Source organism: Haemophilus sp. SZY H53 (assembly GCF_054332375.1).
Genome location: NZ_JBTGNV010000002.1, coordinates 1 through 57671 on the forward strand (window position 1 = coordinate 1; position 57671 = coordinate 57671).

At 39.4% G+C, this 57671-nt stretch carries 53 protein-coding genes (1 of these 53 running past the window's edge); 21 read left to right on the plus strand and 32 right to left on the minus strand.

Features of this window, described 5'->3' with window-relative positions; all coding sequences use genetic code 11:
* Positions 1-270: 270 nt before the first annotated feature.
* Positions 271-1092, plus strand: a complete 822-nt coding sequence (locus ACXVWB_RS02100) for a DUF5718 family protein (protein WP_289901208.1) — start codon at positions 271-273, stop codon at positions 1090-1092.
* Positions 1093-1135: 43 nt separating this feature from the next.
* Here the strand turns inward: ACXVWB_RS02100 and birA are convergent, their stop codons facing one another.
* A complete protein-coding gene (gene birA / locus ACXVWB_RS02105) occupies positions 1136-2056 on the minus strand; it encodes a bifunctional biotin--[acetyl-CoA-carboxylase] ligase/biotin operon repressor BirA (protein ID WP_289901209.1) in 921 nt (306 codons plus the stop codon).
* A 127-nt stretch (positions 2057-2183) separates the two neighbouring features.
* Here birA and guaB point away from each other — a divergent pair, with 127 nt between their 5' ends.
* The 3 genes from guaB (at position 2184) to ACXVWB_RS02120 (ending at position 6326) form a co-directional block, all read left to right on the plus strand.
* Entirely contained in the window at positions 2184-3647 is a 1464-nt protein-coding gene (gene guaB, locus ACXVWB_RS02110) for an IMP dehydrogenase (RefSeq protein ID WP_289901210.1), read from the plus strand.
* A 110-nt stretch (positions 3648-3757) separates the two neighbouring features.
* Positions 3758-5317 (plus strand): glutamine-hydrolyzing GMP synthase, encoded by a 1560-nt coding sequence (gene guaA, locus ACXVWB_RS02115; RefSeq protein WP_111326895.1) that lies wholly within the window; start codon positions 3758-3760, stop codon positions 5315-5317.
* A 76-nt stretch (positions 5318-5393) separates the two neighbouring features.
* Complete coding sequence (locus ACXVWB_RS02120) at positions 5394-6326, plus strand: AEC family transporter (protein WP_289901211.1); 933 nt, start codon at positions 5394-5396, stop codon at positions 6324-6326.
* A gap of 21 nt (positions 6327-6347) precedes the next feature.
* On the opposite strand, the gene ACXVWB_RS02125 is transcribed toward ACXVWB_RS02120, so the two are convergent.
* The 9 genes from ACXVWB_RS02125 to ACXVWB_RS02165 form a co-directional block, all read right to left on the minus strand.
* The gene (locus ACXVWB_RS02125; protein WP_289901212.1) at positions 6348-6593 is read right to left on the minus strand and encodes a YgjV family protein; all 246 of its coding nucleotides are present in this window, start codon (positions 6591-6593) and stop codon (positions 6348-6350) included.
* A 121-nt stretch (positions 6594-6714) separates the two neighbouring features.
* Positions 6715-7044 carry a branched-chain amino acid transporter permease gene (locus ACXVWB_RS02130; RefSeq protein WP_289901213.1) on the minus strand — a complete coding sequence of 110 codons (330 nt, stop codon included), beginning with the start codon at positions 7042-7044 and terminating at the stop codon, positions 6715-6717.
* Complete coding sequence (gene azlC / locus ACXVWB_RS02135; RefSeq protein WP_289901214.1) at positions 7041-7766, minus strand: azaleucine resistance protein AzlC; 726 nt, start codon at positions 7764-7766, stop codon at positions 7041-7043. The genes ACXVWB_RS02130 and azlC overlap by 4 nt, the downstream gene beginning before the upstream one ends.
* A 9-nt stretch (positions 7767-7775) precedes the next feature.
* Complete coding sequence (locus ACXVWB_RS02140; protein ID WP_289901215.1) at positions 7776-8705, minus strand: LysR family transcriptional regulator; 930 nt, start codon at positions 8703-8705, stop codon at positions 7776-7778.
* A gap of 114 nt (positions 8706-8819) precedes the next feature.
* Positions 8820-10784, minus strand: coding sequence for a site-specific recombinase (locus tag ACXVWB_RS02145; RefSeq protein WP_289901216.1), 1965 nt, complete (start codon positions 10782-10784; stop codon positions 8820-8822).
* A gap of 145 nt (positions 10785-10929) precedes the next feature.
* The gene (gene fbpC / locus ACXVWB_RS02150; RefSeq protein ID WP_289901217.1) at positions 10930-11982 is read right to left on the minus strand and encodes a ferric ABC transporter ATP-binding protein; all 1053 of its coding nucleotides are present in this window, start codon (positions 11980-11982) and stop codon (positions 10930-10932) included.
* 24 nt (positions 11983-12006) lie between these two features.
* Positions 12007-14064 (minus strand): ABC transporter permease, encoded by a 2058-nt coding sequence (locus ACXVWB_RS02155; RefSeq protein WP_289901218.1) that lies wholly within the window; start codon positions 14062-14064, stop codon positions 12007-12009.
* Between the two features lie 65 nt (positions 14065-14129).
* Positions 14130-15167, minus strand: coding sequence for an ABC transporter substrate-binding protein (locus ACXVWB_RS02160; RefSeq protein WP_289901219.1), 1038 nt, complete (start codon positions 15165-15167; stop codon positions 14130-14132).
* A 122-nt stretch (positions 15168-15289) separates the two neighbouring features.
* On the minus strand, positions 15290-16330 hold the full coding sequence (locus ACXVWB_RS02165; RefSeq protein ID WP_049355993.1) for an ABC transporter substrate-binding protein: 1041 nt from the start codon (positions 16328-16330) through the stop codon (positions 15290-15292).
* 186 nt (positions 16331-16516) lie between these two features.
* Between ACXVWB_RS02165 and udk the strand changes: the two genes are divergently transcribed.
* The 4 genes from udk to ACXVWB_RS02185 are packed head-to-tail and all read left to right on the plus strand — an operon-like array spanning position 16517 to position 20120.
* Positions 16517-17158 carry a uridine kinase gene (gene udk, locus ACXVWB_RS02170; RefSeq protein ID WP_126471031.1) on the plus strand — a complete coding sequence of 214 codons (642 nt, stop codon included), beginning with the start codon at positions 16517-16519 and terminating at the stop codon, positions 17156-17158.
* A gap of 8 nt (positions 17159-17166) precedes the next feature.
* Complete coding sequence (gene dcd, locus ACXVWB_RS02175) at positions 17167-17748, plus strand: dCTP deaminase (RefSeq protein WP_126471029.1); 582 nt, start codon at positions 17167-17169, stop codon at positions 17746-17748.
* Between the two features lie 3 nt (positions 17749-17751).
* Positions 17752-18942, plus strand: a complete 1191-nt coding sequence (locus ACXVWB_RS02180; RefSeq protein WP_289901220.1) for an AsmA-like C-terminal region-containing protein — start codon at positions 17752-17754, stop codon at positions 18940-18942.
* Positions 18942-20120 (plus strand): sugar transporter, encoded by a 1179-nt coding sequence (locus ACXVWB_RS02185; protein ID WP_297569531.1) that lies wholly within the window; start codon positions 18942-18944, stop codon positions 20118-20120. The genes ACXVWB_RS02180 and ACXVWB_RS02185 overlap by 1 nt, the downstream gene beginning before the upstream one ends.
* Positions 20121-20167: 47 nt before the next feature.
* Here the strand turns inward: ACXVWB_RS02185 and ACXVWB_RS02190 are convergent, their stop codons facing one another.
* The 5 genes from ACXVWB_RS02190 to uvrD form a co-directional block, all read right to left on the minus strand.
* Positions 20168-21151: a peptide ABC transporter ATP-binding protein gene (locus ACXVWB_RS02190; protein WP_289901222.1), complete on the minus strand. Its 984-nt coding sequence runs from the start codon at positions 21149-21151 to the stop codon at positions 20168-20170.
* Positions 21144-22127 carry a dipeptide ABC transporter ATP-binding protein gene (gene dppD / locus ACXVWB_RS02195; protein WP_289901223.1) on the minus strand — a complete coding sequence of 328 codons (984 nt, stop codon included), beginning with the start codon at positions 22125-22127 and terminating at the stop codon, positions 21144-21146. The genes ACXVWB_RS02190 and dppD overlap by 8 nt, the downstream gene beginning before the upstream one ends.
* An 8-nt stretch (positions 22128-22135) precedes the next feature.
* Positions 22136-23032, minus strand: a complete 897-nt coding sequence (locus tag ACXVWB_RS02200; RefSeq protein ID WP_049355979.1) for an ABC transporter permease subunit — start codon at positions 23030-23032, stop codon at positions 22136-22138.
* A 12-nt stretch (positions 23033-23044) separates the two neighbouring features.
* The gene (locus tag ACXVWB_RS02205; RefSeq protein ID WP_049355977.1) at positions 23045-24049 is read right to left on the minus strand and encodes an ABC transporter permease subunit; all 1005 of its coding nucleotides are present in this window, start codon (positions 24047-24049) and stop codon (positions 23045-23047) included.
* 108 nt (positions 24050-24157) lie between these two features.
* Positions 24158-26335 carry a DNA helicase II gene (uvrD, locus tag ACXVWB_RS02210; protein ID WP_297569526.1) on the minus strand — a complete coding sequence of 726 codons (2178 nt, stop codon included), beginning with the start codon at positions 26333-26335 and terminating at the stop codon, positions 24158-24160.
* A gap of 145 nt (positions 26336-26480) precedes the next feature.
* Between uvrD and ACXVWB_RS02215 the strand changes: the two genes are divergently transcribed.
* The gene (locus tag ACXVWB_RS02215; protein ID WP_049355974.1) at positions 26481-27527 is read left to right on the plus strand and encodes an ABC transporter substrate-binding protein; all 1047 of its coding nucleotides are present in this window, start codon (positions 26481-26483) and stop codon (positions 27525-27527) included.
* A gap of 66 nt (positions 27528-27593) precedes the next feature.
* Here ACXVWB_RS02215 and fdhD read toward each other — a convergent pair whose 3' ends face one another.
* Complete coding sequence (gene fdhD, locus ACXVWB_RS02220; RefSeq protein ID WP_128787511.1) at positions 27594-28403, minus strand: formate dehydrogenase accessory sulfurtransferase FdhD; 810 nt, start codon at positions 28401-28403, stop codon at positions 27594-27596.
* Positions 28404-28678: 275 nt separating this feature from the next.
* On the opposite strand from fdhD, the gene fdnG reads away from it, so the two are divergent.
* The 4 genes from fdnG to fdhE are packed head-to-tail and all read left to right on the plus strand — an operon-like array spanning position 28679 to position 34376.
* Complete coding sequence (gene fdnG / locus ACXVWB_RS02225; RefSeq protein WP_458485206.1) at positions 28679-31762, plus strand: formate dehydrogenase-N subunit alpha; 3084 nt, start codon at positions 28679-28681, stop codon at positions 31760-31762.
* Between the two features lies 1 nt (position 31763).
* Positions 31764-32699: a formate dehydrogenase subunit beta gene (gene fdxH / locus ACXVWB_RS02230; protein ID WP_458485207.1), complete on the plus strand. Its 936-nt coding sequence runs from the start codon at positions 31764-31766 to the stop codon at positions 32697-32699.
* Positions 32692-33408 carry a formate dehydrogenase subunit gamma gene (locus ACXVWB_RS02235; RefSeq protein WP_049355964.1) on the plus strand — a complete coding sequence of 239 codons (717 nt, stop codon included), beginning with the start codon at positions 32692-32694 and terminating at the stop codon, positions 33406-33408. The genes fdxH and ACXVWB_RS02235 overlap by 8 nt, the downstream gene beginning before the upstream one ends.
* 59 nt (positions 33409-33467) lie before the next feature.
* Positions 33468-34376, plus strand: a complete 909-nt coding sequence (gene fdhE / locus ACXVWB_RS02240) for a formate dehydrogenase accessory protein FdhE (protein ID WP_289901227.1) — start codon at positions 33468-33470, stop codon at positions 34374-34376.
* A 55-nt stretch (positions 34377-34431) separates the two neighbouring features.
* Here fdhE and rimI read toward each other — a convergent pair whose 3' ends face one another.
* The 3 genes from rimI to ACXVWB_RS02255 are packed head-to-tail and all read right to left on the minus strand — an operon-like array spanning position 34432 to position 35879.
* Positions 34432-34872 carry a ribosomal protein S18-alanine N-acetyltransferase gene (gene rimI / locus ACXVWB_RS02245; protein WP_289901382.1) on the minus strand — a complete coding sequence of 147 codons (441 nt, stop codon included), beginning with the start codon at positions 34870-34872 and terminating at the stop codon, positions 34432-34434.
* A 5-nt stretch (positions 34873-34877) separates the two neighbouring features.
* Entirely contained in the window at positions 34878-35282 is a 405-nt protein-coding gene (locus tag ACXVWB_RS02250) for a DNA polymerase III subunit psi (RefSeq protein WP_289901228.1), read from the minus strand.
* Between the two features lie 3 nt (positions 35283-35285).
* A complete protein-coding gene (locus ACXVWB_RS02255) occupies positions 35286-35879 on the minus strand; it encodes a hypothetical protein (protein ID WP_289901229.1) in 594 nt (197 codons plus the stop codon).
* Positions 35880-35966: 87 nt separating this feature from the next.
* On the opposite strand from ACXVWB_RS02255, the gene rsmC reads away from it, so the two are divergent.
* Positions 35967-36959 (plus strand): 16S rRNA (guanine(1207)-N(2))-methyltransferase RsmC, encoded by a 993-nt coding sequence (gene rsmC / locus ACXVWB_RS02260; RefSeq protein ID WP_289901230.1) that lies wholly within the window; start codon positions 35967-35969, stop codon positions 36957-36959.
* A gap of 10 nt (positions 36960-36969) precedes the next feature.
* Positions 36970-37467: a YbhB/YbcL family Raf kinase inhibitor-like protein gene (locus ACXVWB_RS02265; RefSeq protein ID WP_049355953.1), complete on the plus strand. Its 498-nt coding sequence runs from the start codon at positions 36970-36972 to the stop codon at positions 37465-37467.
* Between the two features lie 76 nt (positions 37468-37543).
* Here ACXVWB_RS02265 and ACXVWB_RS02270 read toward each other — a convergent pair whose 3' ends face one another.
* The gene (locus ACXVWB_RS02270) at positions 37544-37894 is read right to left on the minus strand and encodes a DUF496 family protein (RefSeq protein WP_289901231.1); all 351 of its coding nucleotides are present in this window, start codon (positions 37892-37894) and stop codon (positions 37544-37546) included.
* 178 nt (positions 37895-38072) lie between these two features.
* Between ACXVWB_RS02270 and serC the strand changes: the two genes are divergently transcribed.
* From serC to tpx, 3 genes are all read left to right on the plus strand, one after another.
* Positions 38073-39155: a 3-phosphoserine/phosphohydroxythreonine transaminase gene (gene serC / locus ACXVWB_RS02275; RefSeq protein ID WP_289901232.1), complete on the plus strand. Its 1083-nt coding sequence runs from the start codon at positions 38073-38075 to the stop codon at positions 39153-39155.
* A gap of 64 nt (positions 39156-39219) precedes the next feature.
* Entirely contained in the window at positions 39220-40329 is a 1110-nt protein-coding gene (hisC, locus tag ACXVWB_RS02280; RefSeq protein ID WP_289901233.1) for a histidinol-phosphate transaminase, read from the plus strand.
* Between the two features lie 8 nt (positions 40330-40337).
* Positions 40338-40835, plus strand: coding sequence for a thiol peroxidase (gene tpx / locus ACXVWB_RS02285; protein ID WP_289901234.1), 498 nt, complete (start codon positions 40338-40340; stop codon positions 40833-40835).
* Between the two features lie 36 nt (positions 40836-40871).
* On the opposite strand, the gene ACXVWB_RS02290 is transcribed toward tpx, so the two are convergent.
* The 4 genes from ACXVWB_RS02290 to gshAB all read right to left on the minus strand — a co-directional run bounded on the left by ACXVWB_RS02290 (position 40872) and on the right by gshAB (position 45602).
* Positions 40872-41657 (minus strand): Cof-type HAD-IIB family hydrolase, encoded by a 786-nt coding sequence (locus ACXVWB_RS02290; RefSeq protein WP_289901235.1) that lies wholly within the window; start codon positions 41655-41657, stop codon positions 40872-40874.
* 18 nt (positions 41658-41675) lie between these two features.
* A complete protein-coding gene (gene ybeY, locus ACXVWB_RS02295) occupies positions 41676-42140 on the minus strand; it encodes an rRNA maturation RNase YbeY (protein ID WP_289901236.1) in 465 nt (154 codons plus the stop codon).
* A gap of 1 nt (position 42141) precedes the next feature.
* Entirely contained in the window at positions 42142-43230 is a 1089-nt protein-coding gene (locus tag ACXVWB_RS02300; protein WP_289901237.1) for a PhoH family protein, read from the minus strand.
* 98 nt (positions 43231-43328) lie between these two features.
* Positions 43329-45602, minus strand: a complete 2274-nt coding sequence (gene gshAB / locus ACXVWB_RS02305) for a bifunctional glutamate--cysteine ligase GshA/glutathione synthetase GshB (protein WP_289901238.1) — start codon at positions 45600-45602, stop codon at positions 43329-43331.
* 203 nt (positions 45603-45805) lie between these two features.
* On the opposite strand from gshAB, the gene ACXVWB_RS02310 reads away from it, so the two are divergent.
* The 3 genes from ACXVWB_RS02310 to ACXVWB_RS02320 all read left to right on the plus strand — a co-directional run bounded on the left by ACXVWB_RS02310 (position 45806) and on the right by ACXVWB_RS02320 (position 49476).
* Complete coding sequence (locus ACXVWB_RS02310; protein ID WP_289901239.1) at positions 45806-46804, plus strand: iron ABC transporter substrate-binding protein; 999 nt, start codon at positions 45806-45808, stop codon at positions 46802-46804.
* Between the two features lie 86 nt (positions 46805-46890).
* Positions 46891-48411 carry an ABC transporter permease gene (locus ACXVWB_RS02315; protein WP_289901240.1) on the plus strand — a complete coding sequence of 507 codons (1521 nt, stop codon included), beginning with the start codon at positions 46891-46893 and terminating at the stop codon, positions 48409-48411.
* A 12-nt stretch (positions 48412-48423) separates the two neighbouring features.
* Entirely contained in the window at positions 48424-49476 is a 1053-nt protein-coding gene (locus ACXVWB_RS02320; protein ID WP_289901241.1) for an ABC transporter ATP-binding protein, read from the plus strand.
* A 37-nt stretch (positions 49477-49513) separates the two neighbouring features.
* Here ACXVWB_RS02320 and ACXVWB_RS02325 read toward each other — a convergent pair whose 3' ends face one another.
* The 8 genes from ACXVWB_RS02325 to ACXVWB_RS02360 all read right to left on the minus strand — a co-directional run.
* Positions 49514-50233, minus strand: a complete 720-nt coding sequence (locus tag ACXVWB_RS02325) for a TerC family protein (protein WP_289901242.1) — start codon at positions 50231-50233, stop codon at positions 49514-49516.
* A gap of 69 nt (positions 50234-50302) precedes the next feature.
* Positions 50303-52129, minus strand: a complete 1827-nt coding sequence (gene uvrC / locus ACXVWB_RS02330) for an excinuclease ABC subunit UvrC (RefSeq protein WP_297568640.1) — start codon at positions 52127-52129, stop codon at positions 50303-50305.
* A gap of 180 nt (positions 52130-52309) precedes the next feature.
* Positions 52310-53269 (minus strand): hypothetical protein, encoded by a 960-nt coding sequence (locus ACXVWB_RS02335; RefSeq protein WP_289901244.1) that lies wholly within the window; start codon positions 53267-53269, stop codon positions 52310-52312.
* 97 nt (positions 53270-53366) lie between these two features.
* On the minus strand, positions 53367-54134 hold the full coding sequence (gene kdsB, locus ACXVWB_RS02340; protein ID WP_289901245.1) for a 3-deoxy-manno-octulosonate cytidylyltransferase: 768 nt from the start codon (positions 54132-54134) through the stop codon (positions 53367-53369).
* A 9-nt stretch (positions 54135-54143) separates the two neighbouring features.
* Positions 54144-54323, minus strand: coding sequence for a Trm112 family protein (locus ACXVWB_RS02345; RefSeq protein ID WP_070583226.1), 180 nt, complete (start codon positions 54321-54323; stop codon positions 54144-54146).
* Positions 54324-54340: 17 nt separating this feature from the next.
* The gene (gene lpxK, locus ACXVWB_RS02350; RefSeq protein ID WP_289901246.1) at positions 54341-55321 is read right to left on the minus strand and encodes a tetraacyldisaccharide 4'-kinase; all 981 of its coding nucleotides are present in this window, start codon (positions 55319-55321) and stop codon (positions 54341-54343) included.
* Positions 55322-55374: 53 nt separating this feature from the next.
* Positions 55375-57138, minus strand: a complete 1764-nt coding sequence (gene msbA / locus ACXVWB_RS02355) for a lipid A ABC transporter ATP-binding protein/permease MsbA (RefSeq protein ID WP_289901247.1) — start codon at positions 57136-57138, stop codon at positions 55375-55377.
* A 37-nt stretch (positions 57139-57175) separates the two neighbouring features.
* Positions 57176-57671, minus strand: partial view of a DNA internalization-related competence protein ComEC/Rec2 gene (locus tag ACXVWB_RS02360; RefSeq protein ID WP_289901248.1) — the end only. Its footprint extends 1907 nt past the window's final position; only the last 496 of its 2403 coding nucleotides appear in the window; the start codon falls outside the window, past its right edge; it ends in the stop codon at positions 57176-57178.

The window sequence follows — 57671 nt, forward strand, 5'->3', positions numbered from 1 at the left end:
AAAACAAGTCAATCAACAAGTGCCCACACAGATTGTCTGATATATTGTTAAAGAGCAAAAAAAGAACGACGCACTGGTTTTATTACGTTTCACAACAGTGCGTCGTTGTGTGGGGCGTATTATAGATATTTCAGAATTCTTTGCAAGTGCTTTTTACAAAAAAATTCAATTTTTTTATCACATGATGATTTAATCATCAAAGTGATTTGTATTTGTTCAACATTCAAGGTAAATTACCCCAAAAAGAGTAAGCAATCTAATGAGGTCTTCATGAATTTTGAACAAATGATTGGTTTAGGTGTGGCAGGCAATTTCGCAGGACATTTGGAACAAGCCGGCGAGGCGGCTGATTTCACTCAAGTAAAAACAGAAAATGCCATTCAACCCAAAGCGATTTTCCCGTTTTATGTGCCAAGCGAAAAATCGGGCTTTCTTTCTACCTTTCCTTTAAGTCACAATCAAATTAATTTTCCACAAGGCGCGGATAATCTTCAAATTGAACCTGAAATTACGCTTATTTGTGATCTTACCTATAAAGGAAAGCAAGTTGAGCATATTATTCCGCACTATTTTGCAGCCTATAATGACTGCTCTATTCGTCGCCCTAATGCGAAAAAAATCTGTGAAAAGAAAAACTGGGGATCGGCAAGTAAAGGTATTTCATCAAAACTGATTCCACTTTCTTTCTTTGTTAAGGGAAGTGAAATTGATCAATATCGTATCGCTTGCTTCCATAAACGCAATGGCGAGCTCAATACGTATGGTATTGACAGCCCTGCTATTGGTTATAGCTATTTCCACCAACAATTATTAGATTGGATCGTGGATAGAATGAATAATCAACCCGATGAGGGACCGATGAATCATATTGCTTCTTTGTTAGAGCAAGCAAACTATCCTGAACAAGCGATTATTAGTATTGGCGCCACCCGTTATACCGAGTTCGGCGAAACGCATTTCTTACAACCCAATGATCTCAGTATTGTTGCTGTGTATGACGGTGAAAAATATTCTGCTGAGGAAATTGAGAAAATGGCAAGAGATGAAAAATTTGCAGATGACATTTCAGCACTGATTCAGAAAGTGGTTTAGTATACATATAAAAAGTGCGGTTAATTTCGACCGCACTTTTTATTTACTTCCTTCTTAAAGAAACTTCTCCGGCATTAAAATACCGCTCGCCTTCATCGGTTATGACTTTTAAGTAACCGCGTTTATCAATTCCCTGCTCTATACCTGAAATCGCGCTTTGCTCAGTAAAGACGTTCACTTCATCACCAAAAAATTCATTATAGTTTATCCATTGTTGCATGAATTCCTCATCAATGCCCTTTTCTTCAAATTGAGCTAATCGAGAATAAATACGTTGAATCACTTTAATAAGGATCGTTTCACGATCTATATTTGGATCCTGTTCGGTTAGCTGCGCATACGGCTGACTAATTTCGGTTGATTGTGGTAATTTTACATTGATCCCAATACCAACCACTAAATTAAGCAACCCATTCTTATGATTAATGATTTCCACTAAAATGCCACCAAGCTTCCGCCCTGAAAGCAAAATATCATTTGGCCATTTCACTTTCGCATTTAACGCTTCTGCAATCGCTAAACCGATTACTAAACTTAATCCATCCAATGCTTTTTTAGGATCGATAGTCCAATAAAAACTGAAAATTAACTGCCCTGCAAACGGTGAAAGCCATTGACGACCACGACGTCCCCGCCCTGCGGTTTGATATTCTGCCAGACACAAATCACCTTTTTTTAATTGGTTAATTTGATTCGTTATAAATTCATTTGTTGAAGAAATGGTTCGATGATAATGCACAGAATAAGGGAAAAGTGCGGTCGAAATTGTTTGCGGATTTAACAAAGGCATTTCTGGCACTAACTGATAAACATCATTTTCTTCTTGAATATTCAATCCCGATTCTCTCAATAATGCTATTTCTTGCGCCAATTCATTTGACGTAATATTTAAAAACGACATCAAATCTGACCGCACTTTAGGGTGGCAATCAGACAAACAATCCAATAACGATGGCATATTCATTCCTTCTCATAAAAATCTTGGCAAATCTTACCATAAAAGCGAAAAAATTCATTTTCAACCACATGAAAAATCTGTATAATCCCGCCGCAATATTTTTTAACACAATTCTTAACAGTGAGATATTGCCATGCTTAGAATCAAACAAGAAGCTCTGACTTTTGACGACGTTCTACTCGTCCCAGCTCATTCAACTGTTCTTCCGAACACAGCCAACCTCTCAACTCAACTCACCAAAGAAATTCGCTTAAATATTCCGATGCTTTCTGCAGCGATGGATACTGTCACAGAAACCAAATTAGCGATCTCTTTAGCACAAGAAGGCGGCATCGGCTTTATTCACAAAAATATGACGATCGAACGCCAAGCGGATCGTGTTCGTAAAGTGAAAAAATTCGAAAGTGGTATCGTTTCTGAACCTGTGACTGTTTCACCAGATTTAACTCTTGCAGCACTTGCTGAAATGGTGAAGAAAAACGGCTTCGCTGGCTACCCTGTTGTAGACGGTGAAAATAACTTAATCGGTATCATCACTGGCCGTGACACGCGTTTCGTAAAAGATTTAAGCAAAACTGTTTCACAATTAATGACGAAAAAAGAAGACTTAGTTACCGTAAAAGAAGGTGCAAGCCGTGAAACAATTTTAGAATTAATGCATCAAAACCGCGTAGAGAAAGTACTTGTTGTAGATGATGCTTTCAAATTAAAAGGCATGATCACCGTTAAAGACTTCCAAAAAGCGGAACAAAAACCAAATGCATGTAAAGATGAATTCGGTCGTTTACGCGTAGGCGCAGCAGTAGGTGCAGGCCCAGGTAACGAAGAACGCATTGATGCATTAGTGAAAGCAGGCGTAGATGTATTGTTAATCGACTCTTCTCACGGTCATTCAGAAGGCGTATTACAACGCGTTCGTGAAACTCGTGCAAAATATCCAAACTTACCTATCGTTGCGGGTAACGTAGCGACTGCTGAAGGTGCTATCGCACTTGCAGACGCAGGCGCAAGCGCAGTGAAAGTAGGTATCGGCCCTGGTTCAATTTGTACCACTCGTATCGTAACCGGTGTAGGTGTTCCACAAATCACTGCTATCGCAGATGCTGCGGCGGCATTAAAAGATCGTGGTATTCCAGTTATCGCGGACGGTGGTATCCGTTTCTCTGGCGACATTGCAAAAGCCATCGCTGCAGGCGCAAGCTGTGTAATGGTTGGCTCTATGTTTGCCGGTACTGAAGAAGCACCGGGTGAAATCGAACTTTACCAAGGCCGTGCATTTAAATCTTACCGTGGTATGGGCTCATTAGGTGCAATGGCGAAAGGCTCATCAGACCGTTACTTCCAATCTGATAACGCAGCAGACAAACTCGTACCAGAAGGTATCGAAGGTCGTATTCCATACAAAGGTTACTTAAAAGAAATCATCCACCAACAAATGGGTGGCTTACGTTCTTGCATGGGCTTAACTGGCTGCGCAACCATCGAAGAATTACGTACAAAAGCCAAATTCGTTCGAATCAGTGGTGCAGGCATTAAAGAAAGCCACGTTCATGACGTAACTATTACGAAAGAAGCACCAAACTATCGTATGGGCTAATCCGTAAGGTGGGCTTTCTTCCACCTTTTGTTGTTTTAAAGTGCGGTTAATTTTTGCAAAGTTTTAGGGGAAATTGACCGTCCACACTATCAAGAATAAGAGCATTATAAATGACAAACATCCACAACCATAAAATTCTGATCCTCGACTTCGGTTCACAATATACTCAACTGATTGCGCGTCGTGTGCGTGAAATCGGTGTGTACTGCGAACTTTGGGCGTGGGATGTGACTGAAGAACAAATCCGTGAATTTAATCCAGACGGTATCATTCTTTCTGGTGGTCCTGAAAGTACCACTGAAGAAAACAGCCCACGTGCACCTGAATACGTATTTAATGCTGGCGTGCCTGTATTGGGTATTTGTTACGGTATGCAAACCATGGCGATGCAACTTGGCGGTTTAACTGAAACCTCTGAGCATCGTGAATTCGGCTATGCTTCTGTTTTAATGGATAATCCGACCGCACTTTTCGCTCATTTAAATGATGGCGATAGCAAATTGGATGTATGGATGAGCCATGGCGATAAAGTAACGCGTTTACCTGAAAACTTCCAAGTTACCGGTACGACTCCAACCTGTCCAATTGCTGCAATGTCTGACGAAAATCGTCGATTCTACGGCGTACAATTCCACCCAGAAGTAACCCATACCAAAAAAGGTTTGGAATTATTGATGAATTTCGTGGTGAATATTTGTGGTTGCGAAACCAAATGGACAGCAGAAAACATTATCGAAGATGCCGTTGCTCGTATTAAAGAGCAAGTGGGCGATGATGAAGTGATTTTAGGTTTATCTGGTGGTGTGGACTCTTCTGTGGTTGCATTACTTTTACACCGTGCCATCGGCAAAAACTTACACTGCGTATTCGTGGATAACGGTTTACTCCGCCTACACGAAGGCGATCAAGTCATGGAAATGTTTGGCGATAAATTCGGCTTGAACATTACCCGTGTTGACGCTGAAAGCCGTTTCTTAGGCGAACTTGCAGGCGTATCGGATCCTGAAGCGAAACGTAAAATTATCGGTAAAGTATTCGTTGATGTATTTGATGATGAATCAAAAAAACTCACTAATGTGAAATGGTTGGCACAAGGTACGATCTACCCTGATGTCATCGAATCTGCAGCAAGCAAAACTGGTAAAGCACATGTGATTAAATCACACCACAACGTAGGTGGCTTACCAGACTATATGAAACTTGGCTTAGTTGAACCACTACGTGAGTTATTTAAAGATGAAGTACGTAAAATCGGTTTAGCATTAGGCTTACCGGCTGAAATGATCAACCGCCACCCATTCCCTGGCCCAGGTTTAGGCGTGCGTGTATTAGGCGAAGTGAAAAAAGAATACTGCGATTTATTACGCCGTGCAGATGCGATCTTTATCGAAGAATTGCGCAACAGCGGTTGGTATGAAAAAACCAGTCAGGCTTTCAGCGTGTTCTTACCTGTGAAATCTGTAGGTGTGATGGGCGATGGCCGTAAATACGATTGGGTTATTTCCCTACGCGCAGTAGAAACCATCGACTTTATGACCGCACATTGGGCTCATTTACCTTATGATTTATTAGGCAAAGTATCTAACCGCATTATCAACGAAGTGAATGGCATTTCTCGCGTGGTGTATGACATTAGCGGAAAACCCCCAGCAACGATCGAGTGGGAGTAACCTAGATCAATTTAAAGGGCAAATTATTTGCCCTTTTCTTCTTTCATAGCACTAATTTATCTCATCAATATTCACTATGGATATCGCATTTTTACTCGGTACTAAAATTATTGAACTGACACTTATTGTGCTTATCGGCTATGGGTTGGTTAAATCAAAATTATTAAAATCAGAAGATAGCAAGCCGCTTTCCATTATTGGCCTTTATGTCATCAGCCCATCGGTAATGATTGAAGCCTTTCAAATTGATTACACACCTGAAATTCTACAAGGTTTGCAGCTTTCACTACTTATGGCCGTATTTCTTCAGGTTATTCTGATTATTATTGGCAGTTTATTAAAGCGCCTATTAAACCTTGATCCTATTGAGCATGCCACTTCCATTTATTCCAATTCTGGCAACTTAATTATTCCGATTGTGATGTCGCTATTTGGTAAAGAATGGGTCATTTATGCAAGCTGTTTTATCGTAGTACAAACCTTTCTATTTTGGACACATTGCCGTTTGATTATTGTAGGAAAAGGAAATTTATCGCTGAAGACGATTGCCAAAAATATCAATATTTGGTCAATTCTTGTTGGAGCATTTTTGTTTGCTTTCCAAATTAAGTTGCCAAACATTATCAATGGTACGCTGTCTTCGATTGGATTATTTATTGGTCCGAATGCCATGCTTGTCGCCGGTATGCTGATTGCGGCAATTCCTTTACGGAGCATCATAGCATCCAAACGCATTTATTTAGTTACACTCTTGCGGTTGCTACTTATTCCACTTGCATTATTGGTATTAATAAAGCTGATTGGGTTTATACAGTGGGCTGAAAAAGGCGAGATCATTGTGCTAATTAGCTTTTTAGCCACCACTAGTCCTTCTGCAGCAACCGTGACACAAATGGCGGTGATTTATAACAACAATCCACAAAAAGCCAGCGCCATTTATGGTGTAACGACGCTGCTTTGTATGTTTACTATGCCACTAGTAATTGCGTTATATCAAATGTGGGGGTAAATCGTGGAAAAGTGCGGTCAATTATTTAAGCACTTTTGATACCAGTTGCTCTTTTTTCAAACGATAAAGTTGATATAAGTTAACGAAAAATAAGAATGCGTTTAGAAGCGCAACTGGATAAGATTTGATGATCAAACTGTAAATGACAAAGAGTATCGCCCCAATAGCATTGACAACTCTCAAGTGAATAATCGATTTAAATAAAAAAGACACAGCCACAAAGAATGTTGCCAAATAACCTAATAATTCAATGAAATTAAATTCCATAAATCTCTCCGTCAACAATGATTGAAACGGCATCATAAAAGATTTTGGAATTCAGGGAAAGAGGCAAAATAAAAGCAACCGATTGCAATATCAAGAAATTTTTATTTCGCTCAACATTCTCTTAGATAAAGACTTTTTGCACTAAAAACATATAAAAAATTGTGCCTGCCGAGATGGAAAGAAACATATTCTTTTTCCAGAAATGTAATCCCAACACTAAAGCACCCGCAATAAAATCAGGCAAGCCATAATAACCGCTTAGCACGTCCACATTTTTATAGCAATACACCACTAGCATCCCAAACATCGCTGCGGGTAATACTTTACCGAGGTAACGGATATACTCTGGAATTGGACGATTTGTAGGAAAGATCCAGAATGGCAATAATCGGGTAAATTGTACGCACAAAATACAAATCGCAATGGTGATAATTTGTTCCATCAATGTCATTTCAGTGCCTCCAATTTAGATGAAAGTTTAGGACGTCGTACCGTTAATAGAATCCAGATACTAATTAGAGTTGGCACTAAAAAGTGTTCTTTCCCAACAATTAACAGCGATACAAAAGCTACGCCTAAACCTAATAATGAGCTTTCATGAAATTTTTCTTTTAGCCAGTTTTCAGCAAAGATTACGAGGAAAAGTGCAGTCATCCCAAACTCTACCCCTTTTAAATCAAAAGGAATGATTGAACCAAATAGATTACCTAATCCTGCGCCTACAATCCAATAAAGATGGAGATAAAAGCTGACAAAGAACATATACCAACCTTTATCTAAATGATCGGGAATCTTCGCCAGATAGTTCAGGGAAAAACTTTCATCGACTAAGGTAGTCATTAAATACCAACGTTTTTTCCCAATTTGAGCACCATATTTTTCTAACATGGAAATGCCATAAAAAATCTGACGACCACTTACCATCAGCGTAACTAATGCGACACTTAAAGGCGAAAAAGGCATAACTAATGCGGCTGCCGCAATAAACTCCACGGAGCCCGCATAAATGAGTGCTGCCATTGCAACAGGGAACCAAACACCGAATCCTAATGCTTTCATGTAAATGCCATATGCAATGCCTAAAAATAAAAAGCCAGCAAGCATTGACATGCTGTAAGGAAATGCCGCTTTTGCTGCGGCTTTGATGGGATTTTCTGTCACAACTTCTGACATATTGACCTACTACAACGCTAAAACAGACAAACCAGGTAAGGTCGAAAAACTTTGTGCTTTTACTGTTTGATGGAAATCTTCGATATAAGCTAAATTAGCATCTTCTTTACGAATTGCCGCATAAAGGTTACTGTACAATCCTTTTTCTGTAATTTTGCGCGCCACCACATAACCTTTTTCTAAATAAGGTAATGCCGCCCAATAAGGCACGGTAGCAATGCCACGACGACTCGCCACTAACTGGATCAAGGCGATTGTTAGCTCTGTCGTACGACGCGGCGGATTAATATCTTTCGGTTTCAACACTTGACGATATAAATCCAACATATCATCAGGAACGGGATAGGTTACCCAAGTTTCCTCAGCAAAATCTTCCGCCTGCCAAACGTCTTTATTGGCTAATGAATGATCCTTAGCGCAAATACCCACCATTTCATAAGAAAACAATGGTTTAAATAAAACATCATCATTTTCCTCAACTTCTGATACTATCGCCCAATCAGCACGGTGAGATAGCAATAAGCCTACTGGATCAGTATGGAAACCTGACACAATATCTAACTCCACCAAACTCCAATGCTGGCGAAACTCATCCATCGCGGGCATTAACCAATCGAAACAGGTATGACACTCTACCGCAATTCGTAATTGGCCTGCATCACCATGTTTTACGCGAGCAAGTTCTCGTTCGGCATCAATCACTTTTGGCAAAATTTCATTTGCAAGACGAATCAAACGTTCACCAGCGGCGGTAAAACGTAATGGATTACTTTTGCGCTCAAAGAGGAGCAAACCGAATTGTTCTTCCATTAACTTAATTTGATGAGAGAGTGCGGATTGTGTTAAATAAACACGTTTTGCCGCCATCGAAACGCTGCCCGTTTCCTTCAACGCAAGCAAAGTTCTAAGGTGACGAAGTTCAAGAAATGTGGGTTTCATTAGAATAATTCATCAAGTTATAAGATTAGATGAGTAACATAATAACGCAAATTAAATTTGCCGAAAAGAAAGTGCGGTCAAAAACATTAATATTTGTGACCGCACTTAACGCGATTATTTATCTAATTGAATAGGGAGAAATAAGCTCAATGGTCGTTTTTTCATAATTTGACAAACTTCTCGCCAAATTCCCCACCAACTATCAATTTCAGCATTTAAAGAACGCAAGGCAACCCAAAGCGTGAGTGAAAAACTAACAATTAAATTCATCAAGCCAATCAACAGAACAAAAGCAATACATTGTAAAAGCAATGAATAAGTAAATTGCCCGCTCACTGCAATATAACCTACATTTGCTGATGAAAATGCCACATGACGTATATCTAATGGAAGATGCGTTAAGTATCCTACTACGCCAGTAATGCCGAGCAACATCCCAAAACAAAGATTACCGATAATCGACCCATAATTTTCATGCATATAATTAGCGAATTTAATTCGGCATTTTTCAGTCATTACTTTTTTCAGCAACGGATGTTGTATTAAACGCATACGAATATTCAAATAATTACTACGATTATCAAAATAGCCAGAAATAAGTCCTGAACAAAATAGCCAAACGCCAGCGATGGCCGCAAACCATAAGGTTCCTGCCAAAGGATCGATACTATGCAACTGATAAGCGATTTGTTCAGTATTCATTAGCGGCTCTCCCATCTGGTATTGGTAAACAAAAGCAATCAATGCTGCAAGTCCCATCGCAATAACCACATTGCCTAATACGGCAATACTCTGTGAACGAAATACATCCACTAATAACTGTGCTAAGGTCATATTTAAGGTTTTACCTTGCGGGTTTTTCTCTACCGCCTCCGCAAAACGAGCCGCTGTCATGGCTGGCTGTTTGGTCGCCACTGTAAAATGTAACATAAAAATGAGTGTAAATCCTAAGCCGTAATTTAAGCCTTCAGCAATCCCTTTCCATACTTTGTCATCAATGATGCTGCCTAAATAGGTTTTAAATAATGCCATTAATGCAATTAATACACCGCCCCCCGCTGCGGAATAAAACATCGACCAATATTCCTTTTTATCTCGGGTAATATAATGTTCGCCGTGATCACCTGCATTTTGTGTAATACTGCGAGCAATTAATTTTGAACTTTGTTGCCAAAGTCGAGAAATACTATGTTTCTCAGCGGCAGCGCGTGCGAAATGATTAATAAGGAGCAATATTCTATTTGATAAATAGCGCTCTGAAGCAAAAAGTGCCATTAAAGTTTCCAATCGCTCTAACGTTTGAGAAAGACGTTCTAATAAATAAGCGACATTTAACGAGGATCCCATAATTGCTCCTCGCTTTTTTAAACGCTCTACTAATCTTTTACACTGATTAAACATCACCTGTAAATGGCTATCATCAAAATATATAAATTGACGACGTGCTTGTAACCAATCAACAACTTCTCGATGCAAAGCGACAAAAGGTGAATCAGCATTTAATAAAGAAGGCTCCATTCGCATTAGTTCTGGTTCCATATCTTCAGCCGCAACCCAAATTGAAAGCATTTCAATAGCAAATAACCCTTCACTTTCAATATGTGTTTTTAAACGATCACGATCTTTTTCTGTAGCATAATGAGCTAAAACAACAAAGATTGCACGCCAGGCCTTCAATGGGATAGCGTTAATCCACTGAATGTCATTTTTGTCACTAAATAAGAGATAAAAAATATCACGTAAGTCATTAATATCTTTGAAAGATGGATTAAAACGTTCATAAATACGTGTTTTCATTTCTCGCCCAAAACCTTCACGAGAAAGAATACCACTACTAATAAACAAAGGATAAAGGCGTAAACTACATAACCAATCGCATAGTAATTTTGCAACGGCCTCCCCTAACGCTTTATCTTGTAGTAAAGTATGTTTCAACAATTGTAAAACTGAAAGAATTTGTGTTGGCTTACTTTTACGCAACAATTGACATATACCTTCAACAAGACCAAAAGCGTCTTTTTGCTCAATTTTCTGTTGTAAAAATAACAACAACGCATCAGGTTCTATCACTAATTTCATCTATACTTAATACCTTTATTCATAGAAGAGCGCATTATACAGATTGAAATCAAAAAAGAAAATCTGAAAAAAGTGCGATCTGCGATCGATGTTGAAAGGGTTTGAAAAGAAAAGACGTATGTTTCCACACGCCTTTAGATTAACATTATTTCTCTTTCTTCAGCAAGAAAATTCCTTGTTCAGAGAAATTCAGATAAGCTTGTTTGAGATCAGCATTGAAGTCTTCAGGTTTAGTGTTAATGAGCAATTCTTTGCCAGCCCAAATTGCCACCACTTCCCAGTGGTTACCCATATAGACTGCACTCTTGATTTCACATTGTTGTGCTACTTCACCTTCAGCTTTTAAGTAAATTGCTTCAGGACGTACGCCCACTAAGCATTCGCCATCCGATAAATTAAATTGTGCTGCATTACTTAATGGCAATTTGTAGCCATTCACATCAATAGTGTCATTTTCCAATTTACCTTCAAAGATGCTCGATTCGCCCATGAAGTTTGCAAGGAATAAAGAGTTTGGACGCAAATAAAGCTCTTTTGCTGAGGCTTTTTGCATGATTTTACCTTTATTCATGACGATAACTTCATCGGATACCGCAAATGCTTCGGTTTGGTCGTGAGTCACATAAAGTGAGGTAATACCTAAATTTTGTTGTAATTCCCGGATTTTTTCACGCATAGAACGACGTAAGTTAGCATCCAAGTTACTTAATGGCTCATCAAAAAGTAATACTTTTGGTTTTAATACTAACGCACGTGCTAATGCCACACGTTGTTGTTGACCACCCGAAATTTGATCCACAAAACGATCTTCAAAGCCTTCTAAGTCAACCAACTCTAAGGCTTCTTTTACACGTTTAGTGCGCTCTTCTTTTCCCACACCTTGCATACGTAAACCATAGCCTACGTTATCACCGATACTCATATGCGGGAACAACGCATAAGATTGGAATACGATACAAATATCACGGTTTTGAATAGAGGATTTAGTTACATCTTCACCATCGATAAAAATCTGACCTGAAGTTGGATTTTCTAAGCCTGCCACTAAACGTAACACAGTGGTTTTACCACAACCGGATGGACCTAATAAGGTCACCATAGTGCCACGTTTAATGGTTAAATCTAAATTATCAATGACTGTGGATTTACCAAAAGATTTAGTGATATTTTTTAATACTAAGAAATCATTATTACTCATACTATTTACCTACAACTTAACGAGTTAATTCATTTTTTTCGCTTTAGAACGGGAAATTCGGGTATCACCCACAATCCAGTCAAAGAATAAAATAATGGCCATCATCACGATGATTAAAATCGAACCGTATGCAATCGCAACACCATATTCACCATCTTCTACACGGTTTAAAATATAGGCTGTTGCCACACGTGTATCAGCGGTGACTAAGAAGATAATCGCACTCACGGTAGTCATCGCACGAACGAAACTGGTGACCAATGCAGAAAGTAACGCTGGTTTTAACAAGGGTAAAACGATAAACCACAAGGTTTTCCATGAGCTACCTTTTAAAGAAAGAGACGCTTCATCGAGTGACTTATCTAATTGACCAAGACCAGCAATGGCTGCTCGCATACCGATTGGTAAATCACGCATCACCATTGAGATGATCACGATAATGCTAGTACCCGTAATGTAAAGCGGTGCATTGTTGAAGGCTAAAATATAAGACACCCCTGCAACGGTTCCTGGTACCGCAAAACAAAGCATGGTTAAGAACTCAAGAGATTTTTTACCTTGGAAATCTTTACGCACCACAATATACGCAATTAATAAACCGAAAAGTGCGGTCAATGGTGCGGCAATTCCTGCATAGATTAAGGTATTAATCAATGATGGCCATGCCCCATCGCTTAAACTTTGTCCGAATAACATCGCATAGTTTTTGAAGGTTAAGGTGTAATCCACACCCCAGTTCACGGTGAAACTACCGTAGAAAATACTGCCGTATAACGCTAAGTTAAAGAGTACCCAGAAACCAAGCATACCGATGATGGTATATTTCAAGCCGGTTGGTAAATCTTGCACGTCACCACGATAGGATTTGCCTGAAACGGTCACATAAGAACGGTTACCAATCCAAATATATTGGATGATAAATACGGCTAATGAGAAAATTAAAAGCATCGAACCTAAGGTACTTGCTGAAGCATAATCTAATTGTGAGCCTGCGATATAGAAGTAGATTTGTGTTGCGATGACGTCAAAGCTACCGCCCAGTACTAACGGGTTACTAAAGTCCGCTAAGGATTGGATAAACACGATTAAGAATGAGTTTGCTAATGCTGGACGTAGTAATGGGAAAATGATATTGAAGAATGTTTGATAACGATTTGCACGCAAGGTGTAAGACGCTTCTTCAATTGATGGGTGAACAGATTTTAATGCGCCGTCTAAAATCATGAATGAAATCGGCGCAAAAGCAAGAATCTGCGCAATGGCAATCCCGTTGAAGCCGTATAACCAGTTATGGTTCTCAAATCCAAATGTTGAGGATAAGAACTCAGTTACATAACCAGAACGGCCTAGCATTAATGTTACCCCTAAACCCACAACGAACGGTGGTGTGACGATTGGTAAAATAGAGAAAATTTTACCAACAAATGCCGTTCTACGTGCAATGCGGGTGGTATAAAGCGCAAATGCCAAACCGAAAATCGTTGATACAATGCCAACAAAGCCTGATAAGAATAACGAGTTACTAATAACACGTACAATATAGCTTTGAGTCAAAATTCGCATCACTTGTTGCGGTGCAAAGGTATCACCGTCATAAAACATGGATACAAAGATCGCCAATGTTGGATAAACGATGAAGAAGAAAATTAATAAGATAATGCAAAGCAAAGAGGCAATAATAAATTTATCCCCTTGCATTACCTGCAATTTTGCAAAAGAAAACGTCGCCAATGCGGTTAAACTCGCAATTAATACAATCACAGAGTATCCTAGGCTGACTTTATAAATGGTCGCACTGACGAAGATAAACAACGTCGCAGCGGCAATAAGATAAAGTTCCACTTTCGCTTGCGTAGCCCTCGGTAATTTAAGATAAGGTACTAAACCGTATAAAAGAATCGGTAAAAACCATAAGACCGTAATATTTAACGAAGACCAACCCATTGCATCATAATATTCATCACTAGTACTCTCAAACAAGCCGTAATCTAATGCATGAGAAGGAAGAAGAAGAAATGCAATCACTGCAAGAATTATCCAAAAATTGGCTGATTGGATAATAGGACGTTTATTTGCGTTCATACAACCTCGCATAAAAGAAAAAAGCGAAATAATACAATAGCTATTATTTCGCTATGTATACATCATTATTTTGCTAATTTAACATCATCAACCCATTTTGTGATCAAACGTTTACGTAAATCACTTGAGCCGTATTTGTTAAAATCATAATTAATTAAATTGATGGATTTAAAATCGAGCGCATAAGGCGATTGCTCAGCGGTACTATTGGTTAAAATAGAATATGCTTCCCCTTTTTTCCAGGTTAGCTCTTGCGCTTCTTTTGATAATGCCCAATCCACAAACAATTTCGCATTTTCAAGGTTTCTTGCACCCTTAATCACGCTCACACCGCCGATTTCATAGCCTGTGCCTTCACAAGGTACAACCAATTCCACTGGGGCACCTTTTGCTTTCTCTAAAGAATATTCATGTAAAAAACCAATTCCGATTGCGGTTTCACCACGTGCTGTATTACGGGTTGCCGTGTTACCTGATTTGGTATATTGGGAAATGTTTTTATTGAGTTCTTTGAGATATTTGAACGCTTCATCTTCACCCCAAAGTTGGATATAGGTCGCTAACTGAGTATAACCTGTTCCTGAACTTTGCGGATCTGCCGCCTGGATCTCATTACGGTAAGCAGGATTAGCGAGATCTTTCCAACATTTTGGGGTTGGTAAATTAAGTTTTTTTAAACGTTCTGGGTTAATCCCAAAACCTAATACACCGAGGTAAATCGCAGAGGAATAGTTGCCTTTAATTTTAGCGGGATCTCTAAACTGTTCAGGAATTTGTGCAAGATTTGGCGACTTATACGCTTCAAGCAAGCCCATTTCACCGGCTTGAGAATGAGGATCAAGCGTACCTCCATACCACACATCCCCTTGAGGGTTGTCTTTCTCAGCATCAATTTTAGCTAAAATTGTGCCTGTGCCACCACGGATAAAACTGGTTTTGATACCATATTTTTTCTCAAAAGCCATGGTTTCTTGCTCACACATCGTGTTTTGCGCACTGCAATAAACGACTAAACGCCCTTCTGCAGCAGATGCGTGAGAACTCAATAACATGCCTCCAAATACAATACCAGAAAGTGCTAAAGCAACGTTAGACAATTTCATTGGTTCACTCCTGTGTTTTTTATAAAAATAAGATGAGTTGGCGCTCATCGCAGTAACCACTTTATGGGTTCAAATGCAAAGTGCGGTCAAAAATTTCTCTGTTTTCAACCGCACTTTAAACATTATTTCGCTAATTTAACGTCTTGAACCCATTTTTCAATTAAGGCTTTGCGTTGTTCGGTTGCACCATATTTTTCAAAGTCATAATTGATGAGGTTAAGTTTGTTTGGATCAAACGCAGTTGGCGATTGTTCCGCGGTTGTGTTGGTTAAGATTTGTAAAGAATCACCTTGTTTCCACGCTAACTCTTGACCTTCTTTAGATAATGCCCAATCCACGAATAATTTTGCGTTATCAATGTTACGAGCACCTTTTAAGATACTCACGCCACCTAATTCATAGCCCGTACCTTCACAAGGTACGACTAATTCCAATGGTGCACCTTGACGTTTTTCAAGTGCATAATCGTGTAAAAAACCAACCCCTATAGTGGCTTCTCCACGTGCTGTATTACGAGATGGCGTGATACCTGATTTTGTATATTGAGAGACATTTGGATGTAATGCTTTTAAGAAATCAAAGGCTTTATCTTCGCCCCAAAGTTGAACGAAAGTCGCTAATGCGGTGTATGCTGTACCCGCACTTTGTGGATCAGCAATTTGGACTTCGCCTTTTAAGCGAGGATCGGTTAAATCTTTCCAGCATTTTGGTACTTCTTTAATCCCTAATTTTGCTAAACGCTCAGTATTCACACCAAAGCCTAAGATACCCATGTAGATAGATGACACATAGTGACCTTTGGTTTTCGCTGGATCACGAAAACGTTCCACGATTTCATCAATGTGTTTAGATTTATAAGGTTCGATTAAACCCAACTCTGCAGCTTGTGCTTGAGGGTCAAACGTACCGCCAAACCACACGTCTGCTTGTGGGTTATTTTTTTCTGCTTCAACTTTTGCAAAAGTACTACCTGAACCATTACGAATAAATGAAGTTTTCACATCATATTTTTCGCCAAAGGCTTTCGTTGTCGTTTCACACAGAATATTGGTTGCACTACAATATACCACCAAACGCCCTTGAGCATTAACAGCGGATGATGTTATGAAACCTGCAGCTAAAAGTGCGGTTGAAATAGAGAGAGAAATTTTATTCTTTTTCATCTTACACTCCTTATAAATAACACAGATGAAATAAGGGAAGCGAATGAATGTTAAATGAAAATGGAAAAAATTTCCGTGAAGCGCTTCACAAATTTGAAAAAATATAAGAAAAAGAAAGATGAATTTAAACGGATTTTTCTTTATAATTTCCTTTAGTTCTTACCTTTCTAAATTTTAGTTTTTTTTATGTCAAACTCATCTTGCATCATTATTGCCATTACCGGCGCATCGGCTTCAGGCAAAAGTTCTATTGCTTCTACTGTTCATAAAGAGCTTTGTAACGATTTAGGTTGCGAAGAAATCGGAATTATTGCTGAAGACAGCTACTATAAAGATCAAAGCCATTTGGAGATGAGTGTTCGAGTCAAAACCAACTATGACCACCCCAATTCAATGGATAGAGAGTTACTCATTCAACACTTAAAAGATTTAAAAAATGGAAAGGCTGTCGATATTCCGGTCTATAGTTATGTTGATCACACTAGAACAGACGAAGCCAAACACTTCACCCCGAAAAAAATTGTGATTTTAGAAGGGATTTTATTGCTCACTGATGAGCGAGTTCGCCAATTGGCTGATATTTCTGTTTTCGTAGATACCCCATTAGACATTTGTTTTATCCGTCGTTTACAACGGGATATGGAAGAACGTGGTCGTTCATTACAATCTGTAATTGACCAATACCGCGCAACCGTTCGTCCAATGTTCTTACAATTTATTGAGCCATCCAAACAATATGCGGATATCGTGATTCCTCGTGGCGGCAAGAACCGTATTGCGATTAATATGTTAAAAGCTCAAATTCTGCATTTATTAAACGAAAAATAGGAAAAATCATGCGTCTTTGCGATACCGATATCGAACGCTATTTGGATAATGGTCTTATTTCGTTAACGCCTCGTCCTGATAACGACAAAATCAATGGTGCAACCATTGATGTGCGTTTAGGCAATTCATTTCGCGTATTTCGTGAACATTCTGCCCCTTACATTGATTTAAGTGGCCCGAAAGAAGAAGTCTCAGCTCAACTTGAATCAGTCATGAGTGATGAAATTATTATTGGAGATGATGAGGCCTTCTTCTTACACCCTGGTGTATTAGCCTTAGCAACCACATTAGAGTCGGTGAAACTCCCTGCCAATATTATCGGTTGGTTAGATGGTCGTTCCTCTCTTGCCCGTTTAGGCTTAATGGTGCATGTTACCGCTCATCGTATCGACCCAGGTTGGGAAGGTAAAATTGTGTTGGAATTCTACAATTCTGGCAAATTACCTTTAGCATTGCGTCCTAATATGGTGATTGGCGCATTGAGTTTCGAAGTGTTAAGCGGCTCGGCAGCGCGCCCTTACACTAGCCGTAAAGATGCCAAATATAAACATCAGCAAAATGCGGTAGCGAGTCGAATTAATGAGGACTAATCAATGAAAAAGATCGCAATTAGCCTGTCGATCGTACTGTTTGCGATCTTTTTCTTTTTTTATCTTCAACTTCAACAAGCAAAAACACTGGTTGTCGAACAATTTGCAAGACGTGATATAAAACTTGAAGCAGTTAGTCTTAGCTTCTTTCCTCATCTCTCTATTTCCTTAGAACAAGTTAAATACCACGCTGTTTCTGCAAAAAAAATTGAAGGAAAATTATCCTTTTTTTCATTTATTTTTGGCAATCCGATGCTTGATGAAATTCAAATTCAGCAAGCTAGTTTTACCGAGAATGCGCTAAATTCAGCCAATATTCGCATGGCATTTTCGGATTTTCCACTCAAACAATTTTTAAGAAAAGATCTTATTTTAAATGGTACCCATCACGTTTGGGTAACACTTGAAAAGCCAGTTTATGGCAATGCCACCACATTTGATTTTATTTTTAACAAAGGCAATATAGCCCTTCGTCAAAAAGGGGAATCTCTTATTCAATTTGATGATGTTCAACTTAATCAGCAAAAATTGGGTTATATTGAAATTCATGCAGATCTAACAAAACCACAAAAACTGGCCATTGCTTACATTCGACCGATATGCGCCACGAATTGCCTTGCCATACTTAAATTTAATAGCTATCTACAAAAAAGCGTGGTTAATTTTTCTGGTAAAAATTTTCCTTTAAAGCAGTTGTTAGCTTTACTCAATTTTCCACAAACCATGACAGGCACGAGTGATTTTAACACTCAATTAGCCTTTACAAATTCAGAATTAATCGAAGGGAAATTTGATTTTAATGCACGTGATGGCGAGCTTTTAGGATTGAATTTATTAGATATGGCAGCACAGTATTTACCAATTAATTATAACAGTGATTTAACTGCGAGCAGAAATATGAATACGCCTTACGAGCGTTTTGAATCAAATCTTTCGCTTGAAAACCACTTACTCAAAGTAGATAAAATAAGCTTAAAAACAACCGCACTTTTAGGTGAAGGTTCTGGAGCCATTGATTTAGATAATGTACAATGCGACGTCAATTTAACTTTAAGATCGACTAACGAAAAATACAAAAAACTTGCGTTACCTATTCGTTTTTTCGATAGCTGTTACGCCCCACAATATAAGTTAAATATTGATAAAAATTTCCGCCATCAACTTAAGGAATTAATTAAAGAGAAATTAAAATAATGTCGTTTTACCAAAAAGCAGAAAAAACTCAATTTTGGCGCGTAGTTATCATGGCTTGCGCCGCTTTTATTTTTAATACTACGGAATTTGTGCCCGTTGCGTTACTCACCGATATTGGGCAAAGCTTTAATATGCAAACCTCTGATGTCGGATTAATGATGACCATTTATGCGTGGACTGTTCTCATCATGTCCCTGCCCGCAATGCTCGCCACAGGAAAAATGGAACGTAAAAGCTTACTCGTTAAGCTTTTCATCATTTTTATCATCGGGCATATTCTTTCTGTAATTGCATGGAATTATTGGATTCTTCTTATTGCCCGTATGTGTATTGCGTTGGCCCATTCCGTATTCTGGTCCATCACTGCCTCTTTAGTGATGCGCGTTGCGCCTAAAAATAAAAAGACACAAGCCATTGGTATGTTAGCCATTGGTACATCACTGGCTACGATTCTCGGTTTGCCACTGGGACGACTAGTCGGTCAACTTGTGGGATGGCGCGTTACCTTTGCGATTATTGGTATATTAGCTTTGATGATAATGTTCTTGATTATTCGTTTATTACCAATGTTACCGAGTAAAAATGCCGGCTCACTCTCTAGTCTGCCGATTTTGGCAAAACGTCCATTACTTATTGGACTTTATGCAACCACGGTAATTATTATTTCGGCCCACTTTACAGCCTACACCTACATTGAGCCATTTATGATTCAAATTGGACAGATGGATCCTAATCTAGCCACAATGATTCTCTTGGTCTTTGGTATTTCAGGTGTAACAGCGAGTGTGATTTTTAATCGATTATACCGTTTAGGTGCCGCACAATTTATTATCCATGCGATACTGTTATTAGCGCTTTCTTTAGGATTTATGCTTACTTCAGCTGGCTATACCGCAACAATGTTTGCCTTATCCTTTATTTGGGGAATTGGCATCTCCTGCATTGGTTTAGCACTACAAATGCGTGTATTGCAACTTGCCCCCGATGCCACTGATGTAGCAACAGCCATTTTCTCGGGTATTTTTAATGCGGGGATTGGTGCGGGAGCGCTCTTCGGGAATCAAATTATGCGACATGTAGGACTTGAATACATTGGCTTTAGTGGTGCAGCGTTAGCCATTATTGCACTCGGTATCTTCGTCTTCTTTAATTTCCGCTATCGTTCTCAAAATATCTAAAAAAATGACCGCACTTACTCAAGTGCGGTCATTTTCTTTTATCTTTTCTAATCGAGATGGAAGCAAGCAATGAGCTTATCATCAGGATATTTTTCCAATTTAGGCTGCTCATTTCGACATTTATCCGTTGCTTTCCAACAACGCGGATTAAATGCACAACCTTTTGGCGGATTAATTGGACTTGGCAATTCTCCGGTTAATTTAATCCGTTGACGACGTAATTCAGGTGACAATCTTGGCGTTGCCGAAAGTAACGCTTGCGTATAAGGATGCTGTGGATTTTTAAAGATCTGCTCTTTTGTGCCCATTTCAACACAACGACCTAAATACATCACCATCACTTCATCAGCAATATGTTCAACCACCGAAAGATCATGGGAAATAAACACATAAGATAAACCAAGCTCAACTTGTAAATCCATCATCAAATTCAGCACTTGCGCACGAACAGATACGTCTAACGCTGAAACTGGTTCATCCGCTACAACCACGTCAGGATCAAGCATTAAACCTCGAGCAATCGCAATACGCTGGCGTTGTCCGCCCGAAAACATATGTGGATAGCGATCATAAAACTCTGCTCGCAATCCTACTTTTTCCATCATGGACAATACTTTTTCTTTACGTTCTTTAGCCGATAGATTGGTATTAATGACTAAAGGTTCTTCCAAAATTGTGCCGATTTTCTTACGCGGATTTAGTGATGCATAAGGGTTTTGAAACACGATTTGGATTTTCTGACGGCGCAATGCTTTCGTTTCGTGATCATTCTCTAAGAAATTTTGTCCGTTATAATATAACTCGCCTTCTGTCGGTTCTTCTATCATCGTCAAAAGACGACCAAGTGTCGATTTACCACAACCAGACTCACCCACTACGGCAAGGGTTTTACCTCGCTCTAAGGAAAAAGACACGCCATCTAATGCTTTCACTTGCTGTGTTTTCGCAAACATGCCTCTTTTCACAGGATAATATTTTTTCAGCCCAATGGCATTGAGCAATGGTGCATTTTCTTGTGCGACATCAAACATTGCTTGGTTCTCCTTGAGCATTTAATGGGGTGTGACATTTAACTTGTCGATTTCCTACTTGGCGTAATTCAGGTTCCACACTTCGACAAAGATCCGTTGCATACGGACAGCGTGGATTTAACAAACAGCCTTGTGGGCGATCGTATTTACCTGGCACCACTCCGGGTAAAGATTGCAAACGAGATTTACCTTCTGCAAACTCCGGTAAAGAACGCAATAACGCTTGAGTGTAAGGATGTTTTGGTTCACGGAAAATATCTTCTGCTCGTCCTTCTTCCACTACTTGTCCTGCATACATCACAATAATACGATGCGCCGCTTCTGCGACTAACGCAAGATCGTGCGTAATCAGAATCAACGACATACATTCTTTTTGCTGTAACTCAAGCAACAAATCTACAATTTGAGCTTGAATGGTCACATCCAGTGCGGTGGTTGGTTCATCTGCAATGAGCAATCTCGGTTTACATGCAATCGCCATAGCAATCATAACGCGTTGGCTCATCCCGCCAGAAAGCTGATGCGGATAGACATCAATACGTGATTCAGGATCAGGAATACCGACTAAACGTAATAGCTCTAAGGTGCGCTCACGGCGCTCTTTTTTGCTGCCACCCTGATGCGCTTTAATGGCTTCCATAATCTGGAAACCCACCGTATAAGCCGGATTTAAGCTTGTCATTGGATCTTGGAAGATCATGGCAATATCTGCGCCAACTAATTTCCGCTTTTCTTTTGGCGGTAAGCTTAAAAGATCTTTTCCTCCAAATTCTAGGCCTTTCGCTGAAACACGCCCTGGAAAATCAATTAAGCCCATCACAGCAAGGGAACTTACTGATTTTCCTGAACCTGACTCGCCGACAATACCTAACACTTCGCCTTGATTAACTTGGTAGCTAATACGATCCACCGCTTTAAAAGGTGCTTTTTCATCACCAAAATGAACAGAAAGCTCTTTTACATCTAATAATGCCATTCTGCCCCCTATTGTTTTAATTTTGGATCGAGCGCATCACGCAACCCGTCGCCCATTAAGTTAAATGCTAAAACAAGCGATAAAATCACTAAACCCGGAATGGTAACCAACCAGTTTGCAGCCTGCATAAAGCTACGTGATTCAGATAACATAGTACCCAATTCTGGTGTGGGTGGTTTTGCGCCGATACCTAAGAAACCTAAAGTCGCTAATTCTAAAATGGCGTTAGAAATCCCCATCGTCATTTGTACAATGAGAGGTGCTAGGCAATTCGGCAAAATGACAATAAACATTAAACGTAATACGCTTGCTCCCGCTACGCGAGAAGAGGTGACATAATCTCTGTTTTTCTCATTTAATACTGCCGCACGTGTTAAGCGCACATAACTTGGAATCGAAACCACGGCAATCGCCAACGTCGCATTCGTTAAAGAAGGCTCTAAAATTGACACCACCACAATGGTTAAAAGCAAGTTTGGGATAGCCAACATAATGTCAATAAAACGAACAATTAATGTATCTAATGCCCCGCCATAATAGCCGGCAAGTAAGCCAAGACTCGTCCCTAAAATGCAAGATAAAATCACAATAATGAAACCCGCAAAAACAGAAATGCGCGTACCATAAATAATGCGAGAAAGAATATCTCGACCAATGTCATCTGTACCCAGTAAATAAGCAGAATTACCACCGTCATACCAAGCTGGTGGTAGCAATAAAGCTGAACGATTTTGTTCGATAGGATCAAAAGGTGCTATCCAAGGGGCAAAAATACTGATTAATGCCAAAGCAAGGATAAAAGTGAGTCCAATCACCGCCCCTTTATTTTGTTTGAAATAAAACCAAAACTCCTGCAACGGTGTTCGAGGAGCAAAGGTTTCAATAGATAAAGTTTGTTCCGTCATTAATAAGGCTCCTTATTGATGGCGAATACGTGGGTTTACCACGCCATAAAGTAAATCGATCGTCAAATTAACCACAATAATAATTGTAGCAATAATCAACACGGCGCCTTGTAAGACGGGATAATCGCGATTGGTAATCGCATCAATGATCCATTTACCAATGCCCGGCCATGAGAAAATCGTTTCGGTTAAAACCGCACCAGATAATAACTGTCCTACAATCAAGCCCACAACGGTCACTACGGGAATAAGTGCATTGCGTAGCGCATGAAAAATGACAATTCGGGTATAACTTAAGCCTTTCGCTTTTGCAGTGCGAATATAATCTTCGCCTAACACTTCCAACATTGAAGAACGTGTCATTCGAGTAATTACTGCAAGTGGAATAGTACCTAATACAATAGCGGGTAGAATCAATGACTTAACTGCATTTTCAAAAGCGCCTGGCACACCTGAAAGCCAAGTATCGATTAACATAAAACCGGTTGGTGTATCGATCCAGAAACTATCTTCTAAACGTCCCCCTTGTGGCAAACCAAACCAAGGTGAAACATATAAGATCAAAATCAATCCCCACCAGAAAATTGGCATGGAATAACCGGTTAAGGACATCGCTGTTACGGTATGAGAAATCCAGCTATCTTTCTTGACGGCAGCAATCGTTCCGAGCGTAATACCCGCAATTAACGACCAAAATAGCGCAAAGAAAGCTAATTCAAACGTCGCAGGAAAGAGTGTGAAAAACTCAGTCAGTACAGGTTGTCGAGTACGGAATGATTCACCAAAGTCGCCTTGTATCACATTGCCAATATAGTTGAAATATTGCTGATACAACGGTAAATCCAGACCAAGTTGCTTCATCATTTGTTGATGAACTTCGGGCGTTAAACCTCGCTCTCCCATCATAATCTCCACAGGATCACCCGGAATAAAATGAATGAGAGCAAAAGTCACAAAAGTAATGGCGATAAAGGTAGGAATCACCATTAAAATACGTTTTAAAATAAATTTAAACATCTACTTCCCACATGATAAAAGTGCGGTCGTTTCTGCGAACGTTTTCGCACTGGCATATTGAATATGAACACTAATATTCATACTCGTTGCAATAAAATCCTCCCGATTCTACCGCACTTTTTCTAATTTTGCCAAATGCGCAATCAGCCACTTAATGCCTTGAGCTTGGAAAGCAATTTGTAAACGAGTGTTATTATCTGAGCCTTCAACGTTTATGACAGTGCCAAAACCAAACTTTTCATGTTTCACTTTTTGCCCCATTTTCCATTCATTTTCTGGCAAACTCATGCTTAAACTCCCTACTTTCGCTTGGTTTAATACTCGAGTCACCGTTCCTCGCAAACGGATTTCTTGAATACACTCTGGTGGCAATTCTGTGATAAATCGTGAAGGCAAATGGCGTTCTTCTTTCGTGTAAACACGACGACTTTCAGCATAACAAATGGTGAGTTTTTGCTTAGCTCGAGTAATGCCCACATAAGCAAGACGACGTTCCTCCTCCAAACGACCAGGCTCTTCAAATGAACGGAAACTTGGGAATACCCCCTCTTCTACCCCCACCATAAATACGCGCGGGAACTCCAAGCCTTTTGCAGAGTGTAAGGTCATCATTTCTACACAAGATTGATGCGGCGAAGCCTGCTCTTCTCCCGCTTCTAAAGAAGCATGAGTTAAAAAGGCGGTAAGTTCGGTCATATCCTCTGCTTCATCAGGTTTGATAAATTCTCGGGTTGCCGTCACCAATTCTTCTAAGTTTTCAATACGCACTTCACCTTTCTCGCCTTTTTCTTGTTTATACATATCGTATAAACCAGAATGTTTAATCACGAAATCAGTCTTTGCAAACAGTGGCATCTCGGCTGTATCCACCTGTAAAGAATTAATCAACTCTTGGAAGCGTAACAAGGCGGTTGAAGCACGTCCCGTTAGCATATTTTCTTGTGTGGCCACTTGCACAGCTTGCCATAAGGTAATTTGACGTTCACGGGTTAAATTTCGTAACACATCTAAAGTACGATCACCAATACCGCGTGTAGGCGTATTAATCACACGTTCAAACGCGGCATCATCTTGACGATTATTAATTAAACGTAAATATGCCAATGCATCTTTAATTTCTTGGCGCTCGAAGAATCGCATCCCACCGTAAATACGATAAGGAATTTGACAACGAATCAACGCTTCTTCAATGACACGAGATTGGCTATTACTACGATATAAAACAGCACAATCATCTAATTTCCCACCTTCATCTACCCAATTTTGGATTTGAGAAGCCACAAATTTCGCCTCATCTAACTCATTAAATGCCGCATAAATACCCACTGGCTCACCCATTTCACCGTCGGTCCATAAATTCTTACCGAGGCGATCACTATTATTCGAAATAAGTTGGTTGGCACTTTTTAGAATATTGCCGGTAGAACGATAGTTTTGCTCCAAACGAATAGTTTCAGCGTTGAAATCTTTTAGGAATTTTTGAATATTTTCGATCTGTGCACCACGCCAACCATAAATGGATTGGTCATCATCGCCCACAATCATCACTTTGCTCGTATTACCAGCAAGAATTTTGATCCAGGCATATTGGATTTTATTGGTATCTTGAAACTCATCCACCAAAATATGCTGAAAACGTTGCTGATAGCGTTGCAAAATCACAGGCTTTTTAGCAAATAATTCATACGCACGAATTAACAATTCAGCAAAATCCACCAAGCCCGCACGATCACAAGTATCTTGATAAATTTGATAAATCTTAATCCACTCTTTTTCCTGGCGATCACCAAAATCATTAATATCTTGCGGTCTTAAACCTTCATCTTTTTTATTATTGATATACCAGCACGCTTGTTTCGGTGGAAATGCTTTATCATCATAATTGTGCAATTTCATCAAGCGTTTTACTAAACGAAGTTGGTCTTCAGAATCCAAAATCTGGAAATCTTGTGGCAAGTTTACATCTAAATGGTGAGCGCGTAATAATCGATGGGCAATGCTATGGAATGTGCCAATCCACATACCAAATAGATTCGATTGAGCATGTTTGGATAAGGTATCTTGAATACGATGGCGCATTTCAGCAGCGGCTTTATTCGTAAAAGTAACTGCCATAATGCTGCCTTCAGAAATATTTTCTACAGCAATCAACCAAGCAATACGATGAGTCAAGACGCGAGTTTTACCACTTCCTGCACCTGCAAGCACAAGGTAATTGTCAAGCGGTGCAGCCACTGCTTCACGTTGTTTATCATTCAAGCCATCAAGTAATTCTGAAATATCCATTGCTCTATTTTAATCTGGTTAAATTTACAGGGATTATAGTGGGAATTATATTTTTAAACAACCTAATATTTACAAATTTACTCCGCCCCTTTATATTAGCAATATCAAATAATTACTAAACATTGACGAAGTTAAAGGAGACACAATGTCAATTAAAACAACGCTAAAATTAACCGCACTTTCAGCCCTAACCGCCCTCGCGTACACTTCTCACGCACAGGCTGAAGGAAAACTCACTGTTTATTGCAGCGTACAAAACGTTGTATGCGAAAAAGTCACGCAAGCCTTTAGTAAAAAATACAATGTAGATACACAATTTGTACGTAATAGTACAGGCGTCGTATTAGGCAAAATTAAAGCTGAAAAAGAAAACCCACAAGCTGACTTCTGGTTTGGTGGCACAATTGAACCCCATCTTCAAGCTGCAGAATTAGGCTTACTTGAATCCTATCGCTCCCCATTACAAAAAGACATCATGCCGCAGTTTAAATCTTTAATGGAGCAACGCGGCAATTTCACCTCTGCAATTTACTTAATGGAACTTGGCATTGGGGTCAATACTAAAAAATTAAAAGAATTGAATATTCCTGCACCAAAATGTTATGCAGATCTACTAAAACCTGAATATCAAGGGCAAATTCAATATCCGGATCCACGTGTTTCCGGCACGGGTTACTCACTTATCAGTACTTTTTCCACATTATGGGGAGAAGAAAAAGCCTTTGATTATCTGAAAAAACTAGAACCCAATCTCATGCAACATACCAAAACAGGCCTAGCAAGCAATTATTTGGCTAACGGTACCGTGGCGATTGATTTAGGTTTTATGCTGGTTTACCCGCGTGAGAAGAAAAATGGTGCGCCAGTTGAAGGCATTTTACCATGCGAAGGCGTAGGCTATTCTTTAGGCGGGGCAAGCATCATTAAAGGATCGAGAAACCTTGATAATGCCAAACTGTTTATGGATTTCGTGCTAAGCAAAGAAGCACAAGAAATTCCGTGGAAAGAATCAGACTCTTATCAACTTCCAACCAATATCCATGCAGAACCTGCACCTGGTTTCTTACCAGCTAGCAAATTAAAATTGGTGGATATTGATTTTATGAAATTTGGTACAGATCAAGAAGGCAAACGCCTTACCCAACGTTGGGTTGCTGAAGTACTCTTAGAGGGTAAATCGCCAAAAGAATAACAGAAATACACAAAGTGCGATCAAAAATTATGATATTTTGACCGCACTTGTTTTCAACATATGAAACTAAACTAAAACCAACCGCTCTTTCCCTGCATAGATATTCGCTTTTCCAGGGCGAGCAAAGCCGATAAGGGAGAGATTGTGTTGTTCGGCCATATTGACAGCAAGATCTGTTGCGGCAGAAATCGCGACAAGTAATTCGATACCACAAGCCACCGATTTTTGCACCATTTCATAACTGGCTCGACTTGAAACAAGGATGAATCCCTGAGGTTGGTTCTGTTTAGCATGCCAACCGATTAATTTATCTAGCGCTACATGCCGCCCGACATCCTCTCGAATCGCCAGTAAATGACCAGATAAATCAAAAAAGGCGGCTGCATGCGTTGCTCCCGTTTCTTTTCCGAGTGCTTGATTAGCTTGTAATTGTTCTAAACAGCCATCTAATAAATTTAAATTAAACTGGAAAGTATGGTCTAATTTCGGCAATTTTTTATAGACTTGTGAGATTTGTTCTGTGCCGCAAATACCACATCCTGTTCTTCCCGTTAAAGTACGACGATGATCTTTTAATGCCACAAATTGACGGCTAGATAATTCAATTTGTACTTCAATGCCATTGCATACTTCCACCACATCAATACCATAAATGTCTGCTTTGTTCTCAATAATACCTTCTGCGAGTGAAAAACCTAAAGCAAAATCCTCTAAATCTTGCGGAGAGCACATCATGACGGTATGTGCAATACCATTATAAACAAGTGAAACGGGGACTTCAGCAGCTAAATTATCTTGTTTTTCGCAACAAAGTGCGGTCTGATTTTCTGATGTTTTTTTAAAGAAACTGATCGTTTTTTGAATTACCCAGTGCATGATGTTATTCCAATAAAATGGCCTCATCAAAAATGTTACGTTTTCTTAACAAATAACGTTCATTTTGTGATCTAGCTCAATTTTTTAAGCCATTATAACAAGGATTGATTATAGCTTTTCGGTTAAAAAATAGTTAAAATTATCTCCGTTTAAATTGGTCATTGTTATAACCGATTTAATGGCTGATACGTTATTTTAACAAAATCAAATAAATTATCTATACGAATTTATACTATCAAAATATCTTAACGGTTCGCCGTTATGAAGGAGTGATTATGCAGGTCTCTAGACGTAAGTTCTTTAAGATCTGTGCAGGTGGTATGGCGGGGACGTCTGCGGCAATGTTGGGGTTTGCCCCTTCATCGGTTTTGGCAGCGCCACGCGAATATAAACTATTACGAGCATTTGAATCTCGTAACACCTGTACATATTGTGCTGTAAGCTGTGGTATGTTGTTATATAGCACAGGTAAACCTTACGATTCCTTAAGTAGCCATACAGGCACCAATACCCGTTCTAAATTATTCCACCTTGAAGGTGACCCAGACCATCCGGTAAGCCGTGGGGCATTATGTCCTAAAGGTGCTGGCGCGTTGGACTATGTTAATAGTGAAAGCCGTGCATTATACCCTGAATACCGCGCACCGGGTTCTGACAAATGGGTTCGTCTTTCTTGGGAAGAAGCAATCAAACGCGTTTCTCGTTTACTTAAAGATGACCGTGATGCTAACTTTGTTGAAAAAGATGCAAGTGGCAAAACCGTTAACCGTTGGACATCTACAGGTATTATGACCGCCTCCGCCATGAGCAACGAGGCCGCACTTCTTACTCATAAATGGGTGCGGATGTTGGGCATGGTGCCGATGTGTAACCAAGCGAATACTTGACACGGACCAACGGTAGCAAGTCTTGCTCCATCATTTGGTCGCGGTGCCATGACAAACAACTGGGTTGACATCAAAAACGCCAATCTTATTATTGTTCAAGGTGGTAACCCTGCTGAAGCTCACCCTGTTGGCTTCCGTTGGGCGATCGAAGCGAAGAAAAACGGTGCAAAAATCATCGTAGTTGACCCTCGCTTTAACCGTACAGCATCTGTAGCTGACCTTCATGCGCCAATTCGTTCCGGTTCTGATATCGCATTCTTAATGGGTGTGATCCATTATTTATTGGAAACGAATCAAATTCAACACGAATACGTTAAACACTATACCAATGCTTCATTCTTAGTTGATGAAGGCTTCAAATTTGAAGATGGTTTATTCGTAGGTTTTGATGAAGAAAAACGTGCTTACGATAAATCAAAATGGAATTATCAATTTGATGAGAATGGTTTTGCTAAACGTGATATGACTTTACAAAATCCACGTTGTGTGATTAATATCTTGAAAGATCATGTTTCTCGCTATACCCCAGAAATGGTTGAACGTATCACAGGCGTCAAACAAAAAACCTTCTTACAAATCTGTGAAGAAATTGGTAAAACCTCTGCACCGAATAAAACCATGACGCACTTATATGCGTTAGGCTTTACCGAGCATACAATTGGTACACAAAACATCCGCTCAATGGCAATGATCCAATTACTCTTAGGTAACATGGGTATGCCAGGCGGTGGTATTAATGCATTGCGTGGACACTCAAACGTACAAGGTACAACAGATATGGGCTTATTGCCGATGTCTTTACCGGGTTATATGCGTTTACCGAATGACAAAGATACGTCTTACGAGCAATACATTAATGCGATTACGCCAAAAGATATCGTACCAAACCAAACAAACTACTATCGTCATACATCGAAATTCTTCGTCAGTATGATGAAAACGTTCTATGGCGATAAAGCAACCAAAGAGAATGGTTGGGGTTTCGATTTCTTACCAAAAGCAGATCGTTTATACGATCCTATCACTCATGTTAAGTTAATGAATGATGGCAAATTGAACGGTTGGATTTTACAAGGTTTCAACGTATTAAACTCATTACCGAACAAAAACAAAACTGTTGCGGGTATGAGCAAATTGAAATTCTTAATCGTAATGGATCCACTTCAAACTGAATCTTCTGAATTCTGGAAAAACTTTGGTGAATCAAACGATGTAAACCCAGCAGATATTCAAACTGAAGTATTCCGTTTACCAACTACTTGTTTCGCAGAAGAAGATGGCTCTATTTCCAACTCTGGTCGTTGGGCACAATGGCACTGGAAAGGCTGTGACCAACCAGGTGAAGCACTACCAGATGTTGAAATTCTTTCTATGATTCGTGAAGAAATGCATCATCTTTATCAAAAAGAAGGTGGTCGTGGTATTGAATCTTTCGAAGCGATGACTTGGAACTATGCACAACCGCATGCACCAAGCTCCACAGAGTTAGCAAAAGAATTAAATGGTTATGCCCTTGAAGATCTTTTAGATGCAAACGGTAATGTGGTTTATAAGAAAGGTCAATTACTTAACGGATTCGCTCACTTACGTGATGACGGTACTACTTCATCAGGTAACTGGCTCTATGTGGGGCAATGGACTGAAAAAGGTAACCAAACTGCAAATCGTGATAACTCAGACCCATCAGGTTTAGGTTGTACATTAGGTTGGGGCTTCGCATGGCCAGCAAACCGTCGTATCCTTTACAGCCGTGCTTCACTTGATATTAACGGTAATCCTTGGGATAAACACCGTCAATTAATCAAATGGAACGGTAAAAACTGGAACTGGTTAGATGTCGCTGACTATGGTACACAACCACCAGGTTCTGATGCAGGTCCATTTATTATGTCTGCAGAAGGTGTAGGCCGTTTATTTGCAGTAGATAAAATTACAAGTGGTCCAATGCCTGAGCACTATGAACCAATTGAAAGCCCAATTGATACTAACCCACTGCATCCAAGTGTCGTCTCTGATCCGACAGTTCGTATCTATAAAGAAGACCGCGAATTTATCGGCTCAAATAAAGACTTCCCGTATGTGGCAACGACTTATCGTTTGACCGAGCACTTCCACAGTTGGACGGCTCAATCTGCGCTAAATATCATCGCTCAACCACAACAATTCGTGGAAATCGGTGAAAAATTAGCGGCAGAAAAAGGTATCCAAAAAGGTGATATGGTGAAAATTACTTCTCGCCGTGGCTACATTAAAGCCGTCGCAGTGGTAACAAAACGTTTGAAAGATTTAGAAGTCGACGGACATACCGTACACCATATAGGTCTTCCAATTCACTGGAATATGAAAGCCTTAAATGGTAAAGGTAACCGTGGTTTCTCCACCAATACCTTATCACCATCTTGGGGTGAATCGGTTACACAAACACCAGAATATAAAACATTCTTGGTAAATATCGAGAAAGCGGAGGCATAATATGGCAGGAAATGGTCAAGGCGTTCAATCGCAAGACATTATTAAGGTCTCCGCTACGTCAGGCTTAACGCCGGCACCTCAAGCGCGTGATCATAAAGTTGAAGTAGCAAAATTAATCGACGTATCCACCTGTATCGGTTGTAAAGCCTGTCAGGTGGGCTGTTCAGAGTGGAATGACATCCGTTCTGATATTAATGCTCAATGTGTAGGGATCTATGATAACCCAGTAGATCTCAACGCAAAAGCATGGACGGTAATGCGCTTTAACGAAGTCGAAGAAAATGATCGTTTAGAATGGTTAATCCGTAAAGATGGTTGTATGCACTGTTCAGAACCAGGCTGTTTAAAAGCTTGTCCTGCACCGGGTGCAATCATCCAATATGCGAACGGTATCGTGGATTTCCAATCTGATAAATGTATCGGTTGTGGTTACTGTATTGCAGGTTGTCCGTTCAACATTCCACGTATGAACCCAGACGACAACCGCGTGTACAAATGTACCCTGTGTGTGGATCGTGTTTCTGTAGGCCAAGAACCGGCTTGTGTGAAAACATGTCCAACCGGTGCAATTCGTTTTGGTTCTAAAGAAGAAATGAAACTCTACGCAGAACAACGTGTTGCTGACTTAAAATCACGTGGTTACGAAAATGCAGGCATCTATGACCCTGAAGGCGTGGGTGGTACACACGTAATGTATGTATTACACCATGCTGATAAACCAGAACTTTATTCAGGATTACCAAAAGATCCACAAATCGACCCAACAGTTACCTTGTGGAAAGATATCTTGAAACCGGTAGCCGCTGTGGCAATGGGTGGTTTAGCGCTTGCTGAAATCGGTCACTACTTAGCTGTAGGTCCAAACGTAGAAGAAGATGTGGAAGATCATCACCACGAACTTGAAGAAGAAGATAGAAAAGGGGGCAAAGATGAGTAAGATTGAGATTAGCAATGATACTCGAATCATTCGTCACAGAACGCCTGCTCGTTTTAGCCATTGGCTACTCGTAATCTGCTTCTTTATGACGATGTTCACTGGTGTGGCTTTCTTCTTCCCAGATTTTGCGTGGTTAACTGAGATTTTAGGTACTCCGCAACTAGCGCGAGCAATTCACCCGTTCACCGGTATCATTATGTTCGTAGCCTTTATTTTCCTTGGCTATCTTTACTGGGATCACAATATTCCAGAGAAAAACGATATCCGCTGGTTAAAAGGCATGCTTGAAGTATTGAAAGGAAATGAACACGCTGTTGCTTATAACGGTAAGTATAACCTTGGTCAAAAAATGTTATTCTGGACATTGAACTTGGCGATGGTTACCTTGCTTGTAACAGGCATCATTATGTGGCGTCAATATTTCTCACACTACTTCTCTATCCCAGTGTTGCGTTTTGCGATTTTACTTCACTCACTAAGTGCATTCATGTTGTTCACCGGTATCTTGGTACACATGTACATGGCATTCTGGGTGAAAGGCTCCATTCGTGGTATCGTGGAAGGTTGGGTAACCGTTCGCTGGGCGAAAAAACACCACCCTAAATGGTATAACGACGAAGTACTTCCTAAGCTAGAAGAAGATCTTAAAAACGAAGCTGAAGGTAAAAAAGTAAAAACCAAGGCATTGTTCAAAGGTATCAATGGCTAAAATCAAAAAGTGCGGTTAAAATGACCGCACTTTTTCTTATCAATACTTAAGAGACTATTATGAGTATCAAAATCTTATCTGCAGACGAAATCAAACAAAAAACGAATTCATACGATATTCCGCCTGTGCTATTTGCTAACCCTAAAAATCTTTATCAACGTCGTGCAAAACGTTTAAGAGAATTAGCAAAAGATCATCCATTGGCTGATTATTTACTCTTTGCTGCAGATGTTGTGGAAAGCCAATTAAGCGTATTTGAAAAAAATCCATTAGAAAAACAGCATTTCGATAATTTAGATGAACTTGAACCGTTAAATACTAAAACGTTTAAACGCTCAAGCATTTGGATTGAATATCTCAAAGAAATTTTACATAACATTAAACCCAAAGCAAATGAACAGGTTCTTGCTACCATTGAAAATCTTGAAAAAGCCTCAGAGAAAGAGCTTGAAGAGATGGCTAGCCATCTTTTAAGCCAAGAATTTAATTTGGTGAGCACCGATAAAGCTGTCTTTATCTGGGCGGCACTTTCTCTTTATTGGTTACAATTGGCTCAACAAATTCCGCATAACAGCCGCCAAGAAGGCACAGATAACCTACATTACTGCCCTGTTTGTGGTTCTGCACCTGTGTCAAGTGTTGTTCATATCGGTACTTCACAAGGTTTACGCTATTTGCACTGCAATCTCTGTGAAAGTGAATGGAATTTAGTGCGCGCACAATGCACAAACTGCAATGAACACAAAAATCTTGAAATGTGGTCATTAAATGAAGAGCTTGCTCTTGTTCGTGCTGAAACCTGTGGCGATTGCCAAAGCTATTTAAAAATCATGTTCCAAGAAAAAGATCCGAATGTTGAAGCGGTAGCGGATGATTTAGCATCAATTTTCTTAGATATTGAAATGGAAGAAAAAGGCTTTGCTCGCAGTGGATTAAATCCATTTGTCTTCCCTGCAGAAGAAGTGTAACGTCTTATTTTTCAGATAAACAAAGTGCGGTCAACATTGACCGCACTTTTGCATTCTAGAGATAACATGCCATCACGACAGCATTTTCTCGTCCACCATCTGGTTTGGGATAATAATTCTTACGAATATCAACCTCATTAAACCCTAACTTTTCATAAAGAAAACGAGCAGGATTCGATTCACGTACTTCAAGCCAAAGCGTTTGAATGCCTTTCTCTTTAAGTTTATCCATTAAACCTTGCAATAAAAACGAACCGTAGCCCTTTCCTTGTTGAGCGGGGTCAATCGCAATATTAAATAATGTGGCTTCATCTAATACCATTTGGCAAATAGCAAAACCAAGCACTCGCTCTTTCTCCACTAATTTCAAATTGAAATAACGCTCGCCGACATTATTTTTCAATGTTCCCAAGGACCAAGGCACTAAATGTGCAGCTTGTTCAATTTCATATAAGCGATCCATATCGCATTCTTCAATAGGAAAAAGAGAAGGCATAATGATTAAATTTGTTGGATTTGTTGCCAAAGCTCACGCTTAGCTTGGCTATCTTGTTGGAATTGTTGCCAATCAACAGAGCGATAAACACGCTCTGCGTTTAAGCAATAAGGCAAAGTGCGGTCGATTTCATCAGTATTTTCAGCCAATAACCAATACCGCACCGAATGCTGTAATGTGATATGTTGAATTTGATCAAAACTCAAGCAAAGGCAATCTTCTTTTTTGAGCTCTAGCGCAAGTCGAATATCTGCAAAAAGCGGTGAACTCGAGAGATTATCATTAGTCACCACAATAAATTTCACTTGTTCAGACACTCTCACACCAACCGCCCCTTGCAATACTTCGGGGCGATAGAGCTGCCAACGGGTTATCCCCATTTCATTTAAAAGAAGATTGCGTCTATCCATAGATTAACGAGCGATAGTATCTAACGGATAATCTCTTAAACCTTTAACAATCGCTTTTTCTTGCGCTTCGGTTGGTTTTTCTTGATACGCTCTTAAACTACGGAAAGAAAGAATGTTTTTCGCTTGATAAATCACGGCGATAAAACGTTGGAAATCTTTACCATCACAAGCATAGTAAACATCTGAAGCGTTACCAATTGTTTTTAACTCACATACTTTTTTGTTTGCATCAAGATATTTTGTCGTTAATGCAGGAACATGAGAAACATCTTTTAAATAATAGGTTTCGCTCATAATGAATTTACGATTGCTACGATCTACATTCGCCGCTCCACTTAAGAAACGCGGATCTTCTGATTTATCAAAGGCTTTCGTTTGTTTATAGAATTTCTCGCCGTTGAATGTCACTTCTTGGTTACCTTTTTTAATGCGCTCAAACTGCGCATCTAAGCTTTGCGCTTGTGCAGCAGGTAATTCAACTTTTGAGCTTGTTGTTGGTAAGGTTGAAGTTTTTTGTTTGCTACCTTGAAGTTGTTCGATTAATTGACAGCCAGACAATAAACTTGCCATTGCGACTGCGGTGATGATTTTTTTCATAAATAATTCCTTAATAAATACGTTTAAATCGTTTTCTTTTGTTAGAATAACACGTAATTTTAACCAATAAACCACAGGATTTAAAGCGTGATTTCTCTCGAAAGCGAAGTTTTACAACGCCATCTTCCCCTTTTTAGCGGTAAATCAATTCTTCTTGCCGGCGGCATTAATGATGATTTTCCTCAAATATTGCAAAAACATTGCCAATCTGTGCAGGTTTGGAGTTGGTATTTTGATTATGCCAAAACCCAAAGTGCGGTCAATTTTGAGGTTGAATTTCAGCCGCAATCTGATTTGATTATTTATTATTGGACGAAGAATAAACAAGAAGTGAATTTTCAGCTGATGCAACTACTCGCCAAAAGTAAAATTGGTCAAGAAGTGTTGATTATCGGTGAAAATCGTTGTGGCGTCCGTTCAGCTGAAAAATTGCTTGAACCTTATGGTGAAATTGGCAAAATCGACTCAGCGCGTCGTTGCGGTTTATACCATTTTTCCTTACAAAAACAACCGCACTTTGATCTTCAATCTTATTGGAAATGCTACCAAAATGATGCGTTAGGTGATCTCCGTATTTTCAGTTTGCCAGGTGTATTCAGTGCTAATGAACTTGATAGTGGCACGTCACTTCTACTTTCTACCTTAACGTCACCAATTCAAGGCAAAGTGTTAGATATTGGTTGTGGGGCGGGTGTCATTGGTTCCATGATCAAAAAACATCATCCTAAAGCGGATGTTACAATGACTGATATTCATGCAATGGCAATTCAATCTGCTCGTCAAACGCTTGCTGAAAATCAGCTTGAAGGTCAGGTTATCGCAAGCGATATTTTTTCCCATATTGAAGGGAAATTTAATCTGATTATTTCAAACCCGCCTTTCCACGATGGAATCGACACTGCTTATCGTGCGGTGAAAGAACTTATTCAACAGGCTAAATGGCATTTGACGGCAGGTGGAGAACTGCGTATCGTTGCTAATGCATTTCTTCCCTATCCCGATTTATTAGCACAACATTTCGGGAAATTTGAAGTCCTTGCTCAAACCACCAAATTTAAAGTGTATTCCGTGAGAAATTAAGGAGAAAACAATGTTTGTAACCAGTTCAGCCATTCAAAATGGTGCCTTTGAAGATAAATATGGTAAACGCGGCACACAATTTAGCCCAAATGGTATGCCAACCTACTCTATCCCGTTTGAAATTCATGATGCACCTCAAGGCACTAAATCCTTTGCAGTTGTCTTAGAAGATAAAGACGCAATTACGGCGAGTGGCTTTGTGTGGATTCATTGGCTTATTGCAGATCTTGAACGTACAGTTATTCAAGAAAATGAAAGCCAAACCGCAACAGATTATGTGCAAGGTGCAAACACTTGGGCGAGTAAATTAGGTCAATTTGATATTGAAGAAGCCTCATTCTATGGCGGTATGGCACCACCAAACTGTTTACATCGTTACGAACTTATTGTGTATGCGCTCGATACTAAACTAAACCTCAAACCAGGATTCCGTTTTAATGATCTACATTTTGCGATGCAAGGGCATATTTTAGATCAAGCTGTAGTAATAGGCACCTATGATGTTTAATCATTTATAGATCATCCTAAAAATGCCATAAAAAATGACCGCACTTCGATAAAGTGCGGTCATTTCTTTTAGGATTTTATAATGTAATTTTATTTGTATCTTTTACTAATTTCGCATGCGCTTTTTTCTGCTCTTTCATTTTCGCGCTCACTTCTCGACGTTGAGTAGAAAGATCCGCATTACGAATATTATAGTCATCAACACGGCCTTCATAGTCATCACGCATATTTTCGATAATCGCACGAACATCTTCAATGCTCATATCATCATGGATATATTGATTTAAGTTATCTAACAATAAGACACGTTTTTGGTTATCACGAATTTTGCGGTTGTTGTCTTCTATGTCGCGTTTAAGTTTATTTTTTAAACGATATAAACGCACATACTCTAATACTTCTTGGAAGGATTTATTTACATTTCCCATGATTAACTCTCTAAAAATTAAAAAACAAACTCAACGTAATGTATCGTTTTTTTTTCTGTCCGTCAAAAGCTTAACGTAAAATTGATGGGTTAGATCAAAAAACACTGTGATTTAGTTGATTATCCTATTTGGTAGTGGTAAAAAAGAAAAATACATTTCAATAAAATAAGGAAACACAATGTCAAAAGTCTTTAATTTTAGCGCGGGTCCAGCCATGATTTTTCCTGAGGTACTACAAAAAGCACAAGCTGAGTTAACCAACTGGCTTGGTCAAGGTGTATCGGTAATGGAAGTCAGTCACCGTGGCAAATACTTTATGGAATTGATTGCTCAAGCAGAAAAAGATCTACGTGAGGTATATCACATTCCAGATAACTATCGTGTGTTATTCCTACAAGGTGGGGCTCGTGGTCAATTCGCGGCATTACCAATGAACCTAATTGGTGAGAAAGGCAAAGCACTTTACTTAAATAGCGGTCACTGGTCTGCAACTGCAGCGAAAGAAGCACGTAATTTTGCTGAAATTGATGAAATTACCATTGTGGAAAATGGTGAGCACACACACATCACCAATCTTGATTTCAGCGAAATCGCTGAACAATACGATTACGTTCACTATTGTCCAAATGAAACCATCAGTGGTGTGGAAATTTTTGATGTACCAAATGTGGGTGATGCTATTCTCGTGGCAGATATGTCATCTAATATTCTTTCTCGTGAAATTGATATTAGCAAATTTGGTGTCATTTATGCGGGTGCGCAAAAAAATCTTGGTCCGGCAGGAATTACGCTTGTGATTATTCGCGATGATTTGATTGGTCATGCTCGCCAAGCTACCCCATCAATTTGGAATTATGCCACGCAGCGTGATGCGGATTCTATGATCAATACCCCACCAACATTTGCTTGGTATCTCTGTTCATTGGTCTTTAAACATATTCAAGCAATCGGCGGCTTAAAAGAAATTGCAAAACGTAACGCAGTGAAAGCACAAACCCTTTATGACTACATTGATAGTAGCAAACTCTATCGTAACGTAGTGGCTAAAGAAAACCGTTCAACCATGAATGTGACATTCGTAACAGGTAATCCAGAGCTTGATGCTAAATTTGTCGCAGAATCTACAGCTGCCGGTCTTCAAGCTTTAAAAGGTCACAAAGTGCTAGGTGGTATGCGCGCCTCTATCTATAACGCGATGCCATTAGAAGGCGTGCAAGCGCTTATTGAATTCATGAAAAAATTTGAAGCTGAAAATAGCTAATTATCTGATTCATTAAACTCAACGTGCGGGCTGAAAGGCCCGCTCGTTTTTATAAGGAAAGCATATGCAATATATCAACGTCGCCAATCAAGGCGTAAAATCTCTGTCGCCTTACCAAGCAGGAAAACCGCTCGAAGAACTTGAACGCGAATTAGGTATTACAAGTATCGTTAAACTTGCCTCGAATGAAAACCCTTTTGGGTTTCCTGAATGTGCGAAAAAAGCCATTCAAGCCCAACTTGATCATTTAACTCGCTACCCTGATGCGAATGGTTTTGAACTTAAAGCAGCTATTGCGAAAAAATTTGGTGTGCAACCAAACCAAATCACCCTTGGCAATGGTTCTAACGATTTATTAGAGCTCTTTGCCCACACCTTTGCGGGTGAACACGATGAAGTGATTTATTCCCAATATGCTTTTATTGTTTACCCTTTAGTGACCAAAGCCATTAACGCCATTGCTAAAGAAATTCCAGCTAAAGACTGGGGACATGATTTGGACGGATTTTTGACCGCACTTTCAGATAAAACCAAGCTGATTTTTATTGCCAATCCAAACAATCCAACGGGGAATTTCTTAACGGAAGCAGAATTAGATGCTTTCTTGGCCAAAGTACCTGAAAATGTGATTGTGGTACTAGATGAAGCTTATACTGAATTTACTCATCCAAGCGAACGCGTTAATTCTTTTGCATTACTGGAAAAATACCCGAACCTTATCGTTTCTCGTTCTCTATCAAAAGCTTATGGATTGGCGGGGTTACGTATTGGCTACGCAGTCTCTAATTCTGAAATTGCAGATTTATTAAACCGTGTTCGTCAACCGTTTAACTGTAATAGTCTAGCTTTAACCAGTGCGGTTGCGGTGATGAACGATGATACTTTTATTGAAAAAGTAGCTGAGAATAATCGCCAAGAAATGAAACGTTATGAAGCCTTCTGTCAGCAATATGGTTTAGACTTTATTCCGTCTAAAGGTAACTTTATTACCATTAATTTTAAACAACCTGCCAAACCAATTTATGATACATTATTGCACGAAGGCATTATTGTTCGCCCGATTGTAGGTTATGGCATGCCAAATCACTTACGTATCAGCATTGGCTTGCCACAAGAAAATGACAAATTTTTTACTGCACTTAAAAAAGTGCTTAATTTAAGCAATAAAAAATAGGAGCTTTTATGACCCAAGTAACAATGATGGGTAATCCCATTGAAGTAAGCGGCAACTTTCCCCAAAAAGGAGAGAAAGTGACCGCACTTACACTCACCAATAAAGAACTCGCTGACGTCACGCTTGATACTTATGCAGGAAAACGCAAAGTTTTAAATATTTTTCCAAGTATTGATACAGGTGTATGTGCAACTTCGGTTCGCAAATTCAATCAACAAGCAGCTAATTTAAAAAATGCTGTGGTACTTTGCATTTCAGCTGATTTACCTTTTGCACAAACACGATTCTGCGGTGCAGAAGGTATTGGGAACGTAGAAACGCTTTCTACTTTCCGTCATAAAGAAGTCCATGAAAACTTAGGGGTAAACATCACAACAGGTCCAATCGCAGGTTTAACTGCTCGTTCAGTGATTGTCTTAGATGAAAACAATAACGTGTTATATAGTGAATTGGTGTCTGAAATTAAAGATGAGCCAAATTATGAAGCTGCGCTAGCCGCACTATAATGAATAAGGCGCTTTTTCATAAAAAGCGCCTTTTATTTATTCAGGAAAGATTTCATTCAATATCAATGCAATCCCATCATCATTATGCGAAGCGGTGACACGATTGGCGGCCCGTTTAATCTCATCCGGTGCATTGCCCATTGCCACGCCTAATCCCACGCTTTCTAGCATATCTAAATCGTTAAAGTTATCACCGAAAGCGACACATTCTTCCATCTTCACATGAAAGTAATCTTCGAGAAAACGTACTGCATTACCTTTTGTCGCCGATTTATGCATCACTTCAAGGAAATTCGCATGAGAACGGCAAATACTTAAATGTGGGAATTTCTCTTTCAAGATTTGCTCAATAGCAATCACTTCATCTGTTTCACCAATGATTTGAATTTTATGTGGAGAATAGACCGCACTTTCATCATAAGGATCAATCTGAATGCCTGTTACGCTACGCTCATAAATCACCCATTTATTATCCAAATCGCGAGCGACGCAATCATCATAAGTATAATAATTGACACCCAACGCAGGATGATCTGCTAATACTTGATTAATGGCTTGGATATCAGCGGAATCAATTTGTACCGAATAAATAGGTGTAGCTTTTTTATCTAAAATCAAGGCGCCACTAAATGCCACAATGATGTTGTAATTTTCAATGAGTTTTGCATAAGGCCAAATACCAAGCGGCGAACGAGCAGAGATTGGTATAAATGGAATACCTTGTTTTGTAATGCGTTGAATTGCATCTAAGGTTTTAGGCGAAATTCGATGATCCGACGTTAATAAAGTACCATCAAAATCGCTGAATACGGCTTTATACATAATTGCTCCAAATCGTCATTATTTTTCGGAAAGGTAAGGATCGGCAAAGCCTAAACTCTGCATAATTTCAGTTTCTAAACTTTCCATTTCTTCAGCTTCATCATCTTCAATATGATCATAACCAAGTAAATGTAAGCTACCATGCACTATCATGTGCGCCCAATGCTCCATTAAAGGCTTTTCTTGCTCGATAGCTTCACGCTCCACTACCTGGCGACAAATCACCAAATCGCCCAACAGCGGTAATTCCACTTCATCAGGACATTCAAAAGGGAAAGACAATACATTGGTTGGACGATCTTTTCCACGATAAGTCAAATTCAAGTCATGGCTTTCTGCTTCATCCACAATACGTACCGTCATTTCGACATTATCACTTTCTGGTTGCACTGCGGTGGTTGCCCATTGCAGAATTTGCGCTTCTGATGGCAAACCTTCTGTATTTTCACAGGCCAGTTGTAAATCGATAATCATATTGCCCATATTATTCTCCTAAATTCGTTTCATTTTCTGACCGCACTTTTTGCTCACGTTCAGCTCGACGCTGCGCTGCGATTCCTTGGCGACGAATTTCATCTTGAGCTTCCCATTCTTCGTAAGCTTGTACCACTTTTGCCACCACAGGATGTCGTACAATATCTTTACTTTCAAAGTAGTTAAAACTTAATTCAGACACTTTGCTTAACACTTCCATGGCGTGGCGTAAACCCGATTTTGTGCTGCGCGGTAAATCGATTTGGGTTACATCCCCTGTAATCACGGCTTTGGAATTAAACCCAATACGGGTTAAAAACATTTTCATTTGTTCGACCGTCGTATTTTGGCTTTCATCTAGAATGATAAAGCTATCATTGAGTGTACGCCCACGCATATAAGCTAATGGCGCAATTTCAATCACATTACGCTCCATCAATTTTTGTACGCGTTCAAAGCCAAGCATTTCAAATAACGCATCATAAAGTGGTCGTAAATAAGGTTCAATTTTCTGTCCTAAATCACCAGGCAGGAAACCTAATTTTTCGCCCGCTTCCACCGCAGGACGAGTCAGCAAAATGCGACGAATTTCTTGGCGTTCTAATGCCTCAACAGCCGCTGCTACGGCTAAAAAGGTTTTCCCCGTTCCAGCGGGTCCAATCCCAAAACTAATATCGTGCGTAAGAATATTGTGTAAATACTGAATTTGATTTTCACCACGCGGTTTAATCAAACCTCGCTTGGTTTTAATTGTGGTGCTATAGACGTGATTTTCACTGCATGACTCACTGCCTTCTTGCGATAACATTCTGCTCTCTTGCAAGGCAATATGCACATCTTCCAAATCAAGTTCTTTCACTTTCCCCTTAATTGGTGCTGTCTCTACATATAATGCCTGGATTAATTTAGCCGCACGCTCAATTAATTGCTCATAATGAGGTTTCGGACTTTCATCGTTAGATTTCACCGTGAAAGTAAAATTATTGCGGGAAATATTGAGGTTAAATTCTTTCTCAATCAGTTTGATATTTTCATCGAATGCACCGCAAAGGGATTGCAGACAATCATTTTCTTGAGGTTCTAAGGTAAAAGCTGTCATTAAATTTCATTTTAGAATTGTTAATACTGTTTCCATTTTAGCCTAATTACGATGAATGTAAAACGGGCTTCACCAACTGATGAAGCCCGATAACTAAATTAAGGCAATTCAGGGAAAAGCATCTTAATTACATTCATTGTCAATCGTCGAGATTGTCCACTAAATGGGAAAATATGCATCATCATCATAGGATTAAAGTTTGCCTCAATCACACCCCACGAACGTAAACTCGGTTCTGCCGGCTGTTTCAAATCAGGAATGATTAAATCTACACCACAAACTGCCGCCCCCATTGCCTTGCTAATCCCTACCGCAATTTCTTTGTAACTGGCATGCATTTCATCCGTCATATCAATAGAATCACCGCCTGTACTAATATTAGAATTCGCACGTAATTGAACAAGTTGATCTTTTGCAGGAATAGAATTCACGGTTAATCCTTGCTCCTTAAGCTGCAACTGCTCAATATCTCCCAATGCAATTTTTTTCAATGGTGTACGACTGCCATCGCCCCGTAAAGGATGATCATTTTTAGCTGCAACTAATTCAGCAACGGTGTGTACACCATCTCCAATTACATTTGCAGGAACGCGTAATAAGACAGCTAACGTTTGATCACCCAACACAAAGAAACGATATTCGGTGCCAAGTAGATAATCTTCAACCATGATCTCTTTATCTTCACGGAAAGCAATTTCTACTGCTTTTGTAAAATCTTCTCTATTCGTTACACCCTGTTGGAAAATGCTGTTCCCTAAACCAAAATTCGTTGATTTTGGCTTAATCACGACGGCTCGATTCTCAAAAAGTGGGAAATTTTCGACCGCACTTTTCACATCGGTAAATTCGATACTTTGCGGTACGTTAAAACCTGCTTTTGCTAACACTTTCTTCGTCACTACTTTATTTTCCATAATGAGTGGAGAAATATAGCTATCATGAGAAGTCATATTACCATTTTTCACATACTCCAAATGTTCGCCAAATTGAAGACTAATAAATTGATCACGTTCATCCAAAATCTCAATGTTTAATCCTTTTTGGATTGCATCAAACAATAACGCCTGTGTTGACAGTTCCATATTATCAAACGCACTTAATGCATAAAAACATTCAAAGGCTTTTGCTTTATTGGATTGCGCGATATCAGCCCCTAATTGTTGGTAACTGCCGACCTGTTCAATTGCCGAGACAACTTTTGCACAAAGCGTTTGGCTTGGATCAGCAAATTGTCCTAATTTGTCTTTAACAATGGTTTTAATCTCATCACTTACATTGAGTTGCTCAAGCATTTTAAGCATTTCAAGGAGGACTAATTCCCCTTCTACCGCATAAACACTTTGCTTTTTTGGATCTTCCCATGCCACTTCAGCAAGACGTGCTTTGCCTAATTTTACACCCTCTTGATCAGCGGTATCATCAAGCCATGCCATTAATAAAATAAAATAATGAATGAATTTCGCATCACTAAGTTCTATTCCGTAAGGTGCAAACGGATTGAGATCAAACAAGCGGAATTCCAAATATTGAATTCCATTTTTGAGTAAATCTCGCGCTTTTTTCGCACCGCGTAAACGTACGCTCGAGTAAAACTCTTTTTCAGCAATCAGATCACCTGATTTCACCCAGTGTTCTAACGTCTCAACATAGTCTTGCAAACTGTCATAAGAGACGTGGATCTTCGGATCATTCACATAACCATATTTTCCTGACCGTAAACTGCGCACATATTGATGCAATTTAAGGGGGGAATTACCTCTGAAATATTTTTCCTCTACCGTCGGTGTCGCAGAAAACAGATAAAGCAGAATCCATTGATAGCGTAAGAAGTTCTTCGCTATTTTTAGGTAAAAATCATTTCTAAAATCAACCGCACTTTGTGTTTCATTTTGCGCATAAAATAAGGCATCAATAAACTTAGGTTCAATCTGAAAATTATAATGAATACCACTGACCATTTGCTTGTATTTACCATAAGATTGAACTAAATGCTCACGATAAGCCACATCCTCTGAATTATCTAATTGAGCGACCTTAATCTGATCTTCCGGCGGTAAACCGGCTGGCATACTGAAAGGAAAAATAAATTCATTGTCGGGTAATGTTCGCAAGGTGACTTCATGAATTGCCGAGAGCCAACGTAATGTGTCCTCTAATTTTTTCATAGGCGGAGTCACCAGTTCCAACTGGCTTTCCGCAAAATCCGTTTGAATATAAGGATGAAAGCGACGATTACCAAAGGCTTTCGGATGTGGTGTTGTCACAATTGAGCCATTAGCATGTACACGTTGACTTTCCTTCTCTATGCCGAAAGAACCTTGTTGAAATAAGAGTTCCAAATGATGTTGCTTAATAATTTGCTGAATATTCATAGCCGTCCTTATTAGATATTTCTACTTCACATTATGTAAAAAAATCACTATAGAACAAAGGAAGAAAATGGAATGGGATATGAAATTTTGATATAAGAAAAAATACCTGATAATTATTTGCATTATCTATTTTAAGTGATTAGAATAGGGCAACTTTTATTTTCAGAAAATGGGCGATTTGCCCAATAACATAAGGAGTTTTCATGAAAATTAAGCACTTCCAAATTGCCGCACTAACTGGCTTAATGGCGTTTGCAGGATTCGCTTCTGCAGATATTACCGTTTACAACGGCCAACACAAAGAAGGTTCTCAAGCCGTTGCTGATGCATTTACAAAAGCAACGGGCATTAAAGTGACCTTAAACAGTGCGAAAAGCGATCAACTTGCAGGTCAATTAAAAGAAGAGGGCGATAAAACCCCTGCTGACGTATTCTTTTCTGAACAAACTGCACCTTTCGCTGCCCTGTCTGATGCAGGCTTATTAGAACCGCTTTCTGCAGATACTATTAAACAAACTGCACACAATGGCGTGCCTGTTGCACCGAAAAAAGACTGGGTCGCATTAAGCGGTCGTTCTCGTGTTGTGGTTTACGATCACACTAAATTATCTGAAAAAGACATGGAAAAATCCGTATTAGATTATGCAACACCAAAATGGAAAGATAAAATTGGTTACGTTCCAACTTCAGGCGCATTCTTAGAGCAAGTGGTTGCGATTACCAAATTGAAAGGTAAAGATGCCGCTCTTAAATGGTTAAAAGGCTTAAAAGAAAACGGTAAACTTTATGCGAAAAACAGCGTTGCTCTTCAAGCGGTTGAAAATGGTGAAGTACCCGCAGCGTTAATTAATAACTATTACTGGTATGCGATGGCAAAAGAAAAAGGTGCTGAAAACCTCAAAACTCGTCTTTACTTTATTCGTCATAAAGATCCTGGTGCGTTAGTAACTTATTCAGGGGCAGCTGTATTAAAAGGCTCTAAAAATAAAGAAGAAGCGAAAAAATTTGTCGATTTCTTAGCAAGTAAAGAAGGACAAGAAGCATTTGTTTCCGTACGTGCAGAATACCCACTTCGTACCGACGTAGTTTCTCCATTCAAAATGGAACCTTACTCAAAATTAGAAGCACCAGTTGTTTCAGCAACGACTTCTGAAGACAAAAACAATGCAAACAAACTTATTGAAGAAGCTGGCCTGAAATAATTTTTGATTTGCTATACAATATAGGGCGTGTAATACACGCCCTTTTACTATTTACTCTACTCTGATATTTTTTAAAGGATTTTTCTGTGTCTAATCGCCCACCTCGCTGGCTTATTGCCTTAATCGTGCTGATTAGTTTGCCATTATTACTCCCTTTTTTATATGTTATTGAGCGAGCAGCAAATGTCGGATTGGCTCGCAGCATTGAATTACTTTGGCGTCCAAGAATGTGGGAATTGCTCAGTAATACCTTACTTTTAATGGTATTTGTCACGCTTTTTGCCATTATCCTCGGCACGGCATGTGCTTTTTTATTGGAACGTTATCGCTTCTGGGGAAAAGGCTTTTTCCAAGTCGCCATGACGCTCCCCCTTTGTATCCCCGCTTTTGTGAGTTGTTTTACTTGGATCAGTCTCACTTTTAAAGTGGAAGGCTTTTGGGGAACGATTGGGATTATGACGCTAAGTTCTTTCCCGCTTGCCTATCTTCCCGTCGCTGCTACCTTAAAAAGACTTGACCGCTCTTTAGAAGAAGTGAGCCTTTCATTGGCTAAAAGCTATGCTTACACATTTTGGCATGCGATTTTTCCACAACTCAAACCCGCCATCGGTAGCAGCATATTATTAATTGCGCTTCATATGTTGGTAGAGTTTGGGGCAGTTTCTATTTTAAATTATCAAACCTTCACCACAGCTATTTTCCAAGAATATGAAATGGCCTTTAATAACAACACCGCTGCCTTACTTTCTGGTGTGTTAATGGTGATCTGTATCCTTGTTGTAATGGGTGAAATTCGTTTTAGAGGCACACAAACGCTCTATCAAAGCGGCAAAGGTGTAATACGTCCCTATCCGTTGAAAACGCTATCCGTAGGAAAACAAATTTTAATCGTGGGCTTCTTTACAACCATTTTTATGCTCAGTATTGGTGTACCGATTACTATGCTGATTTATTGGCTAAAAGTAGGAAGCTCTATTAAAAGTGCGGTCGATTTTGGAGAATTTTTTACCGCCTTCACAAATTCATTGACCATATCTATCCTTGGTGCAGCACTTACCGTTATTTGTGCTTTGCCGTTGGTATGGGCCGCAGTACGCTATCGCAGTAAATTAACAATTTGGCTTGATCGAATCCCTTATCTACTTCATGCTGTGCCAGGGCTTGTTATCGCATTATCGTTAGTTTTCTTTACCATCAACTATGCGTATTCCCTTTACCAAACCTTTGCCATGGTTATCGTCGCCTACTTTATGCTTTATCTTCCAATGGCACAAACGACCTTGCGTAGCTCACTTGAACAAATGTCTAGCAACATTGAAAAGGTAGGACAAAGTTTAGGCCGTAGCAACTTTTATATTTTCCGTACCTTAGTTATTCCAGCCATGTTGCCAGGGATTGCAGCCGCCTTTGCTTTAGTGTTCTTAAACTTAATGAAAGAACTCACCGCGACCCTATTGCTGACTCCAAATGACATTAAAACGCTTTCAACTGCGGTGTGGGAATATACGTCCGATGCACAATATGCGGCCGCTACCCCTTATGCCATTATGTTAGTGCTATTTTCAGGGATTCCTGTATTTTTACTGAAACGATACGGTTTTAAATAACGAAAGATAAAAATGACAATATTACTCGATATTAAAAATTTAAATAAATCCTTTAATGGGCACCAGGTTCTACATAACATCTCGCTACAATTAGAGAAAGGTGAAATTCTCTTTCTTCTTGGTGCATCTGGTTGTGGGAAGACAACCTTATTGCGTAGCATTGCTGGTTTTGAACAACCTACAAGTGGGGAGATTTGGTTAAAGAATCAACCTATTTTTAAAGAAAATCTGAATGTGCCAACTCAGCAACGCAAATTAGGCTATGTGGTACAAGAAGGCGTATTATTCCCTCATTTAAATGTTTACCGCAATATTGCTTATGGCTTAGGTGATGGTAAAGGGAAAACTGAAGAGGAAAAACAACGCATACAGGAAGTGATGAAACTGACGGGCATTAGCAGTTTAGCTGACCGTTTCCCTCATCAGCTTTCTGGTGGTCAACAGCAACGTGTTGCACTTGCTCGAGCTCTTGCACCAAGCCCTGAGTTAATCCTGTTTGATGAGCCATTTAGTGCATTAGATGAACATCTAAGAAATCAAATTCGTTACGATATGTTGCAAGTATTAAGAGAAAGTGGTTCCGCTGCCGTATTCGTGACCCATGATCGTGATGAAGCGCTATGCCATGCGGATAAAATTGCAGTGATTCAAGAAGGGAAAATTCTCCAGATTGCGACACCTAAAACGCTCTATTGGTCACCTCAGTATTTGTCTATTGCTAAATTTATTGGGGAAAACATTATTCTTCCTGCAACATTAAAAAACGAAGGCATCGCGACCTGTCAATTAGGTGAAATTGCCATCGAAAATAAAGGAAATAGCCATACGCAAGGTAAAGTTCTATTTCGCCCAGAGCAATTCTCTCTTGCGAAAAAAATCCAAGATCCGAGCGCTTCTTTTAACGGTGAGATTAAACGGATTGAATCAAGAGGACGAGCTATCAATATTTGTATTGATGTTAGCGGTTATAAATTGAATATCAATGAAGAGCTCATTAACGAATATCATACTGGCGAACAAGTCACGCTGTATTTATATGGGAAAGGCGTGTTCTATAATGACTAAAAAAGGCGGAACACATTGTTCCGCCTTTTTATATGATTTAATGACCAAGTGATTTTCGCATTTTGATGTTGAGCATTTCAACTACTGCTGAGAAGCCCATTGCAAAGTAAATGTAGCCTTTTGGAATATGAATATCCAAACTTTCAGCCATTAAACTTACGCCAACCAAAATTAAGAAGGCTAAGGCTAAAATCTTTAATGTTGGATGGGTATCAACAAAATCACCAATTGGTTTGGCCGCACACATCATTACACCTACTGCAATCATAATTGCCAATATCATCACTGGAAGGTGATTTGCCATCCCTACAGCTGTGATTACAGAGTCTAAAGAAAATACGATATCTAAAATCGCAATTTGGATTAGCACACCTAAATAGCTGACTTTCTTCTTATTATTCTCTTCTTCATGATGTGATTCAGGATGCATCGCTTCTTTGATTTCACCTGTACTTTTCACAATCAGAAATAAGCCCCCGAGGAATAAAATCAAATCACGACCTGAAATTTCCTGACCGACTAAAGTGAATAGCGGTTCCGTTAATTTCATCATCCAAGAAAGAGAAATAAGAAGTAAAATACGGGTAATCATCGCTAATCCAAGACCGATAATGCGACCAGATTGGCGTTGATTCGCCGGTAAACGTCCCACTAAAATACTAATAAAAATAATGTTATCGATACCCAAGACGATTTCAAGTGCGGTCAAAGTAAGCAATGAAATCCATGCTTCAGGATCAACAAGCCATTCAAACATAATATGTTCCTATAATAAAATCCGAAAGGTTGGATCATAGACAGTTCGCATAGAAAATCAAGGTTTTTCCTAACTTTTTAAGGTCTCGAAAATCTTTTCTGCTAACGCTTTAGAAATACCGGGTACAGAGGCGATCTCATCCAACGTGGCATTTTTCACACCTTGCAATCCCCCTAAATATTTCAGCAAGGCTTGACGTCGTTTAGCGCCCACCCCTTCAATGGTTTCTAATCCACTTTGGGTAAAGGCTTTTTGGCGTTTTTGACGATGACCGCTAATCGCATGATTATGGCTTTCATCTCGAATATGTTGGATTAAATGCAGCGCAAGACTATCATCCGGCAAATGGATTTCACGATCTTGTTTGCTGATAATCAACACCTCTTGTCCTGCTCGACGATCCACTCCTTTTGCCACACCAATTAAGTGCGGTCGATTTTTATCCCATTTTACGTTGAGGTGATGAAAAACCGCTAAGGCACGATTAAGCTGCCCTTTACCACCATCAATAAAAATAATATCGGGGATTTTATCTTCCTCAAGATCGCGGTCGTAACGTTTCTTTAAGGCTTGCTCCATCGCGGCATAATCATCGCCACCAGTAATGCCTTCAATATTAAAACGGCGATAATCTGATTTCAGTGGGCCTTCTTGATTAAATACCACGCAAGATGCGACGGTTTGATTCCCCATCGTATGACTAATATCAAAACATTCCATACGTTTAATTTCAGGCATATCGAGCAATTCACAAAGCGCCTGATAACGTTCATGCATTCTGGAAGATTGTTTAAGTTGAGTCGCTAAAGCCGCTTTGGCATTAATTTGTGCGAGTTGTAGATATTTACCTTTATCACCTTTAGCAGATTCTTGTATCACAACTTTTCGGCCAGCTTGTTCAGTTAATAAGGCCTCAAGCTCCGCTTTTTCATCTAATTTATGATCCACAATAATACTATTAGGAATACTTCTGCCCTGATGACCTTGCAAATAGAATTGCCCAACAAAAGTGGCTGCGAGTTCAGATAAATCTGTATTAGCAGGCACTTTCGGAAAATAACTGCGATTGCCTAATACTTTACCTTGACGAATAAACATCACTTGAACACAAGCTAAACCGTGCTGATACGCAATAGACATAATATCCATATCGTCCAAACGTTCATTGGAAACAAATTGTTTTTCGATAACCGCACGAACCGCTTGAATTTGATCACGATAGCGTGCAGCTCCTTCAAAATCTAAATCTCGGCTCGCCTGTTCCATTTTACCAATGAGATAATCTAATACTTGCTGATCTTTTCCTTGTAAAAATAGTCGTGCTAATTCAACTTGTTGGTTATATTCTTCATCGCTCACATAACCTGCCACACAAGGTGCAGAACAACGCCCGATTTGATATTGCAAACAAGGGCGGGAACGATTGTTATAAACTGAATTTTCACATTGACGAACAGGGAATAATTTTTGCATTAACGACAAGGTTTCACGCACGGCACCCGCATGAGGATAAGGTCCGAAATACTCGCCTGCAATTTTTTTTGTTCCACGATAAGAAGTTATACGAGGATGACGTTCTTTCGTCAATAAAATAAAAGGATAGGATTTATCATCTCGCAATAATACGTTATAACGAGGTTGATAAAGCTTAATGAAATTATGCTCAAGCAATAATGCTTCTGTTTCTGAAGAGGTAATCGTCGTATCAATATGATGAATTGACGACACCAAGGCTTCTGTTTTTTTGCTGCTTAAGTTTTTTCGGAAATAGCTGGAAAGGCGCTTTTTAAGATCTTTCGCTTTACCCACATAAATAACCTGATCTTTATCGTCATACATACGATACACACCAGGTTTATGAGAAACATCGGATAGAAACTTTTTGGAATCAAACATGAATAAGATTTTTGAAATAAGATGAATCCATAACCTCAAGAAAATTCACTATAAATTATACTGAGTTTAACAATTCAACACTGAAAGAATATTGTAAGAACAACCAATTCAATCTCTACAAGGAAGAGTCAATTTATCATTTCATGACATATGACTCCATAATAGTTAATGTTATTATTGCTAGAAAATTGCTTCTAATCGTACAAATGCACCAAGATGATGATTACGACCCTGACTTCGGTCATTATAGTAATTTAGTTCAGGTTGAATAAACAGCCATTTTCGCCAAATTGGCTGACGCCAGCTTATAAATGGTCCGTATTGGTTTATATCAAATTTATTATGATCTAAATCACCACCAATAAAAATACCGTAACTTAAGCGTTTATCATTTGCAAAATCATGCTGTTGATAAATACTATTTCCCCATGAAATATCTTCGTCGATGTCATGCTCATATTGCAGGTATAAGTTGTTGCCGATAAATGTGTTTACTGAACGGCTATAAGTTGTTTCAAAATTAGTACGAACGTAATGTTTACTATTGCTGCCATAGCGGTAAATTTGTTCTAGCCTAGTCGCAAGATCATCATTAATCTGCCATCCTTTTTCAGCTTTAAAGCGAACATAAACATCCGCTCCTGAGCGAATACCAAGATCCAGATGAGTATCAATGCCTAATTTTTTAATACCATCAGACCAGCGTAAACCAATAGAGGCATTATCGTTACGTGCCTGACTACGATTGTAACTTTTATTGTTATCTAAGGGTTTTTTATACACATTGCCGACATGGTTTTTATCACTAGCCTGGTTTTCCAAATCTTCATCCCCGAATACTAAACTTAATCGCTTCTTCAAACTCGGTAAACGAATTTTACCACGGACCCGCGGTTTAAATGAAAAATGGTCATAATGATTCCATTGGCTATCCATTATTACACGTAATCCTGCCTTAGCTGAATGTTCTGGATCAGGATCGCTTATCCAGCTGTCAATACTTTTTGCCCAACTATTCAACGTAGTTTTAACATTAATATGTTGTTTATCAACCCAAGTATTTTCCTGTTCTTCCGCTTGAGCAAGTTGAGGTATCTGAGTCATACAGAGACATGTCATCAATAAGTTAAATTTTTTCATATTCTTGTTATCTCTCTTCAATATAGTTCATATCATATAGCAGACATTTTTTCAGCGACCTATTTATTTAAATAGCATCTGATTTGTTCAAAGTACATCAAGTGATAGATTTTAGAAGAGTCCTTACTTTTTCTAAATCTTCTGCTGTATCCACACCAACAGCCGGGACTTCTTTTGCCAATTCTACGTGAATACGCTCACCGTACCACAATACACGGAGTTGCTCTAATTTCTCTAAGTTTTCTAACTGCGTTGGTGCCCATTGCACATATTGTTTAATAAAGCCTGCACGATAAGCATAAATACCAATATGACGAAGATACGCATCAGCCAATTGCGCCTTGGAGGTATCCGCTAATTGCATAAATTGATCACGATCGTAAGGAATCACTGAACGGGAAAAATATAAAACGTAGCCATCTTTATCCGTAACAACTTTCACAGCATTTGGGTTAAATAACTCTTCCGCTTCGTGAATTTTCACTGCAAGCGTCGCCATATTCACATTAAATTTCGCTAAATTCTCTGCCACTTGACTCACAATAACGGGAGGAATTAGCGGCTCATCCCCTTGGATGTTTACAATAATTTCATCATCAGCAATACCAAGCTTACTCACTACTTCCGCTAAACGCTCAGTACCAGAATTATGTGCTTCTGATGTCATACACACTTCTGCCCCAAAAGCTTTTGCTGCCTTTTCAACTTGTTCGTTATCTGTCGCAATAATGACTCGGCTCGCGCCTGATTGTTGAGCTTTCTCAAAAACATGTTGAATCATGGGTTTACCGGCAATATCAGCTAAAGGTTTACCTGGTAAGCGACTCGATGCAAAACGAGCAGGGATAATAACTGTAAATGACATAAGTATTCCTTATTCTTTTAATGTTTCGGCTTTTTCTGCCAACAAAACCGGCACGCCGTGTTCAATAGGATACGCCACTTGCTCAAAAGGGCAAATGAGCCGTTGATTTTCTTGATCGTATTTCAATCTTGCCAAACATCGCGGGCAAGCGATCACGTCTAATAATCGAGGATTGAGTTTTTCACGCATATTTCACTCGAGTAAAGTTAAACCAAATGACGGATTTTTTCCCACAATTGTGGAAGTTTTTGGCCTTGATTTTCAGCCTCCACAATCTCCGCATCAACAGGAATATACCACCAATTCTCTTTAGCAAAAGCTTCGCATTTTACGGCATCCTTTTCGGTCATAAAGAGCGGTTGATTTTCTGCGAGTTTTTCTAAAAATTGTGGCTCGAAATGCTGGTGATCTTGAAAAGCTTTCGTATTTTCTAAACGAATATTTAAATTTTCCAACATCGTGAAAAAACGCTGTGGGTTACCAATTCCCGCGATGGCTGAACCTTGAGTAAATTCACTTAACAAGCATTTTTCTGCCGTCACTAAATTAATAGCATAATGAGGAACTAATTGCATAATGGCATCAGAATAAGCATTTTTTCCGCCATTAGTAATCACAAAGTCCACATTTTTTAAACGACTCGGTAACTCACGCAAAGGCCCTGCAGGTAGCACAAAGCCGTTCCCTAAAGCGCGTTCTGCATCCATCACCACTATTTCAATATCACGTTGCAACTTATAATGTTGTAACCCATCATCGGAAATAATCAGATCGCAATCCTGTGTTTTCAAAAGTAATTCGATAGCTTGCTGACGATTCGGTGAAATCACCACAGGCACACCTGTTCTTTTGGTAATTAAAACAGGTTCATCGCCCCCTTGAACGGGATCGGTTTCAGGCGTAACAAGTAAAGGATAGGTTTTAGATTGGCTACCATAGCCACGAGAAATCACGCCTACACGTAATCCTTGTTTTTGTAACGCTTCAACTAGCCACACAACAACAGGGGTTTTACCATTTCCACCAACAGAAAGATTGCCGACAATAATGACCGGTTTCGGAGATTTATAAGAGGATAAGATATTCAGGGAAAATAATGCCCGGCGAATTTGGCTAATCAACCAAAATAGCAGTGAAAAAGGAAGGAGCGACCAAGCTAGCTTTGAATTAGAGTACCAAAAAGGCATTTCATTTATCCTATATTGATTTTGGGCGAACACATTGGTTCGCCCTTATTATTTTATCCGCTAAACTGCATACTGTGTAATTGTTTATACGCACCATCAAGCGCTAATAAATCTTGATGCGTACCACGTTCTTTAATTTCACCGTGTTCAATAACTAAGATTTCATCGGCATTTTCAATGGTTGATAAACGATGCGCAATAACCAATACCGTACGATCTTTTTTCAGTCCTTCTAATGCAGACTGAATCGCACGTTCAGATTCGGTATCGAGTGCAGAAGTCGCTTCATCTAAAATTAAAACAGGTGAATTACGTAATAGCGCACGAGCAATGGCTAAACGCTGACGTTGACCACCAGAAAGACTTGCGCCATTCTCACCAATAACGGTATCAAAACCTTGTGGAAGTTTCTCGATAAACTCTAGGGCATAAGCCGCTTTTGCTGCTTCGATAATTTCTTCACGGCTGTATTTATCTTCTGCCGCATAGGCGATATTATTGGCAATCGTATCATTAAATAAATGCACTTGTTGAGAAACAACAGAACAATTCTCACGTAAATTAGATAAACGATAATCTTGAATTCTCACGCCATCTAATAAAATTTCACCTTCATCAATATCGTAGAAGCGTGTGACTAAATTAGCAATGGTTGATTTACCCGAACCTGAACGTCCCACTAATGCCACAGTTTTGCCTGCGGGCACATAGAAAGAGATATTATTTAAGGCTTTCTCTTCCTTACTCTCATAAGCGAAACTTACATTTTTAAATTCTAAATCACCTTTTGCGGGTTCTGCTTTATATGTGCCATTATCTTTCTCTGTTTCCAAATCTAAGATCGCAAATAATGTCTGACAAGCCGCCATACCGCGTTGGAATTGTGAGTTCACATTCGTCAAAGATTTTAACGGACGCATCATCGCTAACATGGAAGAGAAGACGACTGTAAAAGAACCCGCTGTTAAATTATCATCCGCAATTAACGGTGTCGTTGCTAAATACAGTACTGCGGCTAATGCTAAAGATGCAATCACTTGAACAACAGGATCTGAAATCGCATCGGCCGTCACCATTTTCATGCCTTTACGACGCATATCGTTACTCACTTTATCGAAACGTTCTTCTTCCACTAATTGCCCACCAAAAGAAAGCACCACTTTATGCCCTTTTAGCATTTGTTCCGTCGCAGAGGTTAATTCCCCCATAGAATCTTGCATGTTTTTACTAAGCTTACGGAAGATCTTCGATACAACGCGAATAAGCACCGCAATAATTGGTCCAATGACAAAAAGAACCAAAGTCAGTTCCCAACTAGTGTAGAACATCACGACGAGCAATGAAATTAAATAGGCACCCTCACGTACAATGGTCACTAATGAATTAGAGGAAGAATTAGCAATCATTTCTGAATCGTAAGTAATACGAGAAAGCAATTTTCCTGTTGAATTACGATCAAAGAAACTTACCGGCATAAACATCAAATGTTTAAACAAACGGCGGCGCATAATCATCACTACTTTACCAGATACCCACGCCAGGCAATAAGTAGAGACAAAGTTGGTCACCCCACGCAATATAATCATACCAACGACAACAAATGCCATCATTTTCAAGAAAGAATGATCTGCTTTCCCAAAACCATCATCGAGCAACGGTTTAAGCATATAAATCAGGCCAGAATCAGCTAATGCATTAAAAACGAGAGCGACGGCAGCGACAAATAAACCTGATTTAAAAGGTGAAATCATCGGCCATAAACGCTTAAAAGTTTGCGAGGTTGAAAAATCTTTATCTTGCATAGTTTGTTCTTGCATCACATTATCTTAATAAAAATTGGCTGCATTGTACCTGTTATTTCGGGGATAATCCAATTACACGGGCAAACCAAGGTGAAAAATCTTCTCTCGCCTTTTCAATTTCAATGCCCTTTTCAGTAAAATTTAACCTTATATGCCCTGAAATAGCGGTATTTTCGACCGCACTTTGATAACGATTTAATCGTTCAATGACTGTTGGATGAGGAAAATTCCACGCATTCCATCGTCCACTTGAAATTAAGGCCATATCCGGTTTTGTCTGTGATAGTAAAATCTCGCCTGTTGAAGTTTTACTACCATGATGTCCTACCTGTAACACATTAATTTTGCCTAAGTTTTCAGCAAAAGATCTTTCTGTTGCTACATCAGCATCACCAGTTAAAAGGATCTGATACTGTCCATCCGTTAGTAAAATTACGCAAGATTGGGGATTCTCCGCCCTATCTGTTATTTGTGTTGGTGAAAGAACTTTAAAATCAAGCCCTCGCCACTGCCATTGTTTCTCCTGAAGGCAAAAAGTGCGGTGCGTT

Coding starts and splice junctions, on each gene's coding strand:
- dcd (WP_126471029.1), top strand. CDS start 17,167: ATGCGTCTTTGCGATACCGATATCGAACGCTATTTGGATAATGGTCTT.
- ACXVWB_RS02325 (WP_289901242.1), bottom strand. CDS start 50,233: ATGTTTGAATGGCTTGTTGATCCTGAAGCATGGATTTCATTGCTTACT.
- uvrC (WP_297568640.1), bottom strand. CDS start 52,129: ATGTTTGATTCCAAAAAGTTTCTATCCGATGTTTCTCATAAACCTGGT.
- ACXVWB_RS02180 (WP_289901220.1), top strand. CDS start 17,752: ATGAAAAAGATCGCAATTAGCCTGTCGATCGTACTGTTTGCGATCTTT.
- serC (WP_289901232.1), top strand. CDS start 38,073: ATGTCAAAAGTCTTTAATTTTAGCGCGGGTCCAGCCATGATTTTTCCT.
- birA (WP_289901209.1), bottom strand. CDS start 2,056: ATGAATATGCCATCGTTATTGGATTGTTTGTCTGATTGCCACCCTAAA.
- azlC (WP_289901214.1), bottom strand. CDS start 7,766: ATGTCAGAAGTTGTGACAGAAAATCCCATCAAAGCCGCAGCAAAAGCG.
- ACXVWB_RS02235 (WP_049355964.1), top strand. CDS start 32,692: ATGAGTAAGATTGAGATTAGCAATGATACTCGAATCATTCGTCACAGA.
- ACXVWB_RS02200 (WP_049355979.1), bottom strand. CDS start 23,032: ATGACGGAACAAACTTTATCTATTGAAACCTTTGCTCCTCGAACACCG.
- kdsB (WP_289901245.1), bottom strand. CDS start 54,134: ATGTCATTTACAGTTATTATCCCTGCTCGTTTTGCATCGAGTCGCTTA.
- ACXVWB_RS02120 (WP_289901211.1), top strand. CDS start 5,394: ATGGATATCGCATTTTTACTCGGTACTAAAATTATTGAACTGACACTT.
- ACXVWB_RS02145 (WP_289901216.1), bottom strand. CDS start 10,784: ATGAAATTAGTGATAGAACCTGATGCGTTGTTGTTATTTTTACAACAG.
- fbpC (WP_289901217.1), bottom strand. CDS start 11,982: ATGAGTAATAATGATTTCTTAGTATTAAAAAATATCACTAAATCTTTT.
- gshAB (WP_289901238.1), bottom strand. CDS start 45,602: ATGAATATTCAGCAAATTATTAAGCAACATCATTTGGAACTCTTATTT.
- ACXVWB_RS02335 (WP_289901244.1), bottom strand. CDS start 53,269: ATGAAAAAATTTAACTTATTGATGACATGTCTCTGTATGACTCAGATA.
- ACXVWB_RS02140 (WP_289901215.1), bottom strand. CDS start 8,705: ATGAAACCCACATTTCTTGAACTTCGTCACCTTAGAACTTTGCTTGCG.
- ybeY (WP_289901236.1), bottom strand. CDS start 42,140: ATGGGCAATATGATTATCGATTTACAACTGGCCTGTGAAAATACAGAA.
- hisC (WP_289901233.1), top strand. CDS start 39,220: ATGCAATATATCAACGTCGCCAATCAAGGCGTAAAATCTCTGTCGCCT.
- tpx (WP_289901234.1), top strand. CDS start 40,338: ATGACCCAAGTAACAATGATGGGTAATCCCATTGAAGTAAGCGGCAAC.
- rimI (WP_289901382.1), bottom strand. CDS start 34,872: ATGCCTTCTCTTTTTCCTATTGAAGAATGCGATATGGATCGCTTATAT.
- udk (WP_126471031.1), top strand. CDS start 16,517: ATGTCAAACTCATCTTGCATCATTATTGCCATTACCGGCGCATCGGCT.
- ACXVWB_RS02300 (WP_289901237.1), bottom strand. CDS start 43,230: ATGACAGCTTTTACCTTAGAACCTCAAGAAAATGATTGTCTGCAATCC.
- ACXVWB_RS02165 (WP_049355993.1), bottom strand. CDS start 16,330: ATGAAAAAGAATAAAATTTCTCTCTCTATTTCAACCGCACTTTTAGCT.
- ACXVWB_RS02250 (WP_289901228.1), bottom strand. CDS start 35,282: ATGGATAGACGCAATCTTCTTTTAAATGAAATGGGGATAACCCGTTGG.
- ACXVWB_RS02320 (WP_289901241.1), top strand. CDS start 48,424: ATGACAATATTACTCGATATTAAAAATTTAAATAAATCCTTTAATGGG.
- lpxK (WP_289901246.1), bottom strand. CDS start 55,321: ATGCCTTTTTGGTACTCTAATTCAAAGCTAGCTTGGTCGCTCCTTCCT.
- guaA (WP_111326895.1), top strand. CDS start 3,758: ATGACAAACATCCACAACCATAAAATTCTGATCCTCGACTTCGGTTCA.
- fdxH (WP_458485207.1), top strand. CDS start 31,764: ATGGCAGGAAATGGTCAAGGCGTTCAATCGCAAGACATTATTAAGGTC.
- guaB (WP_289901210.1), top strand. CDS start 2,184: ATGCTTAGAATCAAACAAGAAGCTCTGACTTTTGACGACGTTCTACTC.
- ACXVWB_RS02345 (WP_070583226.1), bottom strand. CDS start 54,323: ATGCGTGAAAAACTCAATCCTCGATTATTAGACGTGATCGCTTGCCCG.
- msbA (WP_289901247.1), bottom strand. CDS start 57,138: ATGCAAGAACAAACTATGCAAGATAAAGATTTTTCAACCTCGCAAACT.
- ACXVWB_RS02270 (WP_289901231.1), bottom strand. CDS start 37,894: ATGGGAAATGTAAATAAATCCTTCCAAGAAGTATTAGAGTATGTGCGT.
- ACXVWB_RS02310 (WP_289901239.1), top strand. CDS start 45,806: ATGAAAATTAAGCACTTCCAAATTGCCGCACTAACTGGCTTAATGGCG.
- ACXVWB_RS02290 (WP_289901235.1), bottom strand. CDS start 41,657: ATGTATAAAGCCGTATTCAGCGATTTTGATGGTACTTTATTAACGTCG.
- fdhE (WP_289901227.1), top strand. CDS start 33,468: ATGAGTATCAAAATCTTATCTGCAGACGAAATCAAACAAAAAACGAAT.
- ACXVWB_RS02215 (WP_049355974.1), top strand. CDS start 26,481: ATGTCAATTAAAACAACGCTAAAATTAACCGCACTTTCAGCCCTAACC.
- dppD (WP_289901223.1), bottom strand. CDS start 22,127: ATGGCATTATTAGATGTAAAAGAGCTTTCTGTTCATTTTGGTGATGAA.
- ACXVWB_RS02190 (WP_289901222.1), bottom strand. CDS start 21,151: ATGTTTGATGTCGCACAAGAAAATGCACCATTGCTCAATGCCATTGGG.
- ACXVWB_RS02160 (WP_289901219.1), bottom strand. CDS start 15,167: ATGAAATTGTCTAACGTTGCTTTAGCACTTTCTGGTATTGTATTTGGA.
- ACXVWB_RS02255 (WP_289901229.1), bottom strand. CDS start 35,879: ATGAAAAAAATCATCACCGCAGTCGCAATGGCAAGTTTATTGTCTGGC.
- ACXVWB_RS02205 (WP_049355977.1), bottom strand. CDS start 24,049: ATGTTTAAATTTATTTTAAAACGTATTTTAATGGTGATTCCTACCTTT.
- ACXVWB_RS02100 (WP_289901208.1), top strand. CDS start 271: ATGAATTTTGAACAAATGATTGGTTTAGGTGTGGCAGGCAATTTCGCA.
- ACXVWB_RS02265 (WP_049355953.1), top strand. CDS start 36,970: ATGTTTGTAACCAGTTCAGCCATTCAAAATGGTGCCTTTGAAGATAAA.
- ACXVWB_RS02155 (WP_289901218.1), bottom strand. CDS start 14,064: ATGAACGCAAATAAACGTCCTATTATCCAATCAGCCAATTTTTGGATA.
- uvrD (WP_297569526.1), bottom strand. CDS start 26,335: ATGGATATTTCAGAATTACTTGATGGCTTGAATGATAAACAACGTGAA.
- fdhD (WP_128787511.1), bottom strand. CDS start 28,403: ATGCACTGGGTAATTCAAAAAACGATCAGTTTCTTTAAAAAAACATCA.
- ACXVWB_RS02130 (WP_289901213.1), bottom strand. CDS start 7,044: ATGACATTGATGGAACAAATTATCACCATTGCGATTTGTATTTTGTGC.
- ACXVWB_RS02185 (WP_297569531.1), top strand. CDS start 18,942: ATGTCGTTTTACCAAAAAGCAGAAAAAACTCAATTTTGGCGCGTAGTT.
- ACXVWB_RS02125 (WP_289901212.1), bottom strand. CDS start 6,593: ATGGAATTTAATTTCATTGAATTATTAGGTTATTTGGCAACATTCTTT.